The following is a 57,671-nucleotide window of genomic DNA, read 5'->3' on the forward strand; positions in this document are numbered from 1 at the left end:
GTTTGGCATTGCTTTCTGACGCAGCGCATATGTTTACCGATGCGGCTGCACTGGCAATTGCTTTGGCAGCGATTCAAATTTCTAAACGTCCTGCGGATAACAAGCGTACTTTTGGCTATCAGCGTTTTGAAATTTTAGCTGCATTATTTAACGCTTCAATGCTGTTCTTTGTTGCGATGTACATTCTGTATGAAGCTTATCAGCGCTTTACTCAACCACCCGAAATTCACAGTGTCGGCATGTTGATTGTGGCATCACTTGGTTTGGTGATTAATCTGATTTCGATGAAGATGCTGATGTCCAGCGCTTCAGAAAGCTTAAATATCAGAGGTGCATACTTAGAAGTGCTTAGTGATGCCTTAGGTTCCGTCGGGGTCATTATTGGTGCGATTGTGATTTACTACACCAATTGGTATTGGGTCGATACCATCATTGCAGTCGCGATTGGTTTTTGGGTGCTACCGAGAACGTGGATATTGTTGAAACAGAGTGTCAATATTCTACTGGAAGGTGTGCCAGACGAAGTTGATATTGAAAAGTTGAGAAATGATTTATTGGCGCTGGAGGGTGTTGAAAGTATTCACCAATTAAAAGTTTGGGCAATTAGCTCGAAGAATATCCATTTAACGGTACATTTGTTTGCGCCATTGGCTGATCGTAAGCAATTGCATCATGCCGCAACAGAAATGCTGACACATCAGCATGAAATAAAGGAAGTAACGATACAGATCGAAGATGATGCAGAGATGAATTGTCAGCATACGCATCAACAGGTAGAACAAGATCACCCACATCAGCATTAAGCTGATGTGGAGATGGGCGCTTTTATGATTGGTATCTTAATTTTGCCATTCGTTATGACAGTCACGGCATTTCCAATGCTTTTGTGCTTGCATAAAAGCTTGCATTGAAATTTTGAAATCAGGTAAATCACGCCAAAATAAACCACCTGCAATCACACAGACAGCAAATACAATAACAGTTGCGATTTGTAGCCCTTGACCAGCACCATTACCAAAGATCCACATGGCAATGCTAATTAAAACAAAGATCAATAAGATAAAAATGGCAGGGACTAACAGCACCAAACTTTTCGGTACATTTGGACGAGGGCTATTTGCACCTTGGCTGACAGGCATCACTTTTACGCTTTGACATTTAGGGCAACGGTATTGCATAGATTTTTCCTATTCTGTTTTGACTATTTTAGCGAAAAAACCGCAAAAGCTAAAATCGAGAATGATGCAAATCCATAAATTTACACGATTTCGACCGATATTCGAGTTTAGCAGCGTTGTCTCGCCTAAGTTTTTACTTTGTATGCATCTCGTCTAAAGCTATTCGCTAAAGCATTTAGAGTCATGCTAAGTTGATCGAAATGCTGGCTGAATAATGCGCAAGGAAAGACATGTTGCCCACTAAAATTCTAAAATTGCGTTTAGCACGGATTGCAAAAGGTAAGGCGCATTTGTCCACACAAGACAAATTGATGTTGGTCAGCATGGAAAGTCCAGACCTCAGTGCCAATTTCTTGTTACGTTTATTCAAAGTCTCTTTACCGAAGCAATGGAAATTCAAATATGAGACAGATGAGGATATTCTTTATTCGACCCAGTTGATTCAACTGATTGAAGATGAATTGATTCCCGCTTATGCGTTTCATGCGCGTAAATATGCGTGGTATGAGCAATGCGTAATCTATCAATTGAATTATATTGTTCAACAACCGACACCCCATCAAATCAATGTCTATGTGCGTCAGCTTGAGCCATGTTTAGATCAACAGCCTAAAATTGATTTACTCAATTATTTTCAACAACACTATCCGAGTGCAGCACATGCCATTGCTCTAGCGAAGGCTTATGCAGGTGCGGCGCAATATAGCCAAGCGATAGAACAATATGAATGGGCTTTGCAGCAATCGCCACAGCGCAATGAAGTGGCTTTTTATGCTTATATTGATTGTCTATTAAGTAGAAATCAGCCTGACTATCAGCCACATGTCAGTGATGTTGAGTATGCAATTCATTTGTTGTGTCAGTACCGTAAAGCAATAGATCAAAAAAGCTATTTGAAAACCTTGCACAAGGCTGTGAGTCGCTTACTCCCTTCGGTGATTTTACAAACGCGAGCAACAGAAACCAATATTTTGACGGATGTGGGGCGGGGCTTAAATTCACTGGGGAAATCGTTAGGTGGGATATTGGGTGGGCGAGACTACCAGATTCCTTATAGCAAAGAGGTGATCTCCAGTGCACCACAATTATTAAATCCTTCTCATGTGCTAGAGAGCCTTGCTCAGTCGAGTTCGATGCAACATGCTTTGAGACGTAAATTGGGGTGTACTCAAGACCCAATAGAGCAGCAATCTTCTGTATTGTTACTGGAAAACTTGTGGTTATCCATTCAAAAAGATGCTCAGGTTTTGAGCTTATTGGTTGAAAAACCACAAAACGAGCAATTTATACCTCTCTTGACTCAGCCAGTATCGGTGAGTCGTCGGGCAACATTAGATTTAGGGCAAATCCAGACGATTCTTGAGCAGGATCTCATGCATTATTTAGGCGATATCCGTTTGGATAAACAGCATCCTGAACGAAATGGTTTATACGCACAACGTGATACCCTCGTTGCTGATATGACAGCATTGGTGCTGTGGTTCCAACAGGGTCTTTTGAAAAGTTATTTGAAACAACAGAGTCATCAATTGCAGCAAGTTCAAAGTATCTTGTGTGGTCATTTAGACGAAATTTCATTATCAAGTGGTTTATTTGCGTATCAATTTGAAGTGCAAAAACGAGCGCAAGATTTATTTGAATGGTTGCAACAAAAATTAGAAAAAGGCAATGATTTTGATAAGATGCAAGCCGCATGGGTTACGCTACGCGAGCTGATTCATTTTGATACAGATGAAGGACAAGACAAAATAAATCAGATTCAGCAAAACTTAGAACATTACAAAATCATGCGTTTAAATCAAATATTATTAAGTCCAAATCGAAGTGAAAAATCTCAGCAGAAAGAAGCGGAAAAGTAACTGATTTTGATTGTAAATTTAGCAAATGAAGCAGCGGAAAATTTGAGTATATACAACAAAAATACGAAAATCGCGCTGCGTTGCATGCTAATCTAGAAAAAACGTTCGACCAGTTCGGAAAGTGGATTACAGCTCATCAGCAGTGAGCGAATAAGTAAGAAAGGGAAGAGGGAGAGCATCTTGAATCGACAAGATGATAAAAAGGCAATGTTTGATATTATGCCAGCAGATACAGATGCATCTGATAATAAACCATCATTATCACGTCGGCTGATCAATAAAACATTGCAACATGCACAAGACGCAGTTGAGTTTGCCAGCGATACTTCTCGTAATATTGCGGGTGTAGCAGATGCGGCATTGGATGCTTTAGATCATGTTACTCATCATACCAAGCGCGGTGTCGAGGGGGTGCGGAACTCTGTGCGAGATATTGTCACAGAAACCAGTGAAGCAGCGCGTCAAGTGGCATTGAGCATGGCCAGAGCTTCTTTGGGGAAAAGTAGTTTAACCTTGTATTTACCAGAAATACTGCTCAATAATCAAATTCGAAAACGTATTGATCGTGCCGAAATTGATGATATTAAAATCGAATGTGGCAATGATCGTTTTCATATTGAATTGGATGGGCATTATCGTCGTTTCCTTTATCGCCTTTCATTAGAATTTAACGTTTTAGAATGCCGTATTGGGCAGGAAAAGTATTTACGTCTGCGTCAGGTGGATGAACATTTAGATCTTCAGGTCCGTCATGGTGGAACCTTGACCAATTGGGCTGCGCGTCGGGTGGGGAGTGTCAGCTTTGATGTGATTAATTCTTTACCGATTCCTTTTCTGATTAATCATTTGATTCGGGATGTGCCGGGTATTCAAAAAGAGGGGCATCGCATTTGGTATATCGATCTTGAGGAAGCAGGCTTTATTGATTTCATCAATAACCGTTCTTGGATGGTGGACAAGCTTTTAAGTTTGACGGATTTTAGTATTCTGCCTGGTTTGAATATTTTGCAGGAAAGTCGAGAGTTGGTTCAGCAACTGGTTGATCAATTCGAGATTCGCGGTTTACGTGTACAATCAGGGCGTTTAGAAGTTCAGGTTGGCATCGGTTAGAAAAGTGAGGTCGAAAAAAAAGCCACTGTCAATGCAGTGGCTTTTTTAGAATTTGGCGTCCCTACGGGGATTCGAACCCCGGTTACCGCCGTGAAAGGGCGATGTCCTAGGCCTCTAGACGATAGGGACTTATCTGAGGATATTTACCTATGCGAAGTATATGAGACATATATGTCGCAAGGCCTAAATTCTCGGCAAAGGTTATTAATCTTTGCTTTTCCTCGAATTTAGTGGCGTCCCTACGGGGATTCGAACCCCGGTTACCGCCGTGAAAGGGCGATGTCCTAGGCCTCTAGACGATAGGGACGTTTCAGAGGTGGGCGTATATTAGGTTGAATTAGATAATGTGTCAAACGCTTTTCAGGCGAAAAGTTAAAAAAACTGTATAAGTGGATAAAATTACATCAAAATCAAAAAAATGCAGCAAAAGCTGCATTTTTTTCTAGGCGATATTATTTATTTTCGATCACGATAGAAGACATAGTGACTTAAATAACATGCTGCGATAAAGATTAAACAAGCGATCAGACCTGCATGCATTTCAGGATCGGCGGCCATACTTAAACCTGTGATAAAACAGAATACGAAACCTAAGATTGGCACGATCGGGTACAGTGGCGCAGCAAATTTTAAATCCTTCGCGGTATAGCCCGCTTTATACCATTGACGTCTAAAATTAAATTGACTCAAGCAAATGCTCATCCACACAATCACCATGGTGAATGCAGCCACACCTAAGAGATTTTTAAAGATGGTTTCTGGTGCAAAGTGCTCAGATAATAGTCCAGGAATGGCACCAAACATCGTAACAATAAGTGCAATAATCGGTGTGCCACTCTTAGAAAGTCTTGAAAAAAGGCTCGGGAGCTGACGTTGATCGGACAAAGACCACATCATTCGAGAAGCAGCATATAAACCTGAGTTTGCAGCAGAGAGCAAGGCGGTAATAATCACAAAGCGGATGATGTCATCTGCATATGGAATACCAATGTAATTAAATACCGTAACAAAAGGACTGCTGCTGACACCTTCGCCACCTAAACCTGCAATTTCAAAAGGCAATAGGGCACTGATGACAATGATGGTTCCAACAAAGAAAATCAGTAAGCGCCAAATGGCTGCATTGATAGCTTTCGGGACATTGACCGCTGGGTCCTTGGTTTCACCTGCCGCAACACCAATTAACTCTGTGCCAGAAAAAGCAAAGTTTACAATCAGCATGGTGGTGAAAATTGGAATCAAGCCTTGAGGGAACCAGCCATGACTGGTCAAGTTGTGGAACAATGGTGCTGATTCGCTACCCTCAAATGGAATTAAGCCAAAAATAGCCAATAAACCGAGTAAAATAAACACAATCACGGTCACGACTTTGACCAAGGCGAGCCAAAATTCAGACTCAGCAAAAATACGTGTGGAACTCAAGTTGAGTGCAAAAATTGTCAGTGCAAAAATAATGGTCCAAATCCACATCGAAATATGGGGGAACCATTCCTGCATCAATAAGGCTGCGGCAGTAAATTCTGTTCCTAGCGTGGCAGTCCATGTCAGCCAATAGACCCAAGAGATCATATAACCTGTACCTGAACCAATGTATTTTTGCGCGTATGCACCAAAAGACCCTGCAACAGGCATATGAACCGCAAGCTCACCGAGACACAACATGACCATATAGGCGATCAAACCACCTAAAATATAGGCAATAATTGCGCCTACAGGGCCAGTTTGAGCAATAACTTCGCCAGAACCTAGAAATAAACCTGTACCAATTGCACCACCGAGAGAGAGCATCACTAAATGGCGAGTACTCATAGCACGTTTTAATGTTTTTGGTGCATTTGGGTCTTGATGGGTATTTGAGTTGGAAGATTGCATACGACAATTTGTCCAAGCATAGAGAAGCGGCTATTTTATGGAAAAATCGAAAATGTGCAATCTGATTTAATGGAAAGATTGTGAGAAAAATATAATTATTAGATAAACAGAATATGGCGTCCCTACGGGGATTCGAACCCCGGTTACCGCCGTGAAAGGGCGATGTCCTAGGCCTCTAGACGATAGGGACAGAGTGAGGCTTGGTTTATATCCTTTCTTTCACTTATGTGTTAGATCAGATACTACGCGCAGCATAGCTGCTTGTCTTGCGCTTCGGCAAAGCGTCGCTTTGCTGTTTCGAAGCTCTGGTGGAGCCAAGCGGGATCGAACCGCTGACCTCTACAATGCCATTGTAGCGCTCTACCAACTGAGCTATGGCCCCAGTTTGTGTGAGGCAATATTAGGGGGATTGCACTCACACGTCAATGATTATGTTGGATTAACTTTCACTATTTGCATCATTTTTCGGCAGTTTTAGTGATTCATTTAATTTTTCCCACACTTTGAGTTCTTTCTTGCTTGGTGAACCTACAATCTCTAAAGCATGGCGTAAACGAGCAAAGGTTAAGTCAGGACCAATGGTGACCATCGCTTGCATCACAGGGGTTGAGCTGGTCGAGCCTGCAATGGCAATAAAGAATGCTGGCATGAAATCACGCAACTTAATTTCCATTTGAGTTGCCAAATCCATGAGTGTTTGGCTGACCGTGTCATTGTTCCATGTGAACTGGCTTTCTAAGCGCCAAATCGCGAACTGTAAGCTTTGACGAACCTGTTCTTCGGTTAGCTTTTTGCTTTCAAACTGTTCTTTGTTGATTTGTGGCATGTGGTTGAAGTAAAAACCAGCCCAATTTACGGCTTCTGACAATAAGTTGATTCGTGGTTGAATTGCAGCAGCAATCTCTTCTAAGGTCTTCGGATCATTTTTCCATGTCAGTAAACGTTCTAACAACTGCGCTGGAGTGAGTGCTTTAATCCATTGACCATTTAGCCAATTCAACTTTTCCACATCAAAGATTGGGCCGCCCAAAGAAACACGTTGCACATCAAAGTTGTCAATCATGTCTTGTAGGGTAAACACTTCACTTTCGTCAGGCATTGACCAGCCCATACGACCCAAATAATTTAACAGTGCTTCAGGTAATACCCCGATATCGCGATAGTAGTTAATCGAGGTCGGATTCTTACGTTTTGAAAGTTTTGATTTGTCTGGGTTACGCAATAGAGGCATATGGCACAGCGCAGGCATGTCCCAGCCAAAATATTGATAGAGTAATTGGTGTTTAGGCGCTGAAGGTAGCCACTCTTCGCCACGTAACACATGGGTGATTTCCATCAAATGATCATCTACCACGTTTGCAAGGTGATAGGTTGGCAAACCATCAGTTTTTAGCAGCACTTGCATATCGACCTGTGCCCATGGAATTTCGACCTCACCACGTAACATGTCATTGATTTTGCAAATACCCTGTTCAGGTACTTTCATACGGATGACGTGCGGTTCACCCGCTGCAAGACGGCGCTGAACCTCTTCTTGTGAGAGTTTTAAACCACGGCCATCATATTTAGGTGTTTCACCACGAGCTTGTTGTTCAGCACGCATTTGATCGAGTTCTGCTGCAGTTGCGAAACAGTAGAACGCATGACCCTTTTCAACCAACTCAAGTGCATATTGCTTATAAATTCCCATGCGTTCCGATTGGCGATAAGGGGCATGTGGGCCGCCAACATCTGGGCCTTCTGACCAATTCAATCCTAACCAGCGCAGAGAATCTAAAATCATCTTTTCAGATTCAGGTGTTGAGCGAAGCTGATCCGTATCTTCAATACGTAAAATGAATTCACCGCCATGTTGCTTGGCAAAACATAAATTAAATAATGCAATATAGGCAGTGCCTACATGTGGAAAGCCTGTAGGAGAGGGCGCAATACGAGTACGAACTGTCATAAGTGATCGGAGTTTAAATTAGAATTTGAGCTATTATAACGAAAAAGCCTAGTCACGGTATGACTAGGCTGATTTAAACATGTGGGGAATTACATATTTAACAATTAAGAACTATGCGGTTGGAATATGGTTTGAACGAAACGTGAAAAACGTTCGTGTTGACTGGCAAAAAATGTCTGAGTCGGTGTTGTACGAATGGTATTCAACATTTTTAACTCATCATCTGTTGCTGATAATGACAATGACGTATTGCGCTTTTGCTGATCGAGTGCTTTAGCGATAGGTGAAGTCGTTTTTTCTAACATTTTTAGATTATTATTTTCTTTGATCGCAGCTGCATGTCCAGCAGGTATAGAACAAGCTAAAAATAAACTTAGGCATAGTGCTTTTTTCAATTCTAATGCTCGCATTGCTCACATCCCCTTTTTGATTTCTCGGTTATCAAGACGAACCAAACAACTAATAATTTGCTTTATAGATACAATTTAAACATAAAAAATAATAAAAAAGTAGAACTGCGTCACACTTTTTACAAAAAATATAAAATTTAGCCACGCCGTTGTATATATTTATAACAGTGTTGCTGCTTTGTATACAATACAAATTTAGCAAGCAAATGTGTAGAAACGGTGGAGGGTTGCTTTTTCCTCGTTTGAATAAGAAATAGCTGGTTTAGCATTTTTAGTGGATTAGATACTCGATATTTAGATATCTTGAAAATAGAATAAGAATAAATTTATTATTATAAGTGTATGATTGTAATATTTTTTTAAGTAAATATAGTGGTTGCAAACAGGGCGAAATGAGTAAAAAATAAATGAAAACAATCATAGCGGCGGCATTATTGGCTTTGGGTTTAAATGGTGTGGCGCAAGCAGCGACGACTTTTCTGAATGTATCATATGATCCAACGCGAGAGTTTTATCAGGAATATAACCAAGCCTTTGGTCAATATTGGAAAAATAGAACAGGTCAAGAGGTTGATTTTAAACAGTCACATGGGGGGTCTGGTAAGCAAGCTCGATCAGTGATTGATGGTTTGCAAGCTGATGTTGTGACGTTAGCTTTGGCCAATGATATTGATGAAATCGAGAGTGCGGGCTTAATTCGAAAAGATTGGCAAAAACAATTTCAGAGTAATTCTGCACCGTATACCTCAACGGTTGTCTTTTTAGTGCGTAAAGGCAATCCAAAGAATATTCGGGATTGGAATGATTTAACCAAAGATGGCATTGAAATTATTACCCCGAATCCTAAAACAGGGGGCGCGCCACGTTGGATTTATTTATCGGCTTGGGGCTATGCATTAAAACAACCAGCGGGGAATGAGGCAAAAGCGCGTGATTTGGTCAAAAAACTTTATCATAACGTGAAGGTTCTGGATTCAGGCGCACGTGGTTCATTAACCACTTTTGCTGAGCGCGGTATTGGGGATGTATTGTTGTCGTGGGAAAATGAAGCGTTATTGGCAACACAGGGTCTTGGTAAAGATAAATATGAAATTATTTATCCTTCTATCTCGATTTTGGCAGAGCCTTCAGTTGCTATCGTCGATCGAACGGTAGATAAAAATGGAAATCGTAATTTAGCGCGTGGTTATTTAAATTTCCTTTATTCTCCGATAGGACAAGAGCTTGCGGCAAAACATTATTTCCGTCCTCGTAATCCTCAAGTTGCAGCAAAATATGCAAAGCAATTTCCAAAGATTGAATTATTCAACATTAATGATGTATTTGGTGGATGGGCTAAAGCGCAAAAAACTCATTTTGTGAATGGTGCAGTTTTTGATCAGATTTATTCGGAGAGAAAATAAATAAAAGCGTTGCTCCTCGTTAGATTGAATATAGAAAAGCAAATACATTCAGTATTTGCTTTTTTTATTGATTGAAAAATGCCGAGAAAACGGTTTTACCTATGAAAAGTTAAGAATTCTCTACAAAAAGTCGTTTGGTGCTGGGATAAAACAAGGTGATAATGTGCAGTTACATTTTTAGCTGTTGATTGATCTATTATGTCGCATATTTCTGTCCTACTTCACGAAACCGTTGATGGCGTTTTGGCAGGTCGCGACTCTGGTGTTTATGTTGATGCTACCTTTGGGCGTGGTGGTCATACCAAATTATTGCTCTCAAAATTAGATCAAAATGCACGTGTTTATGGATTTGATAAAGATCCCCAAGCGCTTGAAGTCGCAGCACAATTAGAACAAGAAGATCCTCGATTTAAAATTATTCATGCCAGCTTTGCAGATATACAAACAGCGTTAGCCAAGATCGGCATTGTCGAAGTCGATGGCATCATGGCCGATTTAGGTGTGTCCTCGCCACAGCTTGATCAAGCCGAGCGTGGTTTTAGTTTTATGAAGGATGGACCACTGGATATGCGGATGGATAATTCGCAAGGTCCGACTGCGGCCGAATGGTTATTAAAAATTGAAGAAGAACAACTCGCCAATATTATCTATCAATATGGTGAAGAACGTTATAGTCGTCGTATTGCCAAAGCCATTAAAGCAGCAGGTGAAATTACCACCACTGCGCAGCTCGCAGAAATTGTTAAAGTTGCTCATCCAAAATGGGAAAAACATAAACATGCTGCAACCCGAACCTTTCAGGCGATTCGAATTGCCCTAAATAAAGAACTGGATGATATTGAGGTATTTTTACCGCAAGCTGTAGAATTGTTAAAAGCCCAAGGGCAATTGGCAGTGATCAGTTTCCATTCTTTAGAAGATCGCTTAATTAAACAGTTTATTCAAAAAGAATCGAGTTTAGCTGAAGATCATGGCTGGGGCATGCCGCAAGCACGCGTTGATACACGACGCTTAAAGAAAGTCTCGCGGATTCGTGCCAGTGAAGCAGAAGTGAAAGAAAATCCTCGTTCTCGCAGTGCATGGCTGCGTGTTGCAGAGCGTTTAGAGCAAAAAGGCAAACAATGAACAATAAAAATGATGACGAGATTCTACCAAACAGCAAAAATGGCCTGAAAAAAGTCGTTGTTTATGCTGTACTTGTTGCATTGGTGTTCACAAGTGCCATGATGGTGGTGTTTCAAGTATTTGAATATCGTCATGACTATCGTGACTTGAGTGCATATATCCGCGAAAGAGATGATTTAAATGCTGAATGGGGGCGTTTGCTCATCGAACAGCAAACCTTTGGCGCAACTGCACAGATTGGCTCACGTGCTGTCACGCAACTCCGTATGTTTTCACCGCCTGCGGCACATACGGTGGTGATTTCTTTACCAACGACCTCAAAGCAAGATAAATAAGGCATGCTGTATGGTAGATAAGCGAAGTAAACCGATACGAAGAAAACAGCAGTCCATTTCGGCCAAACCAACACTTGCTTTGGATATGTGGCGGTTTTATTTGCTTTGGGGTGTTGTACTCCTTTGTTTTGTTGTTTTGGTGGCACGTGCATTTTATGTGCAAGTGGTGAATAAAGACTTTTTACAAAACAAGGCCAATGCCAATATTTTACGGACTGAACGTTTAGAAGCGATGCGTGGTGTGATTAGTGATCGGCATGGTGTGCCACTCGCGATCAGTACCCCGATTATGAAAATCGTGATAGACCCAAGAGATTATTGGGATGCTCAAAAACAATTTAACGAAATTACCGAAGAACTTAAAAAAGATCCGACCAATCGTCGGTTAAGACGTCAATTGCCAAACAAGAATTTAAATTTAGATGAGTTGGCCGATGCGGTCGGAATTGATCGTAAAGATTTAAAGAAACAAATGAATGAGCGTGCTCGTTCACGTTATTTGGTGTTGCAAAAAGAAATCCCACCGCAGCAAGCTGATTTAATTATAAAACGTAATTTTCAGGGTGTTTATACTGAAAAAAGTTATAAACGCTATTACCCTCAACCTCAACCGAATGCACAAATTATTGGTCTAACCAATAGTGAAGGCACCGGAATTGAAGGTTTAGAAATGCAGTTGAATACACGACTGGCAGGGATTGATGGTGAACAGAAAATTATTCGAGATAAAAAAGGTAATCGTCTCAAAGTTTCTGAAGTGATTAGAGAAGTCGAATCGGGCGAAAACATTACCCTTAGTATTGATTCACGGTTGCAATACATTATGTATCGTGAGTTAACCGCAGCAGGTGTTGCAAATAACGCACGTTCAGCCACAGCGATCGCAGTCGATGTCAAAACAGGTGAAATCTTGGCGCTGACCAGTTGGCCATCTTATAACCCAAATGACAAGGGTGGGCTTTCAAATAAAGATGCTATGCGTAACCGTGGTGCCATTGATATGTTTGAACCGGGTTCAACCATGAAGCCCTTTACGGTTGCTGCTGCATTAGAAAGTGGTCAATACACACCGAATTCCATTATAAATACGGCACCCGGATCAATGCGTTTGGGTTGGCACACCATTCGCGATACCCATAACTATGGTGCGCTGACACTGACAGGCGTGATTGTTAAATCATCAAACGTGGGCTCAGCGAAGCTTGCTTTGTCATTGCCGAAAGATGCTTTGCCCTCTTTTTTCCGTCGTGTTGGTTTTGGTCAGCGTTCTGATGTGAAATTTCCCGGTGAAAGTGCAGGCTTGCTCTATTCAGGAGATAAGCTCAATTCCTCACAACTCGGTACGATGGCGTATGGTTATGGATTGAATGCAACGATTTTACAACTGGCGCAGGGTTATGCGATGTTGGCGAATCATGGTATGGAAATGCCGTTGAGCTTGCATAAGTTGGAACATGCACCCGAAGGTAAGCAAGTTCTTGATCCTAAAATTGCAGATCAAGTTTTAATGATGTTAGAGCAGGTCACTTTACCGGGTGGGACAGCAAAACAAGCGGTGATTCCGGGTTATCGTGTTGGGGGAAAAACAGGGACAGCACATAAGTTGCGTGCCGATCGTAAAGGCTATTCAAATAGTGAATACCGCGCTTTATTTGCAGGTGTTGCACCTGTGAGTGACCCTCGTTTGGCGATGATCGTTGTGGTTGAGAATCCACAAGGTCGTTACTATGGTGGCTTGGTTGCAGCGCCTGTTTTCGCCAAAATTATGCAAGAGTCATTACGGTTACTCAATGTGCCTTTGGATAGACCACTAGATACTTCACCAACTCCAGTGCGCAGGTAAAAGATGTCGATTAGTTTTCAACAGATCCATCCGATCAACATTGATGCGGCTTGGTATACGCAGCCATTTCAGGGGTTCTGTCTGGATAGCCGTAAGCTTGAAGCAGGGCAAATCTTTATTGCACTGAATAGTTTCAGCCAAGCTGAGAAAACACGCCAATTTGCCCAGAATGCGTTGGATGCAGGTGCGTTGGTGGTGATTAGTGAAAGTGCATTGGGTTTGGACAAAGAGTGGACTTGTCCCACAGTCCGTCAGTTGTTGGGCAAATGGCAACAGCAATATTTGCAGTATGTTGATCCAGTATCGACCTTGCGTGGTATCGCGGTCACGGGTACCAATGGTAAAACCACGATTTCACGTTTAATCGCGGAATTGGTGAGTTCGCAAGGACGAGGTTGTGCGGTGATGGGAACAACGGGCAATGGTATCCTGCCGAATTTAACCCCCTCCAGCCACACCACGTTGGATGCTTTACAACTACAAAATGCATTGCATGATTATGCCAAACAAGGCGCCAGCTTTGTTGCATTAGAAGCGAGTTCTCACGGCTTGGAGCAAGGTCGTTTAAATGGCTGTGACATTGAAATTGCGGTCTATAGTAATTTAAGTCGTGACCATCTGGATTATCATGGCACTTTAGAGGCTTATGCTGAAGCAAAAGCACTGTTATTCAGATTTACCAGCTTAAAAGCAGTGGTGATTAATTTAGATGATGCTTATGCGTCATTGATGTTAGATGCGGCCAAAGCCAATCCATCACAACCTAAGATTGTGACTTATTCGTTGACTCAAGCGACAGCAGATTATCATATTGCTGATTTGCACTATCGCTTGAGCGGTGCAACGTTTACGCTGATTGCCCCAACAGGTTCATATTCGGTTCAAAGCCCATTGCTGGGACATTTTAATGTTGAAAACCTACTGGCAAGTTTGATTGCTGCTGAGTATGCAGGTTTTACTTTGGCTGATTTAATCCAGTTTGTGCCACAACTCAAAGGCGCTCCGGGGCGAATGCAAGTGATTCAGGACGCTGAGCGTTTATTTGTGGTCGATTATGCGCATACTCCCGATGCATTGATTCAAGTGCTGACGACGTTGAAGCGCCATGTCACTGGTCAGCTTTGGGCAGTATTTGGTTGTGGCGGTGATCGTGATCGTGGTAAACGTCCATTGATGACGCAAGCAGCACTTGACCATGCCAATTCTGTGGTTTTGACTTCAGATAATCCACGGACTGAAAATCCAGAACAGATTTTTGCGGATATGAAGCAAGCGATTGACTTTGTTGGTCATACCATGCATGAAATCCATGATCGCCGTGAAGCGATTAAATTTGTGGTTGAACATGCACAAGCAGGGGATATTGTGGTGATCGCAGGTAAAGGGCATGAGAACTATCAGGAAATAGATGGGGTGCGTCATTGGTTTGATGATGTCGTGGAAGTGCAAGCTGCAATGACTACACAGTCTCATTCTGTACACTCAGCTTATCCTGCGCAATAGAGTCAAAAGGTAAAAACAAGTATGCACACCTCAACCACCAGTACAGTTCCATTAGAACCTTGGGCAGCAGAACAATTACAACAAGCGACGCAGGGTGAGTGGTACAACGCAAAACCTCTACAAGGTGAAATCAAGCGAATTTTGACGGATTCGCGTCATGCTGAAGCAGGTGATGCTTTTCTTGCCTTAAAAGGTGAGCGTTTCGATGCGCATGATTTTGTGGCACAAGTTGCGTCACAAGGTTGTCAATTTGCCATCGTTGAGCGACCAATTGATTCGAATATTGTGCAGTTGATTGTAAAAGATACACGTTTGGCTTTGGGGCAACTCGGTGCCTATCGTCGGCAACAGAACTCACAGCTTAAAGTGATTGCATTGACGGGCAGCAGTGGTAAAACCACGACCAAAGAGATGTTGGGCAGTATCCTGTCTCGTCTGGCGCCGACTTTGATTACCCGTGGCAACCTGAATAATGATTTAGGAGTGCCGATGATGTTGCTTGAGTTGCGTCAAGCGCATCGCTATGCCGTGATGGAACTCGGTGCGAGTCATCAAGGTGAGATTGATTACACCTCAAATCTAGTTCAACCGCATGTGGCTGGCATTCTCAATATTGGAACAGCGCATTTAGGTGAGTTTGGTGGGCGTGAGGGTATTTGTCGTGCTAAGTCAGAAATTTATGCACATATCTTGCCTGAAGGTACCGCGATTATTCCTGCACATGATGATTTTACTGCAACGATTTATAAAAACGCACACGCACATCCAGTGCTGAGTTTTGGTGAAGGGGGCGATGTATTTGCAACAAATGTTGAGCTTCATCCTCAATGTTCCCAGTTTAGTTTGCATACACCGCAAGGTGTTCGAGTTGTGAATTTGCCCTTTGCAGGTGTGCATAATGTCGAAAATGCAGCAGCAGCCACTGCGTTTGCGCTGGCGACTGGTATTGAGCTCGATGATGTTGTGCACGGTTTAGAACACGCACAAGGTGCTAAAGGGCGTTTAAACTTTATTCAACACCAGAATCATCTCTTTATTGATGATACTTATAATGCCAATCCTACCTCAATGCGTGCAGCCGCAAATGTTCTGTTACAGCAGCAAGGTTTGAAAGTGATGGTGATGGGCGATATTGGTGAGCTTGGTGAATCCAGTTGGCAAGAGCATCATGATCTTGGCCGAGATTTAGCGAATTTACCTTTAGATGCACTGGTTGTGGTGGGGGAGTTTGCTGAAGCAGCGCAGCAAGGCTCAGCACATGCCAAAAAATTACATGCATTTGCCACACAGGCAGAAGCGTTACCGTTTTTAATTAATTTAGTGCAAAGACATCAACCCCAGTCGATGAGTTTCCTCTTCAAAGGGTCCCGTTTCACCCATATGGAAACGTTGATGGCTGATTTGATGGAGAAAATTTAAATGTTGTTATGGTTATTTGAACAATTGGCGGGGTATAACAGCTCGTTTCAAGTTGTTCGTTATTTAACATTGCGTTCATTATTGAGTCTACTGACTGCGTTGACGATCGGATTGGTTTTAGGGCCGATCATGATCCGCAAATTACAAGCATTAAAATATGGTCAAGCGGTGAGTTCTTTTGCACCTGAAAACCATGCCAAGAAGATGGGAACGCCGACCATGGGCGGGATTCTCATTCTGCTCTCTATTGGCATCAGTACGCTGCTGTGGGCTGACTTATCCAATCCTTATGTCTGGATTGTTTTAGGGGTTATGGTGGTGTTTGGCGCAGTCGGTTGGGCCGATGACTGGATTAAAGTTCGTTATAAGGACAATGCTGGTTTACCTGCACGGAAAAAGTTTTTTTGGACCTCAGTTGCTTCATTAGGTGCGGGTATTGCTTTATATGTGATTGCAAAACAGCAAGATAGCGCCATACATACTGCGAATATGTTGGACTTATTGATTCCATTCTTTAAGAATCTTTCTATTCCACTTTCAGCGATTCCACTTGGTTTAGCTTTTATTGCCTTTACTTATTTGGTCATCAACGGTGCTTCTAATGCAGTCAACCTAACCGATGGTTTGGATGGCTTGGCGATTATGCCGATTGTGATGGTGGCGGCAGGTTTAGGTGTATTTGCTTATTTGTCTGGTGATGTTCGTTTTGCCAATTATCTGCATATTCCCTATGTGAAATATACCTCTGAACTGGTTGTGATTTGCTCGGCGATGATCGGTGCTGGTTTAGCCTTCCTTTGGTACAATGCCCATCCTGCACAAGTATTTATGGGTGATGTCGGTGCTTTGGCGTTGGGTGCGATGCTCGGTACGATTGCAGTCATGGTCAGACAGGAAATAGTCTTTGCGATTATGGGTGGCGTATTTGTGATGGAAGCTATCTCGGTATTTTTACAGATTGGTTCATTGCGTATGCGAAATAAGCGTGTGTTCCTGATGGCACCTTTACATCATCATTATGAAAAACAGGGCTGGAAGGAAACGCAAGTGGTGATCCGCTTCTGGATCATTACGATTTTCTTGGTGGTTTTAGGGTTAATGACGTTAAAATTACGTTAAGCCACGATTCAAAAAGGAGCTGGTGAATACCAGCTTTTTTTATGCTTGGAGAAAATAGATGAATGTATTGATGTGTCCTGTTTGTCGCCAATCATTAAATTTGGTTGAAAATGCATGGCGATGTGAAAATGGGCATCATTATGATGTGGCGAAACAAGGCTATGTGAATCTGCATGTGGTACAGCATAAGCACAGTAAAACCCCTGGGGATACGGCAGAGTCCGTACTGGCACGCCGAGAATTCCTGCAAGCAGGTTTTTATCAACCCTTACAACAAGCGGTGGTCGAGTTGCTGCAACAGCTAAAGCCAAAGGCTATTTTGGATATTGGCTGTGGCGAAGGATACTACACCAGCGCCATGCAGCGTTATTCGGATTATTGTATTGGGGTGGATATTGCCAAGACCGCAGTACAAAGAGCTGCGAAATTGAATTCTAAGGTGACTTGGGTGGTGGGGACAGGGGCAACCTTGCCTGTGCAAGATCATTCGATTGATGTCTGTAGCAGTTTATTTAGCCCGATTCCACAACATGAAATCGTGAGAGTCTTGGGTGATCACGGTTATTTGATCGTGGTTACACCTGCGCCTAAACATTTATATGCATTGCGTGAGGCATTGTTTGAGCAGGTCAATTTGCATGAACCACAGAAGTTCATCGAACAACTTGATGCTCAATTTGAATTGAAACAGCAACGAATCGTTGAAACCACAATGCAGTTAGATCAGCCTGCGCTAAATAACTTAATTGCGATGACACCTTACGCTTATAAAGCCAATCCAGAGCGACGGAAAGCACTTGAGCAGCAACAGCAGTTTGCAGTCAGCGCTGCCTTTCAAATTTATCTATTTCAGAAAAACAAACAGCCATCAATTTGATGGCTGTTCGGATGTTGATGGTCGATTATTGGATTTGATTAATTAAATTTTCAATCCCATCACGCTCTCTTTGAGAATTTGAACCCATCGTCGGTGGTTGCTTTCTCTCTGGTGTAATGGTGCGTTCACCGCTCGGTGTTGTACCAGACAAGTCTGAAAAATCACTTTCTGCTGAGCGCATCGGTGCGGGTGGTGCAGGGCGGTAAAGTGGGCGTGCCAGTGGAGGCGATGCTCGATATTCTTTACGGTCTTCACTTTGCTGAACTTGTAGTTGATCGTGAGAAATCGGGTCTTTTGCATCTTTATCTAATCGAACCCATGCAGATGGCGTATCTTTTAAAGCATTGGCCATAAAGTTGGTCCAAATTGGAAGTGCAGCAACGCCGCCATATTCTCTGCGGCCTAACGTACGCGGTTGATCGAAACCGACCCAAGTTACCGTAACCAATTTACCATTAAAGCCAGCGAACCAAGCATCTTTGGCATCATTGGTGGTTCCTGTTTTTCCGCCTAAATCATCACGGCCAATTTTAAGTGCCGCGCGACCTGTACCATGTTGAATTACATCACGTAAAATGTTGGCCATGTCATAGGCAGAGCTTGATTTTAAAATACGTTGTGCTTGACGATAATCGCTATTGGTCTGGATTGGTTGTTCCGAATTATTGACAGTTAACTGAGTTTCCGATGCAGCGGTTACATTTTCTAAACTTTGGTTGGTGATTTCTGTCACCTCGGTGTCATCTGCATTTGTTTGTGGAGCGCTCGCTTTTGCATCGGCGATACATGGAATGCATGCATATTCAGGTTTGGCACTATAAATGACTTTGCCAGACGCATCTTCAATTCGCTTAATAAAATGGGGTTGGATACGATAACCACCATTTGCGAAAGTTGCATAGCCTGTTGCCATCTGTACAGGCAAGACCTGTGGTGTTCCTAATGCAATGGTATAGTTGCGAGGAATCTGATCATCCTGCAAACCAAAATCCATAAACAGTTGACGGGTACGTTCAATACCAACATTTTGTAGTAATCGTACAGATACAGTATTTCTTGATAGATATAAAGCACGACGTAACGGAATCATGCCAAGAAAACGGCCATCTGCATTTCTAGGAGACCATTTTCCAATGGTAATCGGGTTGTCATTCACCATACTGTAAGGGGTCATGCCGCGCTCTAATGCGAGAGCATACACAAAAGGTTTAATGGTCGAACCTGGTTGCCTCCACCCTTGAGTGGCACGATTAAATTTCGATTGATAGAAATTATAACCACCGACAATGGCTTCGATCCCGCCATCATTTGGATTTAAGGCAATCAGTTGACCTTGTACTTTAGGGACTTGGACTAAAGACCAAACGGTTTTTTCTTTATTGGGACGTAAGCGAATAATATCTTTCACTTTGACAATTTGTGAGGCATTGGACGGTGCACCACCGACACTATTGGCATTGCGATAAGGACGAACCCATGACATACCTGACCAATTGACGGTCACTGTTGAGCCATCTTGCATGAGCGCATCAAAGGAGTTGTTATTTACTTTAATTACTTGAGCAGGGTAGGTGTTGGCATAAGTCATGAATTGATTGAGGGGTTGATCATGTGCTTCAGGACCACGCCAACCATGACGACGATCATAGGCTTCTAAACCATCTTGAAGCGCCTGTTCAGCATAACGTTGGCGATGACTATCGATAGTGGTGTACACCTTGTAGCCTGAATCAATGGCTTGATTACCAAATTGTTTCACCAATTCTGAGCGCACCATTTCACCTACGTATGGAAATACATTGCTGACAGAGCGGTCCACCATGTTTAGATTGATCGGTTCTGCGACCGCTTTTTGATATTGAGCTTGATTGATATATCCCAACTGTAACATGCGTCCTAAAATCCAATTACGGCGTTCAAGTGCGCGTTGTGGGTTGGCAACAGGGTTGTATTTTGAGGGTGCTTTGGGTAAACCAGCAATCATTGCCATTTGTGCAATGCTGAGTTCATTGATATTTTTGTTGTAATAGATTTGTGCCGCAGCAGCAATACCATAGGAATTCTTACCCAAGAAGATCTTATTGACATAAGAACTTAGAATTTCCTGTTTGGTGAGGGTTTGTTCAATTTTTCGAGCCAAAAACACTTCAGTGAGTTTGCGTCTTAAGGTGCGCTCTGGACTTAAATAATAATTCTTCGCCACCTGCATAGTAATGGTTGAGCCCCCAGTTTGGACATCAGAACCAGTGACAGATTCGGTTATCGCTCGCCCCAATCCTTTAAAACTAATACCACTATGCTCAAAAAAGGAAGAATCTTCCGCGGCCAAAAAAGCATGAATAAATGTAGGTGGAATTTGCTCATATTCAACAGGAATGGAAAGTTTGCCACCATATTCTGCAATCAGCTTATTATCTGCGGTATAGACCTGCAATGGTTTTAATAGTGGCGCCTTTTTTAATGCGCTCATATCTGGCAGTGATGGTGCGAGATAGAGATACATGCCATAAAATCCCATTGGAAGTGAGACTAAGATAATAATAATGATCAAAAAAAATGGGCGAACAATACCAGAACTGGATAGCTTTTTCATAATAAGTAAGTTTTAATAAGAGCGAATGACAAACTAATTGTGGTCAGTATATCCTTTAGACATACGGATTGTTAGATGGGTTATTGTATCCGTATTAATTAAAGACCAAAACAAATTAGTGTGTTGTATTTTTGGGGATAAAAAAATAAATAGGAAAATACTGTGCTCAGGTTATATCGTAAACCAAATAAGGGGTTAGTGGGTGTCGATATTAGTTCGACAACTGTTAAATTATTGGAGCTCTCTGTAAAGAACGGTAGATATTGGGTTGAAAGTTATGCAGTGATGCCATTGCCTGAAAACAGCGTGGTGGAAAAAAGCATTTTGAACCCAGAGGCGGTAGGTGATGCACTTGAAAGAGTGGTGAACCTCGCCAATCCGCATACCAGCAATGTTGCCATTGCGGTACCGACTTCTATGGTGATTAATAAAATCATAGAGATGGATGCTGATATGACGGATGAAGAGCGTGAAGTTCAAATTCGTATGGATGCTGAGCAATATATTCCGTTCCCATTAGATGAAGTAAGTCTTGATTTTGAAGTTTTACCTGATCGATTGGTTAATCAGAATCGGGTGAACGTCCTTCTCGTTGCTACACGTACAGAGAATGTCGATACGCGTGTAGAGGTGCTTGAACTCGCTGGCTTAAACGCAAAAACAGCCGATGTTGAAAGTTATGCGATGGAGCGCGCTTTTAGCGTGTTTTCGGATACCTTGCCGATGGGCGCAAATACCGTTGGCATCTTAGATATCGGGCACACCATGACCACGTTATCGGTGATGCAAAAGGGTAAAATCATCTATACACGTGAACAAGTCTTTGGGGGGCGACAGCTGACTCAAGATGTTCAAAGTCGTTATGGCCTGTCATTTGAAGAAGCTGGACGTGCCAAAAAAGAAAGAACACTTCCAGACGATTATGACATCGAGGTGCTTGAGCCGTTCTTGGATGCTGTGGTGCAACAAGCTGCACGCTCGCTGCAATTCTTTTTTTCATCCTCTCAATTCAACGAGATTGATCATATTTTGCTGGCTGGGGGGAATGCCAATATTCCAGGTCTAGCCAAGTTATTACAACAAAAATTGGGTTACCGAGTAACGATTGCCAATCCATTTCTACAAATGGGTTTTTCTCCACAAATCGATATTAAAAAAATTGAAAATGATGCTTCCTCATTGATGGTTGCATGTGGTTTGGCATTGAGGAGTTTTGATTAATGGCAAAGATTAACTTACTCCCTTGGCGCGATGAGCTAAGAGAACAAAGAAAGAAACAATTTGTCGCATTTTGTGTTGGGGTGGCTGCATTAGGAATTGCATCTGTATTTACAGCTTGGATGTATTTTGATCATAAGTTGAATGATCAGGAACAAGCCAATCAGTTTATTGTCAGTACCAATCAAAACTTGGATGTACAGCTCAAGTCTTTAGAAGGTTTGCAAGAACGTCGTAATGCCATTATTGAACGAATGAAGTTGATTCAGGGCTTACAAGGGCAACGTCCAGTGATTGTACGTTTAGTTGATGAGCTGGTTCGTGTGACACCACCCACAATGTACATCACCAAATTTACACGGACAGGCGATAAATTCAGCATTGAAGGCAAGGCAGAAAGCCCAAATACCGTTGCTGAGTTATTGCGTAATTTAGAAGCATCTCCTTGGTATCGCAATGCCTTCATGAATTCATTCTTGGCAGCAGAAGAGAAAAAAAATCAAACAGCCAGCTCTTTGGTTCCTCGTGTAGAAGAGAATTATGGAAGTTTTGTGGTCACTGTCGACTTGGGTGAAATCGGTACAGCAGTTGGAGCAGACCCAGCTTCAGAGACAGCAGCATCAGGAACAGTGGGGGTGGCACAATGAGTCAAGATGAATTAAATGATCTCAATCAAGACAGTGTTGCTGTAAAGAAGAAAAAAATGACAGTAGAGCAATTCTTCCAACAATTTAATACCTTGGATATGAATAACTATGGCAGTTGGCCTCTCTCTGTCAAAGTCACCTGTTGGATTTTTATTCTTTTAGCTGTCGCAGCACTAGGCTATTTTGTGGTGGTTCAGAAGCAATTGGAAACCATTGCTAATGCACAAGCACGAGAGCAAAGCTTGTTGAATGAGTTTAAAGAAAAAGAATCTAAATTACGTAATTTGCAGCAGTACCAAACGCAATTGCAAGAGATGGAAGCGAATTTTAATCAGCAATTAGAGCAACTGCCGAAAGAAACTGAAATTCCAAGTTTGGTTGAGGATATGAACTTAACAGGCGTAAATTCAGGTCTGAAGTTTAAAAATATCCGTTTAGAAAAAGAAATTAAACAAGAGTTCTTTATTGAGCAGCCGATCAGTATGGAAGCAACGGGTGATTATCATGCCTTTGGTGCTTTTGCGACTGGGATTGCAGCGTTACCACGCATTGTCACTTTGCATGATTTTACGGTTGAAGCAAAAGCCGATACTCAGAAAAAATCTGATATTCCTGTGGTGAGTTATACGGTGAAAGCCAAAACGTATCGTTATGTTGGTGTTGATGATCAGGTTGCTAATGCACCTGCTCAAGGAGGACAGCGCTAATGAATCATTATAAGTTAATACTGGGTTTGTTTATTGGTTTGGGGTTGGTGGGTTGTGATTCTCGTATTGATGCGGTGAGTCAAAAAATGGCGGAAATTCGTAATCAACCACCGTTGCCAATTGAGCCTGCACCTGTATTTACGCCAGTGCCTTTATTTAACTATTCAGCACATCAGTTAAAGAGCCCTTTTATGCCAAGCTCTTTGGCAGCTGAATTGAAAATTATGGCGGGTAAGCGTGTTTATCCAAACTTTAATCGTCAACCTCAGCCTTTAGAAAGCTATGCGTTGGAATCCCTGAATATGAAAGGAAGCATGCGTGGTCGAGTAAATGAGACCATTGCATTAATCCAAACACCTGATGGGCAGATTGAGCGTGTACAAGTCGGCAGTTATTTGGGGATGAATCAAGGGCGCATTATTAAAATTAGCCCGACTCAGATCGACTTGGTTGAAATTGTACCTGATGGGCGAGAAGGTTATGTTGAAAGACCGAGAACACTCGTTTTAATTGGACCAGCGCCGTAAGATTAAGGGAATAACAATGAAAAAACAGTTTAAAGATTCTTTATTTGGGGAAGCGAAGACCATGAATCATGCATTCCGTCAATTTTCTATGGGTGCTGTCGCTATTGCAGTGATGCAGGTTGCATCGGCACAAGTCAGTATGACCAATATTGTGCCAATGAGCTTGGCTGATCAGGGAACTGAAATCCGTGTCATGTTTAATGGTTTGCCACCACAACCACAGGCTTATCAGCTTGAGCAACCTTCACGCTTGATTTTAGATTTTGATAAAGCGCAGCAGTCTTTGAAACAGACATCGATTCCTGTATCGACCAATGAGGCCAGTTCCGTCGACGTTGCCGCGGATGATCAGCGTTCTCGTGTGATCGTCAATTTGAAAGATGCAGGGGCGTTTACAACACGTGTTGAAGGCAATACTTTTGTTTTAAAAATTAATTCGGCACGTCCAGCGGCTGCAAATACTGCACCTGTTGCGGTTCGTCAAGTACAACAAGGTGTTTCAAATATAGGCTTTCAACGTGGAAAACAAGGTGAAGGCTTGGTTGTGATTGATTTATTAGGGAGTAATACCCCAGTCGATGTACAACAACAAGGCAGTAAAATCGTGGTGCGAACCATGGGCAATAAGATTCCAACCCATCTCGCACGTCGCTTAAACACCAATGATTTTGCCACACCTGTTGCCAGTGTTGATGCATATAACGATAAAGGTAATGGGGTGATCACCATCCAGTCTGCGGGTAGCTATGAATATATGGCCTATCAAGCAGAGAATAAGCTCACGATTAGCCTAAAACGTCCTGAAGATAAGTCACCATTAAGAGCAAAATCAGAAACCTATACAGGCAATAAGATTTCTTTGGATTTCCAAGATATCGAAGTGCGTCGCGTATTACAGTTACTTGCTGATTTCACCAATATTAATATGGTCGCTGCGGATACGGTACAGGGAAATATTACCTTGCGTTTGAAAGATGTTCCTTGGGACCAAGCACTCGATATTGTGTTGAAAACCAAAAATTTGGATAAACGCCGTAATGGCAATGTGATTTGGATTGCACCTGTTACAGAGCTGATCAAAGCCGAAGAAGAGGAAGCAAAAGCGATTGCGCAAAGTGTAAAGCTTGCACCGATTCAATCAGAATATATTAAACTCAGTTATGCTAAAGCTGCCGATATTTTAAAGTTAATTGAAGATTCTCGTGATAGTAAGGGTGGTGTATCAAACCGCACTGCGAATTCAGATTCACTGGCTTTGGAAAGTTTGCTGAGTTCTCGTGGTAGTGCGGTCGCAGATGTGCGTACCAATACCTTGATTGTTAATGATACTGCACTGAATATTGACAAGATTCGTAAGATGGTTGATTTGTTGGATGTATCCGTCAAACAAGTCATGATCGAAGCGCGTATTGTGAGAGCGAGTACCGACTTTACCCGAGAGATGGGGGTGAAGTGGGGGATCTTGTCACAAGGTGTTACTCGAAATAATGATTTGTTGGTGGGCGGAAGTGATACCACCCTGTGGAATTTGAGAGAGCCGAAAAAAGATAGCGACACAGGTGGTTGGAAATACGAGATCGAACGTCCAGACAACTTAAACGTAGATTTAGGTGCGACCACTGCTGGTGCAAGTCGTATCGCTTTTGGTTTGATTAGCCTCTCTGACTTTATGCTGGATCTAGAGCTTTCAGCTGTGCAAGCAGATGGTTATGGTGAAGTGATTTCGACACCGAAAGTGATGACTGCGGATAAGCAACCAGCAAAAATTGAATCAGGGACAAAAATTCCTTATTCATCTTCGACGGGTGCTGGTGCCAATGCTGTACCGAAAACAGAATTTATTGATGCGACATTGAGCTTAGATGTGACACCGAGTATTACCCCTGAAGGTAAGGTGATGATGAAGCTCAATATCACTAAAGATGCGCCAAGTAATCCAACACCGACAGGTCAATTGACAATTAGCAAGAATTCAATTGATACCAATGTCTTGGTGGATAACGGTGAAACTGTTGTTCTTGGTGGAATTTTTGAACAAGAGAACATTAGTTCACAAATCAAAGTTCCATTCTTGGGGGATTTGCCCTATGTTGGCCGGCTTTTCCGTCGTGATTTGAAATCGGACAATAAACGTGAACTGCTTATTTTTGTGACGCCGAGAATTGTTAATGACACTTTGACGAGAAATCATTAATATATTTTCAATAATTGCAATTAATATAGGTGGCGCATTGCCAAGCAAAGCGTTTGAAACCCTACCAAATATTTATTTGGTAGGGCCAATGGGGGCAGGAAAAACAACGGTTGGTCGACATTTAGCAGAGCTGTTAGGGCGTGATTTTATTGATAGTGATCATGAGATCGAACGCAAGACAGGCGCGACCATCCCATGGATATTCGAAAAAGAAGGTGAAGTGGGATTTCGTTTACGCGAAACCAATGTCTTGAACGACTTAACCACCCGTTCTGCACTTGTCCTTGCAACAGGCGGTGGTGTTGTAACACAACCGAGCAATCGAGAATTTTTAAAACAACGTGGTATTGTTGTTTATCTATATACGCCTGTAGAACTTCAACTACAGCGAACCTATCGCGATAAAAATCGTCCATTATTACAAGTAGACAATCCCGAACAGAAACTGCAAGATTTATTGGCCTTGCGAGATCCTTTGTATCGTGAGGTTGCAGACTATATAATCGAGACCAATCAAGGTGCAGCAAGAGATTTAGCGCAGCGGATTCTACAGGTTATTCTATCTAAATAAATTAAGTGATTCTCTAGTTGGTTTTAATTATGCAAACGTTATATGTTGAGTTAGGTGATCGTCGCTATCCAATTTTTATTGGAAGTCATTTGGACCCTAAACAGTTACTTGAGCCTTATTTACATGGGCGGCAAGTGATGTTGGTGTCAAATATGACAGTGGCACCGCTCTATTTGCAGCATTATGCAGATGCATTAACCCAACTCAACAAGCAAGTTGCACAATGTATATTGCCCGATGGCGAACAATACAAAGATATTCAACATTTAAATTTAATTTTTGATGCTTTATTAGAAGCTGGTTTTAACCGTGATTGTACGGTTTTGGCATTGGGCGGTGGTGTTGTTGGGGATATGGCTGGTTTTGCTTCAGCGTGTTTTCAGCGTGGAGTGAATTTTGTACAGGTCCCGACAACACTATTATCACAAGTCGATTCGAGTGTTGGTGGGAAAACAGGGATTAACCATCCTTTGGGCAAAAACATGTTGGGTGCTTTCCAACAACCTCAAGTGGTACTTGCTGATATGGCTCAGCTGGATAGCTTGCCAGATCGTGAACTTTCAGCAGGTTTGGCTGAAGTGATTAAATATGCTTTATTGGGCGATGTCGAATTCTTAAGTTGGTTAGAGCAAAACATGGATGCTTTGGTGGCTCGAGATGCAAGTTTACTTGCGGAAGCGGTGTATCGCTCGTGTGCGCACAAAGCCAGAATTGTTGCCAATGATGAAAAAGAACAAGGTGAACGCGCATTACTCAATTTAGGTCATACCTTTGGTCATGCCATTGAGTCCTATTTAGGCTATGGGGTGTGGTTGCATGGCGAAGCTGTTGCGACAGGTATGGTGATGGCGGCAGATTTATCGCAGCGTCTTGGTTGGATTTCAGCCGAAGATCTGCAACGTACAAAAAAAATCATTCAACGTGCTCATTTACCGATATCATGTCCGAAAATTCCATTAGATGAATTTTTGGCTTACATGTCGCATGACAAAAAAGTCTTAAATGGTCAGCTGCGTTTAGTTTTGCTTGAGAAATTAGGGCAAGCCATAATTACGAAAGATTTTGATGTTGAGCTCATGAAGCAATCTATTTTAGCAAATCAATCTGCATCATAAATCACGAAGGGAAAGCATGGCTGTGTCACGATCAATTTGGCAAAATATTCAACAATATAGCTGGCTGGTTTTTGCACTGGCTTGTTTAATTGCCGCATTGATATTTTGGGGTGTTACCGATAGTGATGCCTTGGTGGAAGTCGAGCAGCCATCTAAGATTGAAGTACCTGTTCAGATACAGCCTGAGAAAGTTGCGGCTACAACGCATTTAGGCGCGCTCTCAGATGCAGTCCGACCATTGGATTTAACTGCCCGAGTTGTTGTAACCAATGAACATACACCAGAGTTTCGTGGCACTAAATTTGTCAAAGAAAATCAACGTCAGTGGGTGATGGAGATTTTTCGTAGTTCAAATGAGACGATCATTAAAAACTTTTTGTTAAATCGTGCAGATCGCAAAAAGTTCATTTATTTTCGTTTGAGTGGTCAGGATCAAGTCGAACAATATGTGTTAGCTTATGGTGTGTTCTCTAGTGCAGAAGATGCAAATCGTCAATTCTCCCAATTGGCTTTAGCACTCCCCGAGTCTATTCAACCGAAGGCTCAGCGGCTCGCGACTTATGTGGATTTTGTCAATGATTTGGGTGCTGATGAAATGAAATTGGCGACCAATCAACTCTATGCTATTCAATTGAAGCCAGCTGCGTTGCCCCGAGTTGATGAGTCCTTGTTAATGGGAACATCAGCAACAGCATCGGTAAATAATGGTGCAACGACCAATGCATCGACAACAGTTAAAACCACCGTGACTCAGCGAGATGCGCAAGGAAATGTGGTCAGTGTTCAGCAAAATCATTCCACCCCTCCAGCGCCTTCAAATGCTGAAAAAATAAAAGAAAATTCAGATTCTTCAAGACGAGAAATCAGCGATCCGTTTAATTAGATTTGCACTAATATGATGCCTGCATGATTCTTTTTGTAGCATGTGGCTGCTTTTTGGTGCGTTTTTGTTCATTCTGCGATCGCACTTACTTCCTATAATTTAAAGTTATTTTAACTTTTTTAACGATTTAGTAAATTTGTGCTTTGTTGGCATGTTTTTTGCTATTTTGTGGTGCTATTTTGTGGTGCTATTTTGTGGTGCTATTTTGTGGTGCTATTTTGTCTGTTCATCATCTTTTCCTGTGCTAAATGGTTCATTAATTTAGTGAAATGGAAAGTTTTCTGCTTTACAAAGCCTTTTTAAGGTGTAATAACTGAAAACACTTTATATGGTAAATGCGCTGATTCTTATAAAAGAAAGGCGTATATTGCAAATCCGCCAGTAAAAATGTTTTCGCGAAGCATTGAACTTTATATGAGTTAATCGGCAATATCGCAGAAAATGAATTGATTGTTTGTTGCTCGAAAGAGCCATGTTTAAAGAAGGGTACGCTATGCACATGCCATCGCCTAATACTGTAGCTCCCGCTCAAGGTTTATATCAACCTGATGAGTTTAAGGATAACTGTGGTTTTGGTTTGATCGCCCACATGAAAGGTGAATCAAGCCATCATTTAGTTGAAACCGCGATTCACAGTTTAAGTTGCATGACGCACCGTGGTGGTATTGCCGCTGATGGTAAGACAGGAGATGGGTGCGGATTGTTATTGGCTATGCCGAAACAATTTTTCCGTGACGAAGCGCAGAAACTAGGTGTAACTCTAACTGAGGTTTTTGCTGCTGGTACCGTATTTTTAAATATTGATCCTGCGCTAGCGCAAAATGCAAAGAATATTCTCAATAAAGAAATTGAAGCGGAAGGCTTAAAGGTTGCAACATGGCGTGTTGTACCAACGAATAACGATGCTTTAGGTGAAATTGCATTACAGTCTTTGCCTGTTTTTGAACAGATTCTTGTGAACTGTCCAATGGGTGTAACTGAGGTTGAATTTAACCGTAAGCTTTTTTTAGCACGTCGTCGTGCAGAACAACAATTACATAATGATCCATTATTTTATGTCACCACATTAGCCACAACGGTGATTACTTATAAAGGTTTGATGATGCCAGCAGCGATTGCTGACTTCTATACAGACTTAGCGGATGAGCGTTTGACTTCACATATTGTGGTGTTCCATCAGCGTTTCTCGACCAATACTCTACCGCGTTGGCCATTGGCTCAACCGTTCCGTTATCTTGCGCATAATGGTGAAATTAACACCATTACCGCAAACCGTAACTGGGCATTGGCGCGGACACCAAAATTTGAAAACCCATTATTACCAGGGTTAACTGAGTTAAATCCAATCGTAAACCGTACAGGTTCGGATTCTTCAAGCTTGGATAATATGCTGGAAATCTTGGTGGGCGGTGGCATGGACTTATTCCGTGCTTTACGTATGCTAGTACCACCAGCATGGCAAAACGTTGAAACTTTAGATGCTGATTTACGTGCTTTCTATGAGTTCAACTCGAAACATATGGAAGCATGGGATGGCCCAGCAGGTTTGGTGGTTCAAGATGGTCGTCATGCGATCTGTATGTTGGATCGTAATGGTTTACGTCCAGCACGTTGGGTGATCACTAAAAATGATTATATTACCCTTGCGTCTGAAATTGGCGTATGGGATTACCAACCTGAAGATGTGGTGTCGAAAGGTCGTGTTGGTCCGGGACAAATCTTGGTTGTAGACACGTTGACAGGTAAAGTGCTGGATACCAAAGATGTCAGCAATCACCTTAAAAACATGCGTCCATATCGTGAGTGGTTGCGTGATCATTCTATTCGCTTAAAAGCAAATCCTGAGCTTGAAGAAAAACTCATTGATCAAGGCCTCACAGGTGATGCATTAAAAGCGGCTCAAAAAATGTTTATGGTGACATTTGAAGAGCGCGATCAATTGTTACGCCCAATCGCAGAAAGTGGTCAAGAAGCTGTCGGTTCAATGGGGGATGATACCCCAATGGCGGTGTTGTCACGCCAAGTGCGTCATGTCTCTGATTACTTCCGCCAACAGTTTGCGCAAGTGACCAATCCACCAATCGATCCATTACGTGAATCAATTGTGATGTCCTTGGAAACCTGCATCGGTCGTGAACAGAACGTATTTGAACAAGGACCTGAGCATGCTGATCGTATCATCATTGCAAGTCCTGTCTTGTCAAATGCGAAGATGCAGTTGCTTCGTGACGTTGAAAAACAACGTGAAGGCTATGCAGTTGTAGATATTGATCTGAACTATGCTGAAACTGAAGGTCTACAAGCGGCGATTACCCGTATTTGTGAAAAAGCAGCGCAAGCGGTTCGTGATGGTAAAACGCTGATCGTATTAACGGATAAAAATTTCCGTGAAGGTTTCTTGCCTGCAAATTCTGCATTGGCAACAGGTGCAGTACACCATTATTTAATCAAGACTGGTTTACGTACTGACGCGAATATCTTGGTTGAAACCGGATATGCACGTGATCCGCATCAATTCGCGGTATTGCTTGGTTTTGGCGCAACAGCGATTTACCCATATTTAGCTTATGATGTGATCAATGATTTGATTGCCAAAGGTGAGTTATTGGGTGATCCAATCTACGCGCAAGCAAATTTCCGTAAAGGGATTGAGAAGGGGCTACTCAAAGTTCTTTCTAAAATGGGAATTTCGACCGTTGCTTCTTATCGCGGTGGTCAATTGTTTGAAGCGGTGGGGTTATCCTCTGAAGTGGTGGATCAATGTTTCCTTGGCGTACCAAGCCGTATTCAAGGTGCGACATTTGCAGATTTAGAAAAAGACCAGCAAAAATTAGCAACCACAGCTTGGCAGCATCGTAAGCCAATTGATCAAGGTGGTTTGCTCAAGTTTGTATTTGGTAAGGAATACCATGCGTTTAACCCAGATGTAATTAACACATTACATAAAGCGGTTCGTTCAGGTGATTATCAGGACTTTAAAGAATATGCAGAGCTGGTCAACAATCGTCCAATCGCAACGATTCGTGATTTATTCAAGTTAAAAACCACTAATTCGATTGCATTAGATCAAGTTGAAAGCATTGAAGATATTTTGCCACGTTTTGACTCTGCGGGTATGTCTTTAGGTGCATTATCACCAGAAGCACATGAAGCGATTGCGATTGCAATGAATACCATTGGTGGTCGTTCAAACTCTGGTGAGGGCGGTGAAGATCCTGCGCGTTATGGCACGATTCGTAACTCGAAAATCAAGCAAATTGCCTCAGGTCGTTTTGGTGTAACACCAGCGTATTTGACCTCTGCTGAAGTTTTACAGATCAAAGTAGCGCAAGGTGCAAAACCGGGTGAAGGTGGTCAGTTGCCAGGTGGTAAAGTGAATGGCTTAATTGCACGTTTACGTTACTCAGTTCCGGGTGTGACTTTGATTTCACCACCACCGCACCACGATATTTATTCGATTGAAGATTTATCGCAATTGATCTTTGACTTAAAGCAAGTCAATCCACAAGCGATGGTTTCAGTCAAATTGGTGTCTGAACCGGGCGTAGGTACGATTGCAGCAGGCGTAGCAAAAGCATACGCTGACTTTATTACCATTTCAGGTTATGACGGTGGTACAGCTGCATCGCCACTGTCTTCCATTCATCATGCAGGTTCGCCGTGGGAATTGGGTTTAAGTGAGGCGCATCAAGCCCTTCGCGTAAATGACCTTCGCGGTAAAGTCCGTGTGCAAACCGATGGTGGCTTAAAAACGGGTCTTGATGTTATTAAAGCTGCAATTCTGGGGGCAGAAAGCTTCGGTTTTGGTTCTACCCCAATGATCGCGCTCGGTTGTAAATACTTGCGTATTTGTCACTTAAATAACTGCGCGACAGGTGTGGCAACGCAGCAAGATCATTTGCGTGAAGAGCATTATATTGGCGAGCCACAAATGCTGATTAACTTCTTCAAGTTTATTGCTGAAGAAACGCGTGAATTATTGGCGGCATTGGGTGTTGCATCGCTGAAAGATTTGATTGGGCGTGTTGATTTGCTCGAAGTTATTTCAGGTGAAACTGAAAAGCATGCACATTTGGATTTGAGTGCATTATTAACGTCTCACCCTTCAGCGGAAGGCAAGGCGCAATATTGCCAAGTTCAGGGCAATGCACCTTTTGATAAAGGTCTATTGGCTGAACAAATGGTGGCAGAAATGTTGCCAGCGATTGAAGCGGGTACGGGCGGTTCATTTAACTTCAGAGTGGGTAACTGTGATCGTTCGATTGGCGCACGTATTTCAGGTGAAATTGCCCGTCGTTACGGCAACTTGAGCATGGAAAATAGCCCAGTGGTCATGAATCTTGTCGGTACGGCAGGTCAATCATTGGGTGTGTGGAATGCAGGTGGTTTGCATATCAAACTTGAAGGTGATGCCAACGACTATGTTGGTAAAGGTATGGCAGGTGGTCGTGTCTCGATCTTCCCACCCAAAGGTTCACCTTTCCAAACTCAAAATACGGCGATTATTGGTAATACCTGTTTATATGGTGCGACTGGCGGTAAGGTCTTTGCAGCAGGTACTGCGGGCGAGCGTTTCGCAGTTCGTAACTCAGGTGCCTTTGCGGTGATTGAGGGTGCAGGTGACCATTGTTGTGAATACATGACTGGCGGTGTCGTGACTGTACTGGGTAAAGTGGGCCATAACTTCGGTGCAGGTATGACGGGTGGTTTTGCTTATGTACTCGACCTTGATAATGACTTTGTTGACTACTACAACCATGAACTCATTGATCTAAATCGTATTTCGACTGAGGCGATGGAAGATCATAAAGAATATTTATTGCGTATTCTTGATGAGCATATCCAAGAGACAGGTAGTGCTTGGGCCTACAAAATCCGTAATGAGTTCGACTTCTATAGTCGTAAATTCTGGCTTGTAAAACCAAAAGCTGCTAATTTGCAAACGCTTTTGAAAACAACTCAAGCTGATCCACAATAATTCTACGACTGCAAAGACATAGGCAGGTGCAGAGGTGAATGACATCGCTGCGCCTACCCACGGAGAGAGACATGGCAGAACGCCTCAATAATGACTTTCAATTTTTGGATGTAGCACGTCAAGATCCAGAGAAAAAAGATATTACTGTCCGCAAAGCAGAGTTTGTGGAAATTTATAAACCTTTTACTGCGGATGTGGCGGCAAATCAATCACATCGTTGTTTAGGTTGTGGTAACCCTTATTGCGAATGGAAATGTCCAGTACATAACTACATTCCAAACTGGTTGAAGCTGATTGCCGAAGGTCAAATTTTCCAAGCGGCTGAACTTTGCCATCAAACCAATACTTTGCCAGAAGTTTGTGGTCGTGTATGCCCACAAGACCGTTTGTGTGAAGGTGCATGTACCCTGAATGATGGTTTTGGTGCAGTCACGATTGGAAATGCTGAAAAATATATCAATGATACGGCGTTCGCTTTAGGCTGGCGTCCAGATATGTCTGGGGTAAAGCCGACAGGCAAAAAAGTTGCGATTATTGGTGCAGGCCCAGCAGGCCTAGGTTGTGCCGATATTCTTGCACGCGGTGGTGTTAAACCTGTGGTATTTGATAAACGCCCTGAGATTGGTGGTCTTCTTACATTCGGTATTCCAGAGTTTAAAATGGAAAAAGATGTCATGAAGCGTCGCCGTGAAATCTTTACGGGGATGGGCATCGAATTCCGTTTAAATACTGAGATTGGTACAGACGTTAGCATTGAACAGTTGTTAGCTGAATATGATGCCGTATTCATGGGCATGGGAACTTATACCTATATGAAAGGTGGTTTCCCCGGTGAAGATCTCGATGGCGTTTATGATGCATTAGATTTCTTGATTGCCAACGTCAATCGTTGTCAAGGTTGGGAAAAAGATCCAAGTGAATACATCAACCTAGACGGTAAAAAAGTGATCGTGCTCGGTGGTGGTGATACCGCGATGGATTGTAACCGTACCTCGCTACGTCAAGGTGCGCATGATGTGACCTGTGCTTACCGTCGTGATCAAAGCAACATGCCGGGTTCTGCTCGTGAAGTAAAGAATGCCTATGAAGAAGGGGTGAAATTCCTATTCAATCGTCAGCCGATTGAAATCGTGGGTGAAAATGGTCAAGTGACTGGCGTTAAATTCGTAACCACTCAACTGGGTGAGCCTGATAGTCGTGGTCGTCGTAGTCCTGAACCAATTCCAGGGTCTGAAGAAGTATTGCCAGCAGATGCAGTATTACTTGCTTTCGGTTTCCGTCCAAGTCCAGCGGATTGGTTCTCTACTGCAAATGTGAATTTAGATGGTTCGGGTCGTGTGGTTGCAGTGGAACAACAAGAGTTTAAATTCCAAACTTCCAACCCGAAGATTTTCGCGGGTGGCGATATGGTACGTGGTTCTGATCTTGTTGTGACCGCAATCTGGGAAGGTCGCGAAGCTGCTGAAGGTATCTTGGATTATCTTGGTGTGTAATTCACAATCCTAAGCTATCGCTTTAAATAAAAATGCTGTAGATTGTCTTTAATTCGAAATTTTTTGGATGAGAAGATGACTACAGCATTTCCTATTGATCAGCTCACAAAAATTGAAAAATTACAATTAATTGAGCGATTGTGGCAAGATTTATCGACTGAGTCGGATTTGCTTTCTCCGCAATGGCATGCGGATGTTTTGCAAAAAACAGAAGCACTGGTTGCAACGAAGCAAAATCAATTTGTTGACTGGCAAGATGCTAAAAAACGATTGCAGAAGAAAACATGAAAATTCGTATTCTCGATTTAGCGATTCAGGACTTAGAAAGAGGTCGAGATTTTTATGAAAAACAACAACAGGACTTGGGTGAATATTTTTTAGATTCCATGTTTGCCGATATTGAATCATTACAGCTCTATATGGGCATTCATTCACAGTATTTGGCTTACTATCGGTTACTTGCAAAAAGATTTCCTTATGCGATTTATTATAAGGTTCTAGGAACTGAAATACAGATTTGGCGAATTTTGGATTGTAGAGCGCAGCCAACCACAGAACTATAATTGAATAATAAGTTCGTATTGTTTCCAACTTCATGCCACACTTTATCTTTTTGGTCATTTTTGCCAGTTCAATAAGCTTTTTTGCCCTGTCCTTGAGGTTATATCCAGCGTAATACTGAATATCAGTATGGAAATGATGCAGGCAATCAAATGGCTCTTGCAAAGACCAACACAGAAAAAAACTATTTAAATCGTCCAAAAGCATTAGGGATTACTGTACGACGCTTGCAGTTTAATCCTCAAAAAATTAAACGACATTATTTTGCCAACTCACCTGTGATGTCGCATCTCTTGACGGCACTTTCGTCAACTTTTCCGATTGGCGAGCAATTTTTTGTCAATAGTGTCCGCAATGTCAGAGACAAAGTTCAAGATCCACAATTACAAGCAAAGATCGCGGCATTCATTGGACAGGAAGCCATGCATTCCAAAGCGCATAGTGAGTTTAATGATGCATGGCGACGTGATGATTATAACCTCGATCGTTTTCAAGCTTGGATCGCTAAACAGGATGAGTCCTTAAGAAAAGTCCATCCAAAACTTCAACTTGCTTTGACCTGTGCTTTTGAACATTTCACTGCGATGCTAGGGGGCTATGTTCTCAAGCATCCTGAGCTTTTAAGCACCTTGGATGAGGATGCGATGAAGTTATGGGTGTGGCATGCAATTGAGGAAATCGAGCATCGTTCAGTGGCATTTGATGTTTATGAAGAGGTGTATGGGGATGATCGAATTCGACGTTTGCTGATGCGTAGCGTGACTACGGGTTTTGCGAGTTTGGTTTTTTATGGAACAACCCGTTTGCTTTGGCAAGATAAATGGAAAAGCTTACCGAAAGTGGGTGGTAATTTATTTGGGATTTATCTAGTCAGTAAAATGTTGATTCAATTGATACCAGAGTATTTATCTTATTATCAAGCTGATTTCCATCCAGCCAAGCATGACTATACGAAATTGGTTAATTACTGGAAAGCACGGATGGCGGATGAATATGGCATGCTTAGTTTTCAGGAAGAAACTGCTTCTAAGCTTTATAGTTAACAGGTACAGACCCTAAATAATAAGAATAAAATCTTAGACATGCAGACTTTAATACTTTGCTTAGCACGGCATTATATCTTAACCTTGATGTAATGCCATTTTTTATTAGATCTCTTTATCATTATTGACACCCTCTTTGTATCTCTCCTAGAGGGAGAATGAGGAACCATTGAAGTTCCGCAAGGGGATTGATGAAAGGAGTCTATTTAAAGAGAAATAAAACAACTTTAATAAACTTTACACAGTCTGCAAAAAATCACATTACAATGAATTATCGCAAAAATATAAAGAAAAACTTGAGGATAAACTTTATGAAAGCTATGAAACAAACCGCTCTCGCAACCGTATTGGCAAGCAGTTTATTGTTTACAGGTTGTGGTTATAATACCTTGCAAGTCAAAGATGAAGCGGTGATTGCATCTTGGTCAGAAGTGCAAAACCAATATCAACGTCGTGCTGACCTCGTGCCGAATTTAGTCAATGTGGTGAAAGGCTATGCCAAACATGAAGAACAAGTTTTGGTTGAAGTAACTCAAGCACGTTCCAATGTGGCAGGTCTAAAAGTAGATAAAGAGGTTTTAGAAGACCCAGCCTTATTTGAAAAATATCAACAAGCCCAGAGTCAATTGACAAGTGCATTGTCTCGTTTAATTGCGGTTTCAGAAAACTATCCAGATCTCAAAGCCAATGAAAATTTTCGGGATTTACAAGCACAGCTCGAAGGTACGGAAAACCGTATTGCTGTAGCACGTAACCGTTATATTACAACGGTACAAGATTACAATGCTTATGCGCGTCAATTCCCACAGGTGATGACGGCCAAAGTGATTGGGATGAAAACCAAAGAAAATTTCAAGGCAGAAGCGTCTGCTGAGCAAGCGCCAACCGTTTCTTTTAACTAAATTGGCATTGTCGGGAGTCACTGTATGATGGAAACGTCAAAGCAAGCATGGACGCAGCGGATTTACGCTGCTTTCATCCTTCTTTTTACAGCACTTTGTTTTCAACATACAGTGTGGGCAGAGCAAGTAACAGCAACAGACCAAAGTGATGTGCTGATTGCAGGTAAAATCATCCAAGAACAACAAAAAAATCAATCCACTGCACCGGTCAGTAGCAATAATACTGCTCCAGACCTACCCAAGGTTGCAGATGATATGGCTGAGGGGGAGTCCATACGCGGTTTACCCACTTTAAATCAGCCGATTATTGATCAAGCCAATATATTGAGTGCTGCTGAAACTCAGCAATTGAACCAAAAAATTCTCAGTCTCTATCAGCAGGGTAAGGCACAAATTGGTGTGATTATCGTGCCAACAACAGGTCAGGAAGCCATTTTTGACTTTGCTTTAAGGACGGGTGAGAAATGGCAACTCGGTTCAGCGAAACGTGATAATGGTTTGCTCATCGCCATTGCGATTAATGATCGTAACATTCAAATTCTGACGGGCTATGGTTTGGAAGGGGTTTTACCTGATGTGGTGCTGAGTCGGATTATTCGCAATCAGATCACACCTGCATTTAAACAAGGTCAGTATGCACAAGGCATCTCAGCGGGTTTGGATGAGATCACACGGATCGTCAATTTAGACCCTGAAGTTGCACAACAAGCGGCACAGGATTTGAAAGCGCGCCATGAGCAAGCATTGCAACAGCAACAAGCCAAAGACAATAGTCTTTCAATGGCTTTGTTTATCTTGATTGCAGGCGTTGTGGGTTCATTGATTGTGGGTAAACGTTTAAGTGCATCTACTGCGGGTGTTGCCGCAGCCGTGGCTGGCTTGGTCAATGGGGCTGGCATCTTGATGAGCTTATTGTTAGGTATCGGTGTGTTCTTTTTATTAATTACCTCACTGGCGCAACTGATTTTCCAAGCCTTCTTATCAGGTGGTGGACGTGGCGGCGGCGGAGGTTTCGGCGGAAGCGGTGGTGGATATCGTGGTGGTGGCGGTAGTTTTGGCGGTGGAGGAGCATCAGGCTCATGGTAACGAAAACAGATACAACACAGATTATTACCCAGCCCAAACTGGATGAACGAGTCCAACCTAGCCTTAAACGCTGGTTCAAGCATTTTTTGTATATTTCTGCCACGCATCGCTATTTTACTCAGCAAAATCGTTTAGAGATTGCACAGACTGTACAGCAGGCTGAGCATGGACATGTTGGTGAGATACAAGTGGTGATCGAGGGACATATCCCGTGCTCACAAGCCTATCATCAGGATACGCGGTTACGTGCACAGCAGCTCTTTGCGGAGTTAGGTGTTTGGGATACTGAGTTAAATAGTGGCGTATTGCTCTATTTAAATCTATGTGAGCGCAAAGTCGAGATTGTGATTGATCGAGGTTTAAAGAATGCAACAGATGCTGAAACATGGCAGCAGATTTGTCAGTTGATTATAGAAAAACTAAAACAGCAGCAATATCAACAGGGTGTTTTGGCTGGTATTCAGGAAATCGGTCAGGTGTTGGCGATCTATTATGATCAACCTATTTCTGATCAAAATAATGAATTGAGCAATGAGCCGATTATTTTGAATTAATAGGGTTGGTTTCACTGCAAACATTTGACCTTTCGTTGATAAATGAGACTTTGAGAAATTCAATATTTGGCCACTTGCTTAGATTTAATTGTGTCGTTTAATTTAGGGGTATATCGCCTAGTGATAAACGGATGTTATTTGGCGATGAGTGGTAGAGACAGTTACAATTTTTTTTATGTGACCTATTTCGCTCAATATTAAAACAATTAGAAAGCAGTCAAAATTGGTTCTTATATTCAAGGCTGATAATGAGAGGGAGATGACATTATTTGTCATTTTTTTTCATAATGTGTCTAATTTGCATTAATTCTGATCGTTGCTAATAATATTTAAGTCTCTGTTTTTTTAAGTTAAAATTGGCTAAGCTAGGAGCTGGCATGAAACATGCTGAATACAAAGTAGCTGAAAAAAAGCTTATAAAAAATTTATACATTGGAGAAATGTTATGAACACAATGCAAAAGGGTTTTACTCTTATTGAATTAATGATCGTTGTCGCGATTATCGGTATCTTGGCTGCGATAGCGATTCCTGCGTATCAAGACTATACCGTGCGTGCACAAGTATCTGAAGGCCTTTCATTATCATCTGGATTAAAAACAGCTGTTGGGGATTTTTATTCAACAACAGGACGTTGGGCAGTTGATAATGCTGAGGCTATTTGTGGTCAAACCCCTGCACCAGCAAACTGTACAGTTGGTGCGGCAGCCGCTGATAATAATGGTAACTATGTAAGTCAAATTGCTGTTGAAGCTGGTAATATCATTGTTACTTACAGTGCAACAGCACCACAAAAAGCAAGTGCAGCAATTGACACTCAAATTTTGACATTAAGCCCTGGTGTTGATAATGCTGGTAATATTACTTGGGTTTGTGGTACAGCGACAGCTCCAGCTTCTTTAACTATGGCTACAGCACCAACAACTCCTACTGATATTGAGTCTCGTTATTTGCCTGCTAGTTGCAAAATCTAATTAATATTTAAAATAAAAAAGACTGGTTATCCAGTCTTTTTTATTTTCTAAAATCAAGTTTTGAATTGGGGATATTATATGTCAAAGCGACTTAGTTTTTTCTTATGCCATCTATTTACTTCATTCCTAATCGCTTTAGTTGTGGTAGGGGTAGTTTTTTTTATATGGTACCCTTTCCCATTGGCTACGGCTGTTGGTGTAACTCATATCTTTTTAATATTGCTTACGATTGATGTAATTGTCGGCCCTGTTTTAGGTTGGTTGGTTTATAAAGAAGGTAAAAAGACTTTAAAAATGGATTTAACTGTGATTATATTGATTCAGTTATCTGCGCTGGTCTACGGTGTGTATACAATCCAGCAAGGGCGTCCTGTATGGTTAATTTTTAATGTTGATCAGTTCGAAGTTGTTCGAAGTAATGAGGTTTATAATAAAAATATTAAACAAGCAGAAGTCAGATTTCAAAAAGTATCTATACTAAGCCCACAATTTGCAGCCATTAAATTATCAGAAAATTTAGAACAAAAACAAAAAGACATGTTTGATGAGGTTTTGAATGGAATTTTACTCTCTCATCGTCCTGAACGTTATGTTGAGCTATCAGTGGTTAGGTCGAAAACACAACAAGAAGCACGAGGTTTAGAGTTATTAAGCCAATATAATGCTTCACAGCTTGTACAAAAAACTCTTAGCAAATATCCACAGGCGACAGCCTTTATTCCTCTAAAAACTGATGTAGTAGATATGACTGTTCTTATTAATAAAGAAACAGGTGAAGTAATCAAAATTGTAGATTTAAGACCTTGGAAATAAGATTCAATGAATGACAAAAAATGTTATTTCTATACAATATATGCTTTTTTGTTTTGAGATTTTTTTTATCTAATTGAAAATAAATGAATAATTTTTTGGTATGAAAAATGCTATCTCATAAGTAGACTGATATAGAGGTGTTCTTATGAGGCATCAAAAAGGATTTACACTCATTGAGATAAGTGTTGTAGTAGCAATAGTAGGGATTTTAGCTGTAACAGCTGTTCCTGCTTATCAAGAGTATATTGCGCGTTCTCAAGTAACAGAAGTGTTTAGTGTAGCTTCATTTTATAAAGTGGAGATGGCGAATATTTATATGGAGAAAGGAAGTTGTCCTACGTTGAGTGATTTTTCTCTAGATAATGTGGGGACAATCCGAACTCGTTATTTGGAATCTGTTGTAATAAGTACTTACGCTGGAGCTGATTGTGCTTTTACAATAAGTTTCAATAATATAAGAATTTCGCCGTTTTTAGAAAATAAGCAGATACAAATTGCTATGACCTCAAAAGTTGGAGGGATGGAATGGAATTGTATTTCAACTAATATTCAACAAAGGTTTTTGCCCAAGGTGTGTCAAGGCATTTAATGATCAGCAGTCCGTGCAGAAAATCTTAGTTCAATAACCCACAAGCCAATGCTTTCGTGCCACTTAAAGCCACAGCGGTAGATATGACGGTCTTAATCAATAAACAAACAGGTGACGTGATCAAAATCGTAGATTTAAGACCGTGGAAATAAGTTACTGAAAAGGGTGCAGACATTGAATCCACAAACCAAACAATGTGGATGAACCAATGATTATCCCCCTTGATTAAAAAATGTAGTTTTTGACACCAAATTGAGATCAATAAAATGGCTTCGTTATATACTACCGCGAAGCCTTATTTTTATTTAACCTTATGCAAGCTCTCTGTTTTCTTCTCGCCAGTGCTCTACTTGGCTTTGCATGGCTCTCGCCATTCCATACTTACCCATGGGTGACTTTTTCGAGCGATCTCGCTGGTTTTGCTGCGGGGATTGCACTTTTTACCTTAGCCTTGAGTCAAAATATAAAAGTACCTAAAGCCCAGTTATGGATGCTGCCTATCATTGTGATTCCAATGCTGCAATGGAGCTTTGGTTTGATTGGAGACTTAAGCGTCGCGTTGCTGAGTTCATTCTATCTATTTACATTTTGGTTAATGATCCTGCTTGGTTTTAATCTGTCGCTACAGCAGCCAAACCGACGTGAGCAGTTGATGCAAGGATTTAGCTATCTGGTACTTGCAACGGCTGTGATCACTAGCCTAATGGCAATCACGCAATGGTTAGAACTAGAATCCAGCTTGAGTGTTGTCAATCAACTTAAAGGCAGCCGTCCTTTTGCTAATTTTGGGCAACCCAACAATATGGCAACGTTTTTGATTGTTGGATTGTTTGGGGGGCTTTATCTGTATGAAAAACAAAAAGCAGCCTTATGGTTGCTGATTCCATCCAGTCTATTGATTCTATTTGCGATCAGTCTAGGCCAATCTAGAACATCATGGATGGTACTCATTTTTGTTTTCATTTATTGGATTTATAAGCAATATCGAAATAGCCCACAACTCAATTTCCCTAAACTTGTTTTTTGGTGTGCAGCCTTTGTATTGATCTCAGGTTACCTTTTACCACTGTTGACGCAATGGATCGCAGCTGAGCAGCTTACAGATGTAACCAAAACGGCTTCTATTGTCGATCGAGCGAGTCGAGGGCATGAACGTCTAGGGATGTGGATGCAGATGCTGCATGCCATTGCCGAACAACCGTGGTGGGGCTATGGCTGGAATCAAACCAGTGTGGCAGTGGTGGAGAGCATTCAGTTCAATACGGTGCAAGTTTGGTTTAATAGCTCGCATAACATTTTATTGGACTTGCTGGTTTGGAATGGGATTCCACTGGGTCTCTTGATTATTGGCTATATCACACTGTGGTTGTTTTGGTTAAATCAATGCAGTAAAGACACTGTTTCAATTGTTGCCATGTTGATGGTCGTTGCAATTCTGATTCATGCCATGCTTGAGTTTCCACAGCGTTATGCTTATTTCTTATTGCCAATGGGTTTTTTATTGGGCTTGATTCAGGCGCAAACACCGAATTTAAAAGGAATTGAAATATATAAAAATATCTCGCGTTGTGTTTGGGTACTGAGTCTTATTGTACTTCTGCTTATTTGGCGGGACTATAAGCTTTATCAAGACAATAGCCGTTTAGTTTTTGCGAAAAAGCCGCCTACTGCGCGTATTCTCGGGAGTTCAGAGATCTTATTGTTAACCCAGTTTGAGTGGCGTCTCAACTGGATTGCACTCTCACCGAATACAGTGATGTCTGAGCATGAATTAATGATAATCGGCAAAATAGTGAAGAATAAAGCGACGCCTTTTAATCTAAAAAAATATGCACAGTTGCTGGCATATAATGGTAAAGAAGCTGAGGCACAGCAATATATTGAGATTTGGAATCGGCTCTATAAAAAGCAATTTACTTTAGAGCAGGTGATTGGTCAGCCTAAAACGTAATAGCGATAAAAAACCTTTCAAATTTTGAAAGGTTTTTTTTGTTTCTAAATTTGGCTTTGAATGTAATTTTCGATGCCAACCTTTTCAACCAAATCAAGTTGAGTGTCGAGCCAATCTAGATATTCTTCTTCTTTCTCTAAAATCTCTTGGACTAAATCACGCGTTACATAGTCTTGTTCGACTTCTGCAATCTCGACGGTTTGTTGAATCGTCGCAATATTCTCTTTCACCTTACGAATATCACAATTCAGCACTTCTTCAGTATGCTGACCAATATATAATTTGCCGAGATGCTGTAAGTTTGGCAAGCCTTCTAAGAATAAAACACGCTCAATGATTTTATCCGCATGTTTCATTTGACGAATAGATTCTTTGTATTCAGCTGATCCGAGTTGTTCGATGCCCCAGTCATTAAACATACGAGAATGTAAAAAATATTGGTTAATTGCAGTTAAATGATGATAAAGCACCTGATTCAGCTGATTGATCACTTCACGATTGCCTTTCATTGCGCTTGCTCCATAAAACACCAAGTTGATGCCCTAGTCACTAAGGCAATTTATATGATTTTAATCAACAAAGAGGGCTATGGCGAGTAATTTATGGAACGGCAAATGAAAATCACAATCATGAGGAGTTCGACGTTCAGCAAGGTGCTTGTAGCAGCGTAAGGTAATTGCAATCTTGCAAGACATTATTTTTATAAAAAAACCGCTTAGATGAAGAGGGGTTAAGGTTCGACAAGAAGCGGTGGAGTCGTAAACACGAAAGAAATTTGCTTTATAAAAATCTAAAAAATAAATCAGGCTGCAACAGAGATACGTGCAGCAATTTCAGAGAGTTCTTCACTGATAATGGCACGTGCTTCAGGAACACAACGTCCACAGCAGGTTCCTAAGCCAAGTTGTTCGCGGATTTCACGATAGCTCTCTGTACCGTTGGCAACGGCATCTTTGATATCTTGATCGGTGATTCCACGACATAAACAGACATACATGGCAGACTATTCACAAATATAAATGCGATAATTGATATTATTGATAATTGTTATCGTTTGTCAATGAATTTCATTCGAATAGTGGATGGATTCTTATTGAGAATTTGAATAAAAAAACACCACTTTATCGGTGGTGTCTATGATTTTTATTTATATGCTTGAAAAATATAAATTAATTTCTTAGGGAATAATCACAATGCCATCCATTTCCACCAATGCATTTTTAGGCAGGCTTGCTACGCCAAGTGCTGCACGTGCTGGGTATGGCTGAGCGAAATATTCCCCCATAATCTGATTGACCAACTGAAAGTGAGAGAGATCAGTGAGGAAAATGTTGAGTTTGGCGATGTCTGCTAAGCTCCCACCAGCAGCGGTACATACTGCTTTTAGGTTGTCAAAAACTCGACGAATCTGAGCCTCAATGCCATCCACGAGTTCCATACTGTATGGGTCTAAGCCAATTTGACCTGAAAGATAGAGCGTATTGCCAACAAGAATTGCTTGAGAATAGGTTCCGATCGCAGCAGGGGCGTGTTCAGTATGAATAACTTGACGTGACATTAAACTCTCCTATGTCATTATTTTCTATCTTAAGCAAAGCGACTTTAACACAAAAGCAGAGCTGCGAAACGACTGAGTACTGCTGAGTCGTTTTCAGATCGTATTAAACTACTTTAGCCACTTCTGGCTGGACGATGGGTATATTCAAGCGTTCAATGCGCGGGAAATTCAGATGCATACGCAAGTCACGAATGATTTGTGCAAGTTGTTTTCGATTATTCACCACGATATTGACATAGGTTTTTTGATCTTGTGAGTGAACCATTTCGACCCCTGTCTTTGCCTTACGACATTGATAGATTAGATCTGAAATTTGTTCATCGTTCATCGCCATGTGTATACACAAATAAGCACTAAAACGAACATCATCGATTTCTTCTGATTGCCAATATAAAGGCATGATATTTTCAGGATGTAAATGTTGTTCATGCAGTAGATTGCGACAGCGTGAACGATGCACGATTAGACCCCGACGTGACAAATGTCCTTGGATCGGATCGCCTAATACTGGATTGCAACAGTGTGCATATTTGACATCAACGCCTTCAGTACCGAGAATTAAACGATCGGACCCTTCATGAATATGGGTGTGATGGTCTTGAGCGAATAAATGATTTGCCACCAGTTGTGGGAGCAGATCGCCGACTGCAATTTGTTCAAAGAGAGTATCTTTGCTGCTTAAATGCCGCCATTCTAAAACATTGATCCAATCGTTCTGAGAAAGATCATTGATTGAGCGATGGAATAATTTTAAGGCTCGATTCAGTGCTTGTTGACCGACTAAGCGTTGTTCATCAATATCTTGATCTCTGAGCATATTTTGCAAAGCACGACGCGCTTTTTGCGTGTTAATGAAGCTCAGCCAATCTGGATTTGGTGTGGCCAGCACATCGGTAATGATCTCAACCACCTGACCGCTATAGAGTGGGGTGGATAAGGGGCGAATCTCACCATCGACTTTGGCACCGACTGCATGGTTGCCCAAAAACAAGCTTGCTGAATAAGCAAAATCAACCACCGTTGCGCCTTGTGGCAGCTCATGTAACTGTCCATGGGGGGTATACACCCAGATTTTCTCTTGATGTAAATAATCAAGTAAATCGCTGAATGTAGTTTTGGCGCAATCACTATCAATTAACGTATTCAGGTTTTGCATAGACGCTTGAATCGCTGATCGACAAGCCTGAGGGGCGTTTTCCCCCAGCACCACACCAAAACGTGCGGCTTTGCGCATCAATTCAGTTTGAATGGTGAGAGACAGTGTGGTTTTTTCACCTTTTAATTTGATCATTAATGACTGATTACCACCCGGTAAAGGGCGGCGAATATGGTCTCGATATTGTAAGACTTGAAAATTGTCTTTCAAAGCGGTGACCAGACGATCACAATCAGCAATGCTTTGTAAAACGATTTCAAAAGCGTGGCTATGGCTCAGTTCATTTAAATCAATTTCATTTTTTACAAAATGGCGCAGCAACTCAATATTGTTATTTTTCTTTTTAATGCGACCTTTTATTTTATGGTCTTCTAATAAATCGGATAATTTTTGTTCCCAAATGGTTTGGTATTCACAGCGTTTAGGTTTGGTTTCTAATAGTGCGGTTTGTATATCATTGAACATATCGAGATCAAGATTTTGATAACACAGATGTTCTAGGTTATCTGCCATCTCGTTCATGCCAACGAGACGTGCCATCGGTACAAAGATATCAAAAGTCTCTTGCGCGATACGAGCACGTTTGTCAGGACGCAGCGCCCCTAACGTAGTCATATTATGATAGCGGTCAGCCAATTTAATAATAATGACACGTGGGTCTTGTAAGGTGGCTTGCAGAATTTTTCGGAAAGAAGCGGCTTTGTTATATTCTTTATCACTGGAGTGGCTCAGTTTGGTCACGCCATCAACGAGTTCGGCGACAACCAGTCCAAATTTTTCTCCAATTTCATCTTTGCTAAATTCAGTATCTTCAATCACATCATGTAGTAACGCGGCCATAAGCGTATCTGCATCGAGACGCATATGTGCCAAGATACAACTTACAGCAATAGGGTGTAAGACATACGGTTCGCCACTTTTACGCGTAATACCGCTATGTGCTAAATCGGCAAAATCACAGGCAGCAAGCACACGCAGGACGTCACTATCTTTGAGATAGGCATCAATAATGACTTTTAACTGTTGCTTGGCTTGGCTGACCTCTTCGCCTGGCATAGAAAAACACCTTTTATAACATGAATTCAATAATGATAGCGTCTATGGATATTTGCTGTAGCTTCTAATGAAAAGCATATTGCTAAACTTGTCAATTTGTTCAGGAGAAAAACTCGAAAATTTTTCCAATGACAGATATTGCTTTTATCAATATAGAACAGGATCTATTGACATTTCAACAAACAAAAAAGCCCAGTGTCTTCACAATGGGCTTCTATGCAAAGTAAATTCGACTTAGAAAGAAAAACCTTCTAAGTTTAATGAATTTGTAGACAATACCATATCAAGATTTGATGTTTGGTAGTCTTGATCGCGTTGTTTCAAAATGTCTTTTGTTACATGACCAATCGCAATTTCGCGTAAAGCAACCACGGTTGGTTTGTCATTATCCCATTCTACAGTGGGTTCCATCCCTTGACGTGCGAGTTGACGTGCACGTTTACTCGCTACCAGTACCAACTCAAAACGGTTATCTACGTGGTCTAAACAATCTTCAACGGTTACACGTGCCATAAGTTGTCTCGTTTGAACAATACATCTGAAATGACTAAGTAGTATAAAAGGCTTTTAGTCAAGACTCAAGTTATTCGCGATGGAGCGTAATTAAATTCTCAATCAATTGCTGATGACGATTGCTTTGTTGCAATGTTTCTAAACGGTTGGCACCGATAATCGCTTCTAGATCATGGACCGCTTTATTGAAATCATCATTGATAATCACGTAGTCAAAGCTGGCAAAATGACGCATATCCTCGACGGCACAACTCAGACGATGCTCAATCACTTCAACTGAATCTGTGCCGCGATTGGATAGACGTTGTCTTAAATCATACTGTGTTGGAGGAAGGATAAAGATTTGTTTTGATTCTGGAAAAAGCCGACGAACTTGTTCGGCACCTTGCCAGTCAATTTCTAATAATACATCGTGACCTTGTTGTAGCTGCTCTTTTACTTTGGCTTGTGAGGTCCCGTAATAGTTTCCAAATACCTCAGCGTATTCAATAAAACCGCCTTGTTCGACTTGGGCTAAAAATGTTTCTTTATTGGTAAAATGATAGTGAACGCCATCTAATTCGCCAGGACGTTGGTCGCGCGTCGTGTGAGAGACTGAAACATGAAGGTTGCTGACTCGATCGAGAAGGGCTTTCACTAAAGATGTTTTGCCCGTTCCTGAGGCAGCAGAAACGACAAACAATAGACCCGACATGATACTTTCCTGATATGATAAAATATCTTGGCTATTGTAGTGTAGCGTGCCGCTAAACGAAATAGTTTGGTATAAATATTCGGACGATGAGAGAGAGGGTGTTATGGAAATCGTGTTGGCCAATCCACGAGGTTTTTGTGCTGGTGTTGACCGTGCTATAGCAATCGTCAATCGAGCATTAGAATGTTTTAATCCGCCCATTTATGTACGTCACGAAGTGGTACACAATAAGTTCGTGGTTGATGATTTACGTCAGCGTGGTGCCGTCTTTGTTGATGAGCTTGATCAGGTGCCTGATGATTCCATTGTGATTTTTAGTGCGCATGGCGTATCAAAAGCGGTACAGCAAGAAGCGGAACAGCGTGGTTTAAAGGTATTTGATGCGACCTGTCCTTTGGTGACCAAAGTACATATTGAAGTGACCAAATATGCGCGTGAAGGCACAGAGGCGATCCTCATCGGACATGAAGGACATCCAGAAGTTGAAGGCACGATGGGACAGTACGACAAGTCCAAAGGTGGTGCGATATATTTGGTTGAAGATGAACAGGATGTTGATGATTTGGTGGTGAAACACTCAGATAAAGTTGCTTTTGTCACGCAAACGACATTGTCTATTGATGATACGGCAAAAGTAATTGATGCGTTGAGACGTAAGTTTCCTGAGATTCAAGGACCACGTAAGGATGATATTTGTTATGCCACTCAAAACCGTCAAGATGCGGTTCGTGATTTAGCTGAACAATGTGATGTGGTCTTGGTGGTTGGTTCTCCAAACTCTTCTAATTCAAATCGCTTACGTGAATTAGCCGAACGTATGGGTAAAGCGGCTTATTTGGTCGACAATGCAGATCAGTTGGAAAAAGACTGGTTTAAAGCAGAGAATAAAATTGGCGTTACAGCAGGCGCATCAGCACCAGAAATTTTAATTAAGCAAGTGATTCAACGTTTACAAGATTGGGGGGCAACGCCGCCAAAAGAGTTACAAGGTACAGAAGAAAACATTACCTTTAGTCTGCCAAAAGAGCTGCGCATACAGGTGATACAAGCCTAATTTTATTAGAAAAATGTGAACTAGAAACGGATGAGTTACACTCCATCCGTTTTTTTTTGGTGCTTATCTGCTTTGTATTGGTTCTGTAAAAATAAAATTTAATATAGAGCTCATAAATTCAAGAAAAATTGGTACAAGGTCATGGGGAAAGGTCGGGGATTCACCTTAATTGAGTTGATGGTGACGATTGCTGTTTTGGCAATTGTTGCGATGATGGCTGTGCCTGCTTTTAATAGCATGATGTTGACACAGAATCTTAATAAAAGTACTCAGAATCTGATCTCAACTTTTAATGAAGCGCGTGCAAAAGCAGTGCTTGAGCGTAGTGCAATAAAAGTGGTGTTAAAGTCTGATTCAACTGGAACACCGATTGCAAACACAGCAATGCAATTTAACTGGCAACCTGAGTCTAAGAATGTTTTGTCTTCTAGTTCACCGACTGCACTTCTCTTTAATCTAAATGGTGGGGTTTGTATTGCAGACAACAGCACCCCCCCTGTCTGCCAACGATTAATTGATTCGAGTAGCGATGTATTTGAGATCTGTGATAAGGCAGGCGGAAATAAATCTAAAACAGTCAGTATATCCAAAATGGGAACGATTCAGCAGACGCAAGCGGGGACATGTTAATGAACGTGTTAAATCATCAACGTGGCGTCGGTCTCGTTGAAATATTAGTAGCATTGATGATTTTGGCGATAGGGGTATTGGGATTTGTTGCTTTGCAATACCGTGCATTGGAGGCAAGTGCAGAAAGTACATCTCGAGTGCAAGCCATTTCAATTGCTCGGGACCTAGCTGAAAGAATCCGCGTTAACCGTAATGCTTTCTCTGTTTATCAAGATGAGATGCAAACTGCATCTAAACAAAAAGTATTTCAAACCAACTGCACGTCTACAAGTTGTTCAGATACTGATTTAGCCGACTTTGATGTTTCTCAAGTAGTTAATCGGGCAGCGTCTCTTGGTATGACCATGAACATCATGGATTGTCAGAACACCAATAATAGAAGTTGCATTTATGTTGCATGGGGTGATTCAAGTGCCACAGATGGCAATGGTACTGGAGATTGTACAAATGGTAATGCCTATAACCCGACATCAACATGCGTGATTATGGAGACTTATTAATATGAACAATAATAAGTATTCTATACAAACTAATCTTCCAGCATATGAGCCAGTAAATCGACGATTTATCAAAGCCAGTTCAGGATTTACATTGGTAGAGCTCATGCTATCGCTAGCGTTAGGTTTGATTATTACCGCGGCTGCGATTTTATTGTTTTTGACAGGTCAAAGAAGTTTATCCATGCAACAAGGGGTATCTGATATACAGGATAATGCAAATTTTGGCTTAAATTACATTACCCAAGATATACGGTTAACCAATCTCAATAATTCAAAAGCAATTATTAATGATGAAACTGCTGCTGCGGGAATCGTATTAACATCCTCTGTTAATGCAACATTAGATGAAACGACTACACCAGCGACATCACTAAGTAACCTTAATCGATCAATTACGGGCACGACTGCAAATGTGAATTTACTTTCACGTAGTTCTGGAATGATTGCAGGTACGGCACCGATGTGGACTGGAGTATCTAATGTCACGATTGATGGTGAGGAGGCTGAAAGTGATCAATTGGTGATTCAATATGAACCTCTATACACACAAACTCGGGAAGGCGCTATTGATTATCTAGTTGGTGGGTTCGATTGTGAGGGAAATGCTTTAAAGTTTCGACTAGAACAAGATGTTGCAAATCCAGCGACACCTTTTGGTCGGCAAATTGTGGTACAGCGCTACTTCTTAAGAGAAGACAATAATAAACAAACCACTGAACCAAATCAGGCATTAGCTTTGGCATGTGATGCTGGTTATTACCCTGTCGATGGTTCACCTGTAAGTATTACCAATTATGGTGATGCGGGTGAAATCATTATGAAACGAGTAGATCACTTTAGAGTGCTATTAAATGTCCAAAGTGATGAGGTTGCAGGTCGTCGCTATGTATCAATCAATGATTATTTAAATCTTGCAGCGCCTCGTCCACGAATCGTATCTGTTCAATTAGGAATGTTGGTGCGTTCGGCACAATCTGTTGGTTCGGAAAGTGCCATAAAGAATGATCAGGAGTTTGTGGTGTTGGATCAAACAATCAAAGTAAAAACACCAGAAAATACAAGCACTAGATATGTGAGGCAAGTTGTATCTCAAACCATTGCTTTGCGTAATGTTTTTGGGGAGCGTGGTCAATGAAAAATAATCAGGTCGGTGCAACACTCATAGTCGTACTTATTTTTTTGGTGGCTATTACGGTGATTGGGACGATTGCCATTCGCCAGAGTATTGTGGGATTGAATATAGCAACAAATAGTCAGGTTGCACAGTTGGTTATGCAAAACTCAGACGCAGCATTCTTCAATGTTGAACATGCCGAGAATTTAGCCCAAAGCTTCAGTGTAAGTGGTATGTTTGGTTACATTAATAATGAAAGTGATAAAGATAAAGAGTTGGTATTTTGCTTTCGCGGTGATCAAGATAATTTCTTTGATATCAATAAAGTAAGTGTTATGCAGTGGGAGTCTGGTAAAACAAAGCCGACACATAATGCACTAGGAACAGATGGTTATTGTGATGCACGTACAAATGTTTCAGGAAACTGGTTTACCAGTGGGCGGAAAGCAGTCATGACCCAAGTTGCTGTGAAGTTTCCAACGGCTATCGAGCAAGATGCTTTTTATGACAGGCAGCGAGGCACAGATCCTAAAGAGGCGCAAATTGAAGATGCTAAACGCGTAAAAATTTTTGCTATTTCTTTAATGCCAAGCTTAACAAACGTAGATAGAAATTTGATTAACGTTTGTTTACAAGAGCGTATGAATGAACTTTCCATTCCTGATGATACTACAGTTCCTACGATTCCTTCAGGGACAGAAGATAAAGACAATCCGCTCAAGACAGCTACAGAATGTTTAGTAAGTTTGAATGTGCCGTTTACTACACACGTGAGTGAATACACGATTACCCAGAATTTCTCTTGAGTGGGAGTACATAAAGATGAAAAACAAAATGAAAGAAAGCAAACAGTCTAAGCTTTATTTTCAAAAGTTACTCGCAACGACTATTGCTGCTTTGAGTTCGGGAATGGTCATCACAAGTGTAGTCCAAGCCAGTGATATTGATATTTATCAGGAAGCAAAGTCTGGTGAAATTACTCTGATGCTTTTGCTGGATTTATCAGGCAGTATGAACCGCAATGCAAGTGGTGGTGGATCAGCATGTGATATACCAAGTGGTGTGAGCGCAAGTACAGTGAGAACCAGCACGACCGAGGTTTATATTTCTGGTGTAGCTGCTTATGAGCGTAGATGGTGCCAAAATGGTTCGTCTAATAGTGCTGCAAGATATTATGACCGAATCACGCGCTTAAAAGATGGATTGATTGATCTATTATATGGTAATACAAGCAAAAATATTGTGAGATTAACCGATGATAAGGTCATTGGTTTGTCAACATTTCAGGGAAATGATGGTTATATTCGGATACCAGCCCGCCCTTTGGGAGAGGTCGTTGGTGGAAAAACGCAAAGACAAATTCTGATTGATGAAGTTCGCGGTTTGGTTGCAGATAGTACTACGCCAACATTTAGAGCTTTTACAGATGTTGCATCTTATATGATGGGAACGAATACCCAACGAAGGGCACAGAGAAACAACAGCGTATACTATTTTAGCTATAACAATAGTGGTATCAAGTATAGAACCTGTACAGCATGGAATACGTCTGGGGCATGTACAACATTTGCTGCACAAGCGACAGCAAACCCAGTTCCATCGGGTTCTAATTTTCAACAGGTCGCTTGTTCATATCGCTTTAATACGACTAATGCTCAGAGTCCATTATCAAGTGGAGGAACGTTGTATAATGGTACTTGTTATCGTTCAGACTGGTCGATTAGTACAGCAACATCAAATAGTGGTTATCCAAAATCTTATAATGAAACTAAGGTAGTAGAAGAGTTCCGTTATCGTGCCCCTGAATCATTAACGCAGACAGAAGATATAAAAAAATGTAGTGGGCAGGGTATTTACGTCTTAACGGATGGTGAGCCGACTGATAGTCAGGCTCCTCAGGATTTAATGAGAAACGCTCTGAATGATCAGGGTTTTAGTTGCTCGTCTTCTTGGGGGGCAGGTAGTGACTGGAATTGTGCTTATACGTTCAATAATAATTTATTATTAAATAATAGCAGCAACAATCCATTAGCGTTAAAAATCAAAACAGCAATAGTAGGTTTTGGTTCATCTTTTAATAATGTGGAATCTTTTGATAAGTCAAAAACACAAGCTCAAAATATTGCGGCTTTAGGTACAATTAACACGAATGTAAAAAAAGCTGCGTATTGGGGGATTATTGGCGAAGGTGGTTGGTATTCAGGAAATAGTTCAGAAGATATTGTGAACAGTGTAAATTCATTCTTAGGTGATTTGGGTACAGTTATTCCAGCGGTAACAACAGGTTCACCTACAGTGCCCAAAGATAGATTAAATCCTGCTGTTTTACAGAAACAAGCTTATTTCCCACAGTTCCAACCTACACCTGATAAAACGTATCAGCTTTGGGCAGGGAACCTCAAAAAATACAATGTTGTAGCTGGTATTCTGAAAGATCAGGCAAGTAATAATATTGTCGATAGTCAAGGCCGAATCGTTGATAATTATGATTTATGGTCCCCAGCGGTCAGTACTAATCCAGCTATTAAAGATGCTGATGAGGATATTTATGGAAGTACAAAGTTTGCCTTAAAAGGTGGGGCTTGGTCGCAATTGAAACTTAAAATGGACACGGGTGCGACTGTTGATAATCGGAAATTATTGACCAATCGTATTGCAAATGGCACAGGAGTAGCTGCGACCTTTGTTACAGGAACAAGTTTACGGCGAATCAGTAGTACTGATTTAGTGGATACAACCTATAAAAATGATGCAAATCGTGGTTATTTGATGCAATTGTTAGGTTATAACGTGAACCCATCTAATCCCACGATTACAGCGGCTACACCTGAACTTCGCCAAGTAGGTGCTGTTATGCACTCCTCACCATTGTTAGTAACGAATAAAGGTAAGATTGTTTATAAAAATGGTGAGTTGAAAACAGAGAACCGTGAGGATTATGTTCTGTTTGGAACGACTCAAGGATTGTTACATGTGGTGGATGCTGAAACAGGGCAAGAAAAGTTTGCATTCGTACCGAATGAAATGATCGAAGGGCAAAAAGAAGCTTTTCAAAAGTATGATACGACCTCAGGTGGTTTGTCTAATTTATATTATGGTATTGATGGACCTTGGACAACATATACTGAATATGTGATTGATGGTTCTGGTAATTTAACCGTTGGTACAGGGAAAGGAATTGCTCAGAAAGGTAAACAACTTGCTTATGGTGGTTTGCGTATGGGCGGACGTAGTTACTATGCTCTAGATTTTCAGAATATTAATAATCCAGAGTTACTGTTCCATATTTCTCCAGACGATAGGAAAGTTTACAGTCGTGACGGTTCCATAACGACCTATAATGAATTAGGAGATATGGGACAAAGTTGGTCTAAACCTGCAATTACATGGGTTAAATGGAATAAGCAGCGTAAACGCGTTATGTTTGTAGGTGGCGGATATGATGCTGGCGGTCCTGATGGTAAAGCCAATACGGGGGGCTATGAAAATGACACATATAACCAAATCAATAGAAGAGGTGGTGGTGTCTATATGTTCGATGCTGACAATGGAAAATTACTCTGGTGGGCAGGTGCGAATACAACCGCGGCATCATCAAATGTTGTTAAGACAGCAGCAAGCGATTTAAAATATAGTGTAGTCAGTGAAATTCGTACCGAAGATCGTGATGGTGATGGTTTAGCTGATCATTTATATTTTGGCGATTTGGGGGGGCAACTGTTCCGTATTGATCTGGATAATAATGCGGTATCAACCAAAGATTTCGCTAAGACACCTCGACGCTTATTGAATCTAAATGCGGCAGAAAAGAGTCCACGTTTCTATGAGATGCCTTCTTTCTCAGTTTATGATTATGCAGGTCAAACTTTTGCTGTTGTATCGATTGGGAGTGGGAATCGTAGTTTGCCGCTAAAAGACTATACGGTGGGTACATCAGGCTATGATTATGATGCAGTATATAATATTTATGATCGTGATGTCGCTGCTCGCAATTTGTATAAATCTGGATATACATTTGTGACGCCAACATTAACGAAATCGGATTTAGGTGAGATTACTCAAAATAATCGTAATGATGATACTACTTTGGTTGCACCTTATCCGATGTCCTCAACTGCAAAACAAGGTTGGTATTATCGGTTTCAATCAAATAAATTGCAAAGTGCAAAAGTATTTTCGACACCAATTGCTTTGAATAATCGCCTATTCGTTTCTACATTTGATGGTAGTAAACCTGGTCTTTCAGGAGATTGTGGTGCAGGGGTGAAGGGTGAGAGTTTCTTAAACCAGTTCTGTTTGCCGTATGGTCAGTGTGATAAAAAATTAGCAACAGATTCAGGACTTTCTTGTAGTACTGGTGACGGTTGCTCATTAGGTGCTGGAATTCAATATACAGCAATTGTAGATGATGGAAACGAATGTGACCCTGCTGATCCAACATGTAAACCAAATGGTGGTGGTGGACCAAAGCCAGAAGATGGTAGCAACAATAAAAACTATTGTCTATCAACAGGGAATCGTGGCGCTACAATGGTAGGTGGGATTATCTCAACGGGTAGTAGTCGAATTTGCTTAGAGCCACAGCGTTGGTATGAACGTTCGAGATAGGGGTGAGCAATGCGAAACAAACGATTAACGCCCATACAAGGATTTACTTTAGTTGAATTGATGGTGGTAGTTGTTATTGTTGCAATTTTTGCAGCAATAGCGATACCAAGCTATCAAGAATATGTTCGACGTGCGATTGCTACACAAGCTCAACAAGAAATGCAACGTATATCAACTGAACTAGAGCGGAGTAAAACAAGAAACTTCAATTATTTGGGCTTTCCGAATACGGTTGTTTTACCTGTTGGTGCAACAGGTGCTGCAATTCAATATACGATTACTGTGAGTGATGGAACAGATGTTAGTAAATCGTTAACAGATAGCACTGCATCAGGACAAAGTTGGGTAATGCGTGGCATGTGGAAAGCAGCGGACACAACAAATGTTGATAACTTTAGTTTTCTGATGACCAGTTCTGGCGTACGCTGTAAAAACAAAACTAAAGCTAATATAACTGCTACTAATATAGATAATGCGACGTGTGGTACAGGGCGAGAAGAATGGTGAAGAAAACACAAGGTTTTACGCTTATTGAGTTAATGATTGTTGTTGCTATTATTGGAATATTAGCTGCGATAGCATATCCATCTTATCAAGAGCATGTACGTAAAACGAAACGTACTGATGCACAAGCAGATATGATCGAGCTTGCGAGTCGTTTACAACGTTATAAAATCGCCAATTTTACGTTCTTAAAACCAGATGGTACCGCTATTGGTCTAGCTGAAGTTGGTCATAGTGGCATCTTACCCCAGTCAGGAGGGGGAACTTTATACAATTTAGCTTTATCTAATGTAACGGCTGGTACTTGGACACTCACTGCAATTTCAACAGGAGGGCAGTTGGATGATGGGGATATTGTATTGAATCATAGAGGTGAGCGTTGCTGGGATCGGGGCAATAAAACCACAGGTGTAACATGTATTCCATCCGCAACTTCAAATTGGGATGGCCGCTAAGCCGTATCATCAATGTCATATCTAACAAAAGCAAATATCAGAAGGTATTTGCTTTTTTCTTTTTATAGCGTGGGTTAGATTGGTTTTTAATATGAAGGTCGTTTTTTATACTCAAAATAAGCTTAATTTTGTGACATATTTATCTCTATTTTTGTAAATACAGATTTGAATTAAATAATTTTGCAGTCATCTGACAATATCTACCTTTCATCCACAAAAAATAGATTTCATTACGTTTTGGTAGGAAATTGATAATTAAACATTAGAACATAAATCAAAACTATAAAAATTGTGCATATGGAGGGCGATATGCAACAAGTACATGGCTCCAAGCTTAACGCTTCATCTTGCACTCAAGCAACGTTTCACTTTGCGAATCCTCATTCAGGATTCACATTATTTGAATTGATTGTGACAATTACAATTATCG

The 57,671-nt window shown here is 41.4% G+C and carries 51 protein-coding genes, 4 tRNA genes and 1 pseudogene (2 of these 56 running past the window's edge); 41 read left to right on the top strand and 15 right to left on the bottom strand.

From position 1 onward, the window contains the following. Positions 1–803 carry the 3' portion of a cation diffusion facilitator family transporter gene (locus MMP72_RS04610; RefSeq protein WP_241314990.1) on the top strand. It extends 133 nt beyond the left edge of the window, so only the last 803 of its 936 coding nucleotides appear in the window; the start codon falls outside the window, past its left edge; it ends in the stop codon at positions 801–803. A 36-nt stretch (positions 804–839) separates the two neighbouring features. Here MMP72_RS04610 and MMP72_RS04615 read toward each other — a convergent pair whose 3' ends face one another. Beyond that, the gene (locus MMP72_RS04615) at positions 840–1,178 is read right to left on the bottom strand and encodes a hypothetical protein (RefSeq protein WP_241314992.1); all 339 of its coding nucleotides are present in this window, start codon (positions 1,176–1,178) and stop codon (positions 840–842) included. A 230-nt stretch (positions 1,179–1,408) separates the two neighbouring features. On the opposite strand from MMP72_RS04615, the gene MMP72_RS04620 reads away from it, so the two are divergent. Both MMP72_RS04620 and MMP72_RS04625 read left to right on the top strand, forming a co-directional pair. Then, the gene (locus MMP72_RS04620; protein ID WP_241314994.1) at positions 1,409–3,037 is read left to right on the top strand and encodes a hypothetical protein; all 1,629 of its coding nucleotides are present in this window, start codon (positions 1,409–1,411) and stop codon (positions 3,035–3,037) included. Positions 3,038–3,244: 207 nt separating this feature from the next. Next, a complete protein-coding gene (locus MMP72_RS04625; RefSeq protein WP_241315151.1) occupies positions 3,245–4,147 on the top strand; it encodes a hypothetical protein in 903 nt (300 codons plus the stop codon). 53 nt (positions 4,148–4,200) lie between these two features. Here the strand turns inward: MMP72_RS04625 and MMP72_RS04630 are convergent. From MMP72_RS04630 to MMP72_RS04660, 7 genes are all read right to left on the bottom strand, one after another. Next, a tRNA-Glu gene (locus tag MMP72_RS04630) sits at positions 4,201–4,276 on the bottom strand. A gap of 102 nt (positions 4,277–4,378) precedes the next feature. Next, positions 4,379–4,454: transfer RNA gene (locus tag MMP72_RS04635), tRNA-Glu, on the bottom strand. Between the two features lie 149 nt (positions 4,455–4,603). Beyond that, on the bottom strand, positions 4,604–6,019 hold the full coding sequence (locus MMP72_RS04640) for an amino acid permease (RefSeq protein WP_241314996.1): 1,416 nt from the start codon (positions 6,017–6,019) through the stop codon (positions 4,604–4,606). Positions 6,020–6,133: 114 nt separating this feature from the next. After that, positions 6,134–6,209 (bottom strand) — tRNA-Glu (locus MMP72_RS04645). 116 nt (positions 6,210–6,325) lie between these two features. After that, positions 6,326–6,401 (bottom strand) — tRNA-Ala (locus MMP72_RS04650). A gap of 57 nt (positions 6,402–6,458) precedes the next feature. Continuing rightward, on the bottom strand, positions 6,459–7,967 hold the full coding sequence (gene gltX, locus MMP72_RS04655) for a glutamate--tRNA ligase (protein ID WP_241314997.1): 1,509 nt from the start codon (positions 7,965–7,967) through the stop codon (positions 6,459–6,461). 104 nt (positions 7,968–8,071) lie between these two features. Beyond that, positions 8,072–8,377 carry a DUF4179 domain-containing protein gene (locus tag MMP72_RS04660; protein ID WP_241314999.1) on the bottom strand — a complete coding sequence of 102 codons (306 nt, stop codon included), beginning with the start codon at positions 8,375–8,377 and terminating at the stop codon, positions 8,072–8,074. A 407-nt stretch (positions 8,378–8,784) separates the two neighbouring features. On the opposite strand from MMP72_RS04660, the gene MMP72_RS04665 reads away from it, so the two are divergent. The 8 genes from MMP72_RS04665 (at position 8,785) to MMP72_RS04700 (ending at position 18,001) form a co-directional block, all read left to right on the top strand. Continuing rightward, complete coding sequence (locus MMP72_RS04665) at positions 8,785–9,780, top strand: sulfate ABC transporter substrate-binding protein (RefSeq protein WP_241315001.1); 996 nt, start codon at positions 8,785–8,787, stop codon at positions 9,778–9,780. 198 nt (positions 9,781–9,978) lie between these two features. Next, positions 9,979–10,905 (top strand): 16S rRNA (cytosine(1402)-N(4))-methyltransferase RsmH, encoded by a 927-nt coding sequence (rsmH, locus tag MMP72_RS04670; RefSeq protein ID WP_241315003.1) that lies wholly within the window; start codon positions 9,979–9,981, stop codon positions 10,903–10,905. Next, positions 10,902–11,240 (top strand): cell division protein FtsL, encoded by a 339-nt coding sequence (locus MMP72_RS04675; protein ID WP_241315005.1) that lies wholly within the window; start codon positions 10,902–10,904, stop codon positions 11,238–11,240. The genes rsmH and MMP72_RS04675 overlap by 4 nt, the downstream gene beginning before the upstream one ends. 10 nt (positions 11,241–11,250) lie before the next feature. Next, positions 11,251–13,083: a penicillin-binding protein PBP3 gene (ftsI, locus tag MMP72_RS04680; RefSeq protein WP_241315007.1), complete on the top strand. Its 1,833-nt coding sequence runs from the start codon at positions 11,251–11,253 to the stop codon at positions 13,081–13,083. Between the two features lie 3 nt (positions 13,084–13,086). Further along, the gene (locus MMP72_RS04685; protein WP_241315009.1) at positions 13,087–14,586 is read left to right on the top strand and encodes a UDP-N-acetylmuramoyl-L-alanyl-D-glutamate--2,6-diaminopimelate ligase; all 1,500 of its coding nucleotides are present in this window, start codon (positions 13,087–13,089) and stop codon (positions 14,584–14,586) included. Positions 14,587–14,607: 21 nt separating this feature from the next. Further along, positions 14,608–16,005, top strand: a complete 1,398-nt coding sequence (gene murF / locus MMP72_RS04690; RefSeq protein ID WP_241315011.1) for a UDP-N-acetylmuramoyl-tripeptide--D-alanyl-D-alanine ligase — start codon at positions 14,608–14,610, stop codon at positions 16,003–16,005. Continuing rightward, entirely contained in the window at positions 16,006–17,124 is a 1,119-nt protein-coding gene (mraY, locus tag MMP72_RS04695; RefSeq protein WP_241315013.1) for a phospho-N-acetylmuramoyl-pentapeptide-transferase, read from the top strand. A 58-nt stretch (positions 17,125–17,182) separates the two neighbouring features. Next, the gene (locus MMP72_RS04700) at positions 17,183–18,001 is read left to right on the top strand and encodes a putative RNA methyltransferase (RefSeq protein ID WP_241315015.1); all 819 of its coding nucleotides are present in this window, start codon (positions 17,183–17,185) and stop codon (positions 17,999–18,001) included. Positions 18,002–18,026: 25 nt separating this feature from the next. On the opposite strand, the gene ponA is transcribed toward MMP72_RS04700, so the two are convergent. Continuing rightward, on the bottom strand, positions 18,027–20,594 hold the full coding sequence (gene ponA, locus MMP72_RS04705) for a penicillin-binding protein PBP1a (protein ID WP_241315017.1): 2,568 nt from the start codon (positions 20,592–20,594) through the stop codon (positions 18,027–18,029). A gap of 162 nt (positions 20,595–20,756) precedes the next feature. Between ponA and MMP72_RS04710 the strand changes: the two genes are divergently transcribed. From MMP72_RS04710 to MMP72_RS04810, 21 genes and pseudogenes are all read left to right on the top strand, one after another. Beyond that, positions 20,757–21,815, top strand: coding sequence for a pilus assembly protein PilM (locus MMP72_RS04710; RefSeq protein WP_241315019.1), 1,059 nt, complete (start codon positions 20,757–20,759; stop codon positions 21,813–21,815). Beyond that, positions 21,815–22,459: a PilN domain-containing protein gene (locus tag MMP72_RS04715; RefSeq protein WP_241315021.1), complete on the top strand. Its 645-nt coding sequence runs from the start codon at positions 21,815–21,817 to the stop codon at positions 22,457–22,459. The genes MMP72_RS04710 and MMP72_RS04715 overlap by 1 nt, the downstream gene beginning before the upstream one ends. Beyond that, positions 22,456–23,166 (top strand): type 4a pilus biogenesis protein PilO, encoded by a 711-nt coding sequence (locus MMP72_RS04720; RefSeq protein ID WP_241315023.1) that lies wholly within the window; start codon positions 22,456–22,458, stop codon positions 23,164–23,166. The genes MMP72_RS04715 and MMP72_RS04720 overlap by 4 nt, the downstream gene beginning before the upstream one ends. Further along, positions 23,166–23,693 carry a pilus assembly protein PilP gene (locus tag MMP72_RS04725; protein ID WP_241315025.1) on the top strand — a complete coding sequence of 176 codons (528 nt, stop codon included), beginning with the start codon at positions 23,166–23,168 and terminating at the stop codon, positions 23,691–23,693. The genes MMP72_RS04720 and MMP72_RS04725 overlap by 1 nt, the downstream gene beginning before the upstream one ends. Before the next feature lie 61 nt (positions 23,694–23,754). Continuing rightward, positions 23,755–25,887 (top strand): type IV pilus secretin PilQ family protein, encoded by a 2,133-nt coding sequence (locus MMP72_RS04730; protein ID WP_241315153.1) that lies wholly within the window; start codon positions 23,755–23,757, stop codon positions 25,885–25,887. A gap of 10 nt (positions 25,888–25,897) precedes the next feature. Further along, entirely contained in the window at positions 25,898–26,458 is a 561-nt protein-coding gene (gene aroK, locus MMP72_RS04735) for a shikimate kinase AroK (RefSeq protein WP_241315155.1), read from the top strand. Positions 26,459–26,487: 29 nt separating this feature from the next. Then, on the top strand, positions 26,488–27,573 hold the full coding sequence (aroB, locus tag MMP72_RS04740; RefSeq protein WP_241315027.1) for a 3-dehydroquinate synthase: 1,086 nt from the start codon (positions 26,488–26,490) through the stop codon (positions 27,571–27,573). Between the two features lie 16 nt (positions 27,574–27,589). Next, positions 27,590–28,456, top strand: coding sequence for a hypothetical protein (locus MMP72_RS04745; protein ID WP_241315029.1), 867 nt, complete (start codon positions 27,590–27,592; stop codon positions 28,454–28,456). Between the two features lie 499 nt (positions 28,457–28,955). Then, on the top strand, positions 28,956–33,434 hold the full coding sequence (gene gltB, locus MMP72_RS04750) for a glutamate synthase large subunit (protein WP_241315031.1): 4,479 nt from the start codon (positions 28,956–28,958) through the stop codon (positions 33,432–33,434). Positions 33,435–33,505: 71 nt separating this feature from the next. Continuing rightward, positions 33,506–34,927 carry an FAD-dependent oxidoreductase gene (locus MMP72_RS04755; RefSeq protein ID WP_241315033.1) on the top strand — a complete coding sequence of 474 codons (1,422 nt, stop codon included), beginning with the start codon at positions 33,506–33,508 and terminating at the stop codon, positions 34,925–34,927. Between the two features lie 75 nt (positions 34,928–35,002). Beyond that, complete coding sequence (locus MMP72_RS04760) at positions 35,003–35,215, top strand: addiction module protein (protein WP_241315035.1); 213 nt, start codon at positions 35,003–35,005, stop codon at positions 35,213–35,215. After that, the gene (locus MMP72_RS04765; RefSeq protein ID WP_241315038.1) at positions 35,212–35,490 is read left to right on the top strand and encodes a type II toxin-antitoxin system RelE/ParE family toxin; all 279 of its coding nucleotides are present in this window, start codon (positions 35,212–35,214) and stop codon (positions 35,488–35,490) included. The genes MMP72_RS04760 and MMP72_RS04765 overlap by 4 nt, the downstream gene beginning before the upstream one ends. A 150-nt stretch (positions 35,491–35,640) precedes the next feature. Beyond that, positions 35,641–36,531, top strand: a complete 891-nt coding sequence (locus tag MMP72_RS04770; protein ID WP_241315040.1) for a metal-dependent hydrolase — start codon at positions 35,641–35,643, stop codon at positions 36,529–36,531. A gap of 311 nt (positions 36,532–36,842) precedes the next feature. Next, complete coding sequence (locus MMP72_RS04775) at positions 36,843–37,433, top strand: LemA family protein (RefSeq protein ID WP_005193857.1); 591 nt, start codon at positions 36,843–36,845, stop codon at positions 37,431–37,433. Between the two features lie 24 nt (positions 37,434–37,457). Continuing rightward, a complete protein-coding gene (locus MMP72_RS04780; protein ID WP_241315042.1) occupies positions 37,458–38,519 on the top strand; it encodes a TPM domain-containing protein in 1,062 nt (353 codons plus the stop codon). Beyond that, on the top strand, positions 38,513–39,073 hold the full coding sequence (locus tag MMP72_RS04785; RefSeq protein ID WP_241315044.1) for a TPM domain-containing protein: 561 nt from the start codon (positions 38,513–38,515) through the stop codon (positions 39,071–39,073). Before MMP72_RS04780 ends, MMP72_RS04785 begins: the two co-directional genes overlap by 7 nt. 454 nt (positions 39,074–39,527) lie before the next feature. Continuing rightward, the gene (locus MMP72_RS04790; protein WP_241315157.1) at positions 39,528–40,046 is read left to right on the top strand and encodes a pilin; all 519 of its coding nucleotides are present in this window, start codon (positions 39,528–39,530) and stop codon (positions 40,044–40,046) included. 78 nt (positions 40,047–40,124) lie between these two features. Further along, positions 40,125–40,859: a TfpX/TfpZ family type IV pilin accessory protein gene (gene tfpZ, locus MMP72_RS04795; protein ID WP_241315046.1), complete on the top strand. Its 735-nt coding sequence runs from the start codon at positions 40,125–40,127 to the stop codon at positions 40,857–40,859. A 145-nt stretch (positions 40,860–41,004) separates the two neighbouring features. Next, the gene (locus MMP72_RS04800; RefSeq protein ID WP_241315048.1) at positions 41,005–41,448 is read left to right on the top strand and encodes a pilin; all 444 of its coding nucleotides are present in this window, start codon (positions 41,005–41,007) and stop codon (positions 41,446–41,448) included. Continuing rightward, a pseudogene (locus MMP72_RS04805) lies at positions 41,444–41,600 on the top strand (type IV pilin accessory protein); the annotation flags it as partial. The gene MMP72_RS04800 and the pseudogene MMP72_RS04805, both read left to right, overlap by 5 nt. A gap of 161 nt (positions 41,601–41,761) precedes the next feature. Next, positions 41,762–43,399 (top strand): O-antigen ligase family protein, encoded by a 1,638-nt coding sequence (locus MMP72_RS04810; RefSeq protein WP_241315050.1) that lies wholly within the window; start codon positions 41,762–41,764, stop codon positions 43,397–43,399. A gap of 44 nt (positions 43,400–43,443) precedes the next feature. Here MMP72_RS04810 and bfr read toward each other — a convergent pair whose 3' ends face one another. The 6 genes from bfr to gmk all read right to left on the bottom strand — a co-directional run bounded on the left by bfr (position 43,444) and on the right by gmk (position 48,376). Continuing rightward, a complete protein-coding gene (gene bfr / locus MMP72_RS04815; protein WP_241315052.1) occupies positions 43,444–43,908 on the bottom strand; it encodes a bacterioferritin in 465 nt (154 codons plus the stop codon). Positions 43,909–44,201: 293 nt separating this feature from the next. After that, positions 44,202–44,396 (bottom strand): bacterioferritin-associated ferredoxin, encoded by a 195-nt coding sequence (locus MMP72_RS04820; protein WP_241315054.1) that lies wholly within the window; start codon positions 44,394–44,396, stop codon positions 44,202–44,204. A 180-nt stretch (positions 44,397–44,576) separates the two neighbouring features. Then, positions 44,577–44,957, bottom strand: coding sequence for a RidA family protein (locus MMP72_RS04825; protein WP_121928920.1), 381 nt, complete (start codon positions 44,955–44,957; stop codon positions 44,577–44,579). A 103-nt stretch (positions 44,958–45,060) separates the two neighbouring features. Beyond that, positions 45,061–47,169, bottom strand: a complete 2,109-nt coding sequence (locus MMP72_RS04830) for an HD domain-containing protein (RefSeq protein ID WP_241315056.1) — start codon at positions 47,167–47,169, stop codon at positions 45,061–45,063. 234 nt (positions 47,170–47,403) lie between these two features. Further along, positions 47,404–47,682 (bottom strand): DNA-directed RNA polymerase subunit omega, encoded by a 279-nt coding sequence (rpoZ, locus tag MMP72_RS04835; protein ID WP_241315058.1) that lies wholly within the window; start codon positions 47,680–47,682, stop codon positions 47,404–47,406. 70 nt (positions 47,683–47,752) lie between these two features. Beyond that, positions 47,753–48,376, bottom strand: a complete 624-nt coding sequence (gene gmk / locus MMP72_RS04840; protein WP_241315060.1) for a guanylate kinase — start codon at positions 48,374–48,376, stop codon at positions 47,753–47,755. Positions 48,377–48,479: 103 nt separating this feature from the next. Here gmk and ispH point away from each other — a divergent pair, with 103 nt between their 5' ends. From ispH to MMP72_RS04885, 9 genes are all read left to right on the top strand, one after another. Next, positions 48,480–49,430: a 4-hydroxy-3-methylbut-2-enyl diphosphate reductase gene (gene ispH / locus MMP72_RS04845; RefSeq protein WP_241315062.1), complete on the top strand. Its 951-nt coding sequence runs from the start codon at positions 48,480–48,482 to the stop codon at positions 49,428–49,430. Between the two features lie 141 nt (positions 49,431–49,571). Then, entirely contained in the window at positions 49,572–50,060 is a 489-nt protein-coding gene (locus MMP72_RS04850; protein WP_241315064.1) for a prepilin-type N-terminal cleavage/methylation domain-containing protein, read from the top strand. Further along, positions 50,060–50,560: a type IV pilus modification protein PilV gene (gene pilV / locus MMP72_RS04855; protein WP_241315065.1), complete on the top strand. Its 501-nt coding sequence runs from the start codon at positions 50,060–50,062 to the stop codon at positions 50,558–50,560. The genes MMP72_RS04850 and pilV overlap by 1 nt, the downstream gene beginning before the upstream one ends. A 1-nt stretch (position 50,561) precedes the next feature. Next, positions 50,562–51,695: a PilW family protein gene (locus MMP72_RS04860; RefSeq protein ID WP_277606323.1), complete on the top strand. Its 1,134-nt coding sequence runs from the start codon at positions 50,562–50,564 to the stop codon at positions 51,693–51,695. Next, a complete protein-coding gene (locus tag MMP72_RS04865; RefSeq protein WP_241315067.1) occupies positions 51,692–52,480 on the top strand; it encodes a pilus assembly PilX N-terminal domain-containing protein in 789 nt (262 codons plus the stop codon). The genes MMP72_RS04860 and MMP72_RS04865 overlap by 4 nt, the downstream gene beginning before the upstream one ends. Positions 52,481–52,496: 16 nt before the next feature. After that, positions 52,497–56,282, top strand: coding sequence for a PilC/PilY family type IV pilus protein (locus MMP72_RS04870; RefSeq protein WP_241315068.1), 3,786 nt, complete (start codon positions 52,497–52,499; stop codon positions 56,280–56,282). A 9-nt stretch (positions 56,283–56,291) separates the two neighbouring features. Further along, positions 56,292–56,789, top strand: coding sequence for a type IV pilin protein (locus MMP72_RS04875; protein ID WP_241315070.1), 498 nt, complete (start codon positions 56,292–56,294; stop codon positions 56,787–56,789). Next, on the top strand, positions 56,783–57,241 hold the full coding sequence (locus MMP72_RS04880) for a type IV pilin protein (protein ID WP_277606324.1): 459 nt from the start codon (positions 56,783–56,785) through the stop codon (positions 57,239–57,241). Before MMP72_RS04875 ends, MMP72_RS04880 begins: the two co-directional genes overlap by 7 nt. 309 nt (positions 57,242–57,550) lie before the next feature. Beyond that, positions 57,551–57,671: the start of a GspH/FimT family pseudopilin gene (locus MMP72_RS04885; protein ID WP_241315071.1), read on the top strand. It continues 395 nt past the right edge of the window; only the first 121 of its 516 coding nucleotides appear in the window; it begins with the start codon at positions 57,551–57,553; the stop codon falls past the right edge of the window.

Origin of the sequence: Acinetobacter sp. NIPH 2699 (assembly GCF_022549355.1) — a bacterium.
Classification (GTDB): Bacteria; Pseudomonadota; Gammaproteobacteria; order Pseudomonadales; family Moraxellaceae; genus Acinetobacter.

What these genes read in the sequence shown, in the direction of transcription:
- MMP72_RS04820 (WP_241315054.1), bottom strand. Translation starts at nt 44,396, where the DNA reads ATGTATGTCTGTTTATGTCGTGGAATCACCGATCAAGATATCAAAGAT.
- rsmH (WP_241315003.1), top strand. Translation starts at nt 9,979, where the DNA reads ATGTCGCATATTTCTGTCCTACTTCACGAAACCGTTGATGGCGTTTTG.
- pilV (WP_241315065.1), top strand. Translation starts at nt 50,060, where the DNA reads ATGAACGTGTTAAATCATCAACGTGGCGTCGGTCTCGTTGAAATATTA.
- MMP72_RS04850 (WP_241315064.1), top strand. Translation starts at nt 49,572, where the DNA reads ATGGGGAAAGGTCGGGGATTCACCTTAATTGAGTTGATGGTGACGATT.
- MMP72_RS04860 (WP_277606323.1), top strand. Translation starts at nt 50,562, where the DNA reads ATGAACAATAATAAGTATTCTATACAAACTAATCTTCCAGCATATGAG.
- mraY (WP_241315013.1), top strand. Translation starts at nt 16,006, where the DNA reads ATGTTGTTATGGTTATTTGAACAATTGGCGGGGTATAACAGCTCGTTT.
- MMP72_RS04810 (WP_241315050.1), top strand. Translation starts at nt 41,762, where the DNA reads ATGCAAGCTCTCTGTTTTCTTCTCGCCAGTGCTCTACTTGGCTTTGCA.
- MMP72_RS04775 (WP_005193857.1), top strand. Translation starts at nt 36,843, where the DNA reads ATGAAAGCTATGAAACAAACCGCTCTCGCAACCGTATTGGCAAGCAGT.
- MMP72_RS04765 (WP_241315038.1), top strand. Translation starts at nt 35,212, where the DNA reads ATGAAAATTCGTATTCTCGATTTAGCGATTCAGGACTTAGAAAGAGGT.
- MMP72_RS04785 (WP_241315044.1), top strand. Translation starts at nt 38,513, where the DNA reads ATGGTAACGAAAACAGATACAACACAGATTATTACCCAGCCCAAACTG.
- gmk (WP_241315060.1), bottom strand. Translation starts at nt 48,376, where the DNA reads ATGTCGGGTCTATTGTTTGTCGTTTCTGCTGCCTCAGGAACGGGCAAA.
- MMP72_RS04730 (WP_241315153.1), top strand. Translation starts at nt 23,755, where the DNA reads ATGAATCATGCATTCCGTCAATTTTCTATGGGTGCTGTCGCTATTGCA.
- MMP72_RS04675 (WP_241315005.1), top strand. Translation starts at nt 10,902, where the DNA reads ATGAACAATAAAAATGATGACGAGATTCTACCAAACAGCAAAAATGGC.
- gltB (WP_241315031.1), top strand. Translation starts at nt 28,956, where the DNA reads ATGCCATCGCCTAATACTGTAGCTCCCGCTCAAGGTTTATATCAACCT.
- murF (WP_241315011.1), top strand. Translation starts at nt 14,608, where the DNA reads ATGCACACCTCAACCACCAGTACAGTTCCATTAGAACCTTGGGCAGCA.
- MMP72_RS04615 (WP_241314992.1), bottom strand. Translation starts at nt 1,178, where the DNA reads ATGCAATACCGTTGCCCTAAATGTCAAAGCGTAAAAGTGATGCCTGTC.
- MMP72_RS04685 (WP_241315009.1), top strand. Translation starts at nt 13,087, where the DNA reads ATGTCGATTAGTTTTCAACAGATCCATCCGATCAACATTGATGCGGCT.
- MMP72_RS04870 (WP_241315068.1), top strand. Translation starts at nt 52,497, where the DNA reads ATGAAAAACAAAATGAAAGAAAGCAAACAGTCTAAGCTTTATTTTCAA.
- MMP72_RS04745 (WP_241315029.1), top strand. Translation starts at nt 27,590, where the DNA reads ATGGCTGTGTCACGATCAATTTGGCAAAATATTCAACAATATAGCTGG.
- ponA (WP_241315017.1), bottom strand. Translation starts at nt 20,594, where the DNA reads ATGAAAAAGCTATCCAGTTCTGGTATTGTTCGCCCATTTTTTTTGATC.
- MMP72_RS04700 (WP_241315015.1), top strand. Translation starts at nt 17,183, where the DNA reads ATGAATGTATTGATGTGTCCTGTTTGTCGCCAATCATTAAATTTGGTT.
- MMP72_RS04865 (WP_241315067.1), top strand. Translation starts at nt 51,692, where the DNA reads ATGAAAAATAATCAGGTCGGTGCAACACTCATAGTCGTACTTATTTTT.
- MMP72_RS04880 (WP_277606324.1), top strand. Translation starts at nt 56,783, where the DNA reads ATGGTGAAGAAAACACAAGGTTTTACGCTTATTGAGTTAATGATTGTT.
- tfpZ (WP_241315046.1), top strand. Translation starts at nt 40,125, where the DNA reads ATGTCAAAGCGACTTAGTTTTTTCTTATGCCATCTATTTACTTCATTC.
- rpoZ (WP_241315058.1), bottom strand. Translation starts at nt 47,682, where the DNA reads ATGGCACGTGTAACCGTTGAAGATTGTTTAGACCACGTAGATAACCGT.
- bfr (WP_241315052.1), bottom strand. Translation starts at nt 43,908, where the DNA reads ATGAAAGGCAATCGTGAAGTGATCAATCAGCTGAATCAGGTGCTTTAT.
- ispH (WP_241315062.1), top strand. Translation starts at nt 48,480, where the DNA reads ATGGAAATCGTGTTGGCCAATCCACGAGGTTTTTGTGCTGGTGTTGAC.
- MMP72_RS04660 (WP_241314999.1), bottom strand. Translation starts at nt 8,377, where the DNA reads ATGCGAGCATTAGAATTGAAAAAAGCACTATGCCTAAGTTTATTTTTA.
- MMP72_RS04770 (WP_241315040.1), top strand. Translation starts at nt 35,641, where the DNA reads ATGGCTCTTGCAAAGACCAACACAGAAAAAAACTATTTAAATCGTCCA.
- MMP72_RS04800 (WP_241315048.1), top strand. Translation starts at nt 41,005, where the DNA reads ATGAGGCATCAAAAAGGATTTACACTCATTGAGATAAGTGTTGTAGTA.
- MMP72_RS04625 (WP_241315151.1), top strand. Translation starts at nt 3,245, where the DNA reads ATGTTTGATATTATGCCAGCAGATACAGATGCATCTGATAATAAACCA.
- MMP72_RS04830 (WP_241315056.1), bottom strand. Translation starts at nt 47,169, where the DNA reads ATGCCAGGCGAAGAGGTCAGCCAAGCCAAGCAACAGTTAAAAGTCATT.
- MMP72_RS04665 (WP_241315001.1), top strand. Translation starts at nt 8,785, where the DNA reads ATGAAAACAATCATAGCGGCGGCATTATTGGCTTTGGGTTTAAATGGT.
- MMP72_RS04725 (WP_241315025.1), top strand. Translation starts at nt 23,166, where the DNA reads ATGAATCATTATAAGTTAATACTGGGTTTGTTTATTGGTTTGGGGTTG.
- MMP72_RS04720 (WP_241315023.1), top strand. Translation starts at nt 22,456, where the DNA reads ATGAGTCAAGATGAATTAAATGATCTCAATCAAGACAGTGTTGCTGTA.
- MMP72_RS04715 (WP_241315021.1), top strand. Translation starts at nt 21,815, where the DNA reads ATGGCAAAGATTAACTTACTCCCTTGGCGCGATGAGCTAAGAGAACAA.
- gltX (WP_241314997.1), bottom strand. Translation starts at nt 7,967, where the DNA reads ATGACAGTTCGTACTCGTATTGCGCCCTCTCCTACAGGCTTTCCACAT.
- MMP72_RS04755 (WP_241315033.1), top strand. Translation starts at nt 33,506, where the DNA reads ATGGCAGAACGCCTCAATAATGACTTTCAATTTTTGGATGTAGCACGT.
- MMP72_RS04790 (WP_241315157.1), top strand. Translation starts at nt 39,528, where the DNA reads ATGCAAAAGGGTTTTACTCTTATTGAATTAATGATCGTTGTCGCGATT.
- MMP72_RS04875 (WP_241315070.1), top strand. Translation starts at nt 56,292, where the DNA reads ATGCGAAACAAACGATTAACGCCCATACAAGGATTTACTTTAGTTGAA.
- MMP72_RS04825 (WP_121928920.1), bottom strand. Translation starts at nt 44,957, where the DNA reads ATGTCACGTCAAGTTATTCATACTGAACACGCCCCTGCTGCGATCGGA.
- ftsI (WP_241315007.1), top strand. Translation starts at nt 11,251, where the DNA reads ATGGTAGATAAGCGAAGTAAACCGATACGAAGAAAACAGCAGTCCATT.
- MMP72_RS04640 (WP_241314996.1), bottom strand. Translation starts at nt 6,019, where the DNA reads ATGCAATCTTCCAACTCAAATACCCATCAAGACCCAAATGCACCAAAA.
- MMP72_RS04620 (WP_241314994.1), top strand. Translation starts at nt 1,409, where the DNA reads ATGTTGCCCACTAAAATTCTAAAATTGCGTTTAGCACGGATTGCAAAA.
- aroB (WP_241315027.1), top strand. Translation starts at nt 26,488, where the DNA reads ATGCAAACGTTATATGTTGAGTTAGGTGATCGTCGCTATCCAATTTTT.
- MMP72_RS04760 (WP_241315035.1), top strand. Translation starts at nt 35,003, where the DNA reads ATGACTACAGCATTTCCTATTGATCAGCTCACAAAAATTGAAAAATTA.
- MMP72_RS04780 (WP_241315042.1), top strand. Translation starts at nt 37,458, where the DNA reads ATGATGGAAACGTCAAAGCAAGCATGGACGCAGCGGATTTACGCTGCT.